Here is a 57,486-nt window from a genome sequence, read left to right on the forward strand (position 1 = left end):
TGGAGCGCTCGGCCCACAGGCCGAGCACGGCGGTCAGGATGAGAACGATGGTCGAGATGGCGTTGATCTCAGGCGACATGCCCGAGCGCAGCATGGCGAAGATGAGCACGGGCAGCGTCGGCTGATAACCGCCGAGGAAGAAGGCACGCACGAAGTCGTCGAAGGACAGGAGCATGCAGAAGATGCCGGCGCCGATCAGGGCGGGCTTCAGATAGGGCAGCGTGACGCGGAAGAAGGCGACGACACTGTCGGCACCGAGATCGCGCGCGGCCTCGACATGGCTTTTCGGCTGCGTCGACAGACGCGCCATGACGACGAGCGCCACGAAGGGCACGTTGTGGACCGTATGACCGAGGATGATGGCCAGCATCCCCGGCTCGATGTCGAGCAGACGCGCGAAGATGCGCAGCGAGATGGCCGAGATGATGCCGGGAATGACCGCCGGCAGGCAGGTGAGCGCAAAGACGATGAGCTTGCCGCGAAACCGGTTGGGCCCGAGGAAGGCGGCGATCCAGGTGCCGATGGCGAGCGAAAGAAGCGTTGAGGAGACGGCGATCGTCATCGAATAGGCGAAGACCGTCAGCACCTCGGTATCCTGGAAGACACCCAGATACCAGTCCATCGTCCAGCTCGTGATGGGGAAGCCGATGAACTTGGAATCCTTGAAGCCCATCAGCACCATGAGGACGAGCGGCACGAAGAGATAGACGACGAAGGCGCCGTAAATGACCGACATGAGGATGCGGGTGTGGCGCGTCATTGCATCATCCCCTTCCCGTCACGACCCATCAGCTTCAGGAAGATCCCGGCAATGGCGAGCGTGGTGATCAGCATGATCGCGGAGAATGCCGCGCCCGTCGGCCACTGGTCGCCGGCGACGTGGAAGAAGCCGGCGATCGTCTCTGCGAAGACGGTCGTGCTCGGTCCGCCAAGCAGCACCGGGGTGGCGTAGTAGCCGGTCGAGATCAGGAAGACGAGCGTGCAGCCCGAGGCGATGCCTTCCCTGGAGAGCGGCAGCGTGATGCGGCGAAAGCGGGTCCAGGCGCCGGCGCCGAGGTCGGCCCCGGCTTCCAGATAGTTGCGCGGAATCTTCTCCAGCGCCGAGTATAGCGGCAGAAGCATGTAGAGCGCTGTGAGATAGATGATGCCCATGCCCAGCGAGAAGCTCGTATACATGAAAGGGATCGGCCGCTCGATGAGCCCCAGCCATCTGAGAATGAGGTTCACCGCACCGTTGTTGCCGAGCAGGATCATGATCGCATAGGTGCGCACGATCTCGCCCACCCAGAAGGGGATGAGAAGAAGCAGGAGCAAAAGAAGCTGGTTCTTGCGGCTCACATGCTTGGCCAGGAAATAGGCCACCGGATAGGTGATGACGAGCGTGGAGAAGGTCAGCACGGTGGCGAAGGCGAGCGTGCGGAAGTACGGAATAATGAAGATCTGCTCGTTGAAGAAGGCGGCCCAGTTCTGAAACGTGAACCGCGGCTCCTGGCCGGCCGTGGGCGGATAGGAGTCGAGAAAGCTGATCCAGAACATCTCCACGATGGGCCCGAGGTGAGCGAAGAAGACCCAGAACAGCGGAAAGCTCGCCAGCAGCACGAACTGCCGGCGCTGTGTCTTGAACAGCGTCTCCGTGATCGATTGATAAAGGCCGTTGGTCAGGAGCGCACCCCAGAGGCTGCGCTTTCCGCCATCCTTCGTGGCCGAGCCGAGTTCGGCCTGCTCTATGTCCGTCTGCGTCATGTTCCGGCGATCATCCGTCTAGCGCACCGCGTCCCTTGCCGAGGCGCCTCGGAGCAGCGCCCCGTCGCCAGGCGTCCAAGACGGGGCAAAAAGGAAACCGCAGGAGCGGACGAAGTCGCCCGCTCCGTTCTCCCGTGGTCGTCAAGCCGCCTTGATCTCCTCGACTGCTGGGTCGACGAGTTCGTATTTCAGGTCGTTCGCCTCGGCCCTGAAGAACTGGAGGCCCTCAAGTTCTTCATCGGTGAAGGAGGAGGCTTTCCGCTCGAGTTCGCTCAGATGCTGATCGACACCCTTGAAGGTGGAGATGAAACCGGAGGACCGCGTCATCGCGGCACCCACTTCCGGACTCGCCAGAAGCGCGTCGATCAGCTTGTAGGCGTTGTCCTGGTTGGGACCGTTGTTGGTCACGTTCAAGGTGTAGACGAAGCCGTAGGTCCCCTCTTTCGGAATGGTCATGTCGACGGGGAAACCGTCCGCAATCAGGGTCGCGATGGGGCCGTTCCAGGCGTGCGCCAGCACCACATCCTGATTGACGAACATCTGCTGGATCTCGGCGCCTGAGTCGTAGTACTTGCGCACCATCGGCTTGTGCTCGATGAGGAAGTCGCGCACCTCCGTGACGACCTCCGCCGCCCTCTCGGGATTGTCCTTGTATTCGATCATGTTGCCGTCATAGCCCATGTAGAGCATCATGACGGACATCATGTCCTGGATGATATAGGCCGTCTGACCCTGGTACTTCGGGTCGAACATGACGTCCCAGCTTTTCACCTCCTCTTCGCTGACCACCTCGGTGTTGTAGGCCAGCACCTCGGCGCCCGACAGGATCGGCGCACCCCACTTGTTGCCGTTGATGGTGGCCCAGTCGCTCTCCGAGTACACCGGATTGATGTTGCCCCAGTGCGTCAGGCGGTCGGTGTCGAGGGGGGCGAGGAGTTCCGAGTCGATGAACTGCAGGAACCGATGGCCCGCGACCGTCACGATGTCGACCGTGGGCTCTGGCGCCTCGGCAGCCAGCAGGTTGAACTGCTTGCCCTGGTCGTCAACGAGCCGGACGTTGATTTGGATACCGGTCTCCTTCTCGAACTCGGCCTTGAAATCGTCCGGGATGAAGTTGGCATAGGTCCACACGTTGACGACCCCGGACGCCCGCGCGGCGGTGGAGCGCAGATAGGCCGGCAAAGCCAGCATGGACGCGCCCGCCGCACCTGTCTTGATGAAGCCTCTGCGGCTCGTTGCGAACTTGCTCATGGCGATATTCCCTCTTCTGGTTGGTATCTTGTCACACGGGCTCTCCCGTGCCTGGGTTTTGCGGGGCTCTTCGCGGCCCCTTCTTCGCATTCCTTGCAGCACCTGTCACGCCGCCTTTCAGGCAAAACCGCTCCGCGTCAGCGACTTCAGATCATCGAGCGTCATCCGGTCCAGATCCAGTGCCGGGACAAGGCTGTTCTCGCCTGCGAAGTCGCGGCCGTAGAGGGCGGAGAAGATTTCGACCCCGGCACGGTGAAGCCGCGCCTCGCGCCCGGTCATCTCACCGAGCTTCACGGTGACGAAAAGCCCATAGGGCACGTCCTCGGTGACATAGCGGCTGTCCGCCGTTGCGGGGCCGGTGCCGCCGCGGCCCTGCCGGTGCATCTCCTGGTTCATGTTCGAGACCGTGTCCTGCGGCACGTGGAAGGACAGGTGGAAATGCTCGAAGATGGTGCGCACGGAAAGGCCGAGGGCCTCCGCGATCGCGAGCCGCTCGCGATCCAGCGCCTCCAGAAGCCGCCCGACATTGGGTGTGACGTTGAAGCCCTGGCTCCAGGTCTCGCCGTGCTCCATGCGCGTCATGTTGCACAGGGCGATGCCCATGTGGTTCTGCGGATTGAGGTTCGACAGCGATATGGCGAGCAGGCCTTCGCGCTCCACGAAGCGGTCGCCGAAAAGGCGGCGGCAGAGCAGAAGCCCCTCGGCCGAACGCGCCTCGGGCAGCGTGCACATGTCGATCTTGCTGCGCACCGTGTTCACGCTCGCCTCGACATGGCTCGGCTGCCGCCCCGTCGTCGCCGTCGTTCCCCAGGCGATGATGGGTGCCGTGACCCTGCGGTCGGCGAGTAACCGGGAAAGATAGAGCGCGCCGAAGGAGGCGTGCGAGGAGATGACGATGGCCTGCCCGGCGCGGATGTGCGGCGCGATGGCGTCGAAGACGGCCTTGTGGCCGTAACCCGGAACCGCGACGAGCAGCACCTCGGCCTTACGCACGAGCGCCTCGGCGCTCTCGGCGACGCCCGGATGGAAGGTGCCTTCCACCGCGCCGGTGGCTGTCAGAGGCTCACCGGCTGCCAGTCGCCTGGTGCGCTCGCCCGACGGCGACCACAGCACCGGCCGGTGGCCGGCCTGTTCGAGAAAGGCGGCCGCGCCGAAGGCGATGGCGCCGGCGCCGGCAATGCCCACGCACAATCCTTCGCCCGCCGTCATCGCGTCTGCCCCTCCTTGGCGACCGGGTCGCCCAGCACATGCATCAGCCGGTTGGCCCAGCCGAAAAGCGAGGCCGAGAGAATGAGATCCAGGATCTCCCCGTCATCGAGGCCGGCGTCGCGCAAGGCCTGCATGTCCTTTTCATCCGCCGCGCTCGGCGCCTTGGAGAGCTTGACCGCGAAGCGGAAGATGGCCTGCTGGCGCTCATCGAGCTCGGCTGCCTCGCCGTCACGGAAAACGCGCTCCATCACGCTTTCATCCTTGGCGAGCTGGTTGTAGCGGCTGGCATGGACAGCGGCGCAGTAGACGCACCGATTGACCACCGAGGCGGCCGTCGCGCCCAGCTCGCGCTCGGCCCTGCCGAGCCCGCCGCGATTGTACATGATCGCGTTGAAGAGCGGTGTGCGGACCTTCAGCGTCTCGACGTCGTTGGCAAGCACCAGCACGTAGTCCGACACCTTCGTGTTGGACGGCGTGACCTTCAGCGCATCGAGCTGCTCGGGCGTCGCCTCGGCAAGGTCGATCGGCTTCACGCGCGGACGCCAGTGCGGAATTTCGGTCGTGAATTCGTGAATGATGTCGCTCATGCCGTCGCCTTCATCAGCTTCAATCCCGCGATCACGCGGATCTGATAGGCCAGAAACGCGTTGAGTTCGGCAAGGCGCACGATATCGGCATCAGGGATGCCGGCCACCTGCAGCGCCTCGATGTCGGCGGCCCGCGTGTCCCGCGGCCGCATGGAGACGAGATCGGTAAAGGCGATAATCGCCGACAGGCGCTCCTCTTCATGACCCCTATAGGCGGGATCGGAGACCGCGCTTTCCGTTTCACCTGCGCCCGCCTTTTCGAGCAGCGCGCGATAGTGGTCGGCAAGTTCCGCGTTCTCGTTCAGCCGGGCAACGCGCACGGCGAGTGCGGCCCGCAACGCGAGGGAGAGGCCGCCGGGGTCGGCCGGCCTCAGCGCGGCGTCGTGGGTTGCCTGCGTCATCGCCATCACATCGGCGCGGCCTTCAAGCGCCGCGCGGACCCGGTCAGAGGCGTCAGCCCCGGCCTGCCGTGCGACGATGTCGTCGGAAAAGACTTCGCTCATCGCGTCTTCAGCTCCCCTCGGTGCAGGCGGGCGCGGATGCCGCCTGCGTTTCGTCCTCGATTTCCGATTCCGTCCATTCGTCGCCCTGAAGCTCGGGCTTGGAATAATCAAGCATGCCCTGCCAGTGGATCTCGACGTCCTCGCGGTAAAGGGTGGCGGCGATCTCGCGAGCCAGCCACGAAGCGCCCTCGCTGATGCCCGGGATGTCGCCGGAGACCTTGCCGAGACTCGCCGAGGCCCCGTAATTGAAGCAGTAGACGTTGGAAAGCCACGGTGCTCGTCCAGGGGTGCGCTCGCGGAAGGAGAAGTCCGGCCCGAGATAGGGGAAATTGCCCAGCTCTTCGCTCTCCTCGCCCGGCGGCGGGGTATAACGGTCGCGCCACAGCATGATCTCCGCGGCCGCCTCGCCCAGCTCGGTGCGCGCCAGCGGGTCGACCGTGAAGCCGGTGCCGAGGATGACGAAATCCGTCTTGAGCCGCTTGCCCGCGGTCGTTTCGATCACCACCTCGCCGTCCTCGTGCGCCATGCGCGCAATGCCCTGCCCGAAGTGGAAATAGGCATTGTCGTGCCGGCTCACCCGCAGCGTCGAGCCGCGCGGGGCGGGCGTCTGGGTGACGAAGGAATACTGCATGAAGCGCCAGCGCCATTCGTCCGGCAGCTGCGCATATCCTGCCGTGAAGCCGAATGAGCCGATGCCCATCATCTTGTTGATGGTCGGCATCTCCTTGCGCCGGATGACATGGCGGACTTCCCTGGCGCCGGCCTCCAACGCCTCCGCGGCGTTGTCGACGGCGGAAGCGCCGACACCGATGACGACCACGCGCTTGCCCTTCAGCGCCGCGAAGTCGATGTCGTCGGAAGAGTGTGCCCAGGCATGCCGTGGCAACGTTTTCACGAAAGCGGGGATGTTCGGCCGCCCCAGCCCCTCGCGCCCCGTCGCCATGACGAATTTGCGCGTCAGGATCGATTCCTCCCGAGCGCCGCGGCCGGCAAGCTCGAGACGCAGATACGGCCCCTCGGGAGCCACCTGTGTCACTTCCACCTCGTTCTCGACGGGAATGTCCAGCACCTTGCGGTACCAGACGAGATAGTCCATCCACATGGGCCGCGGAATCTTGTCCAGCGCCTCCCAGGCCGCCTCGCCATATTGCGCGGTGAACCAGGCGCGGAAGGTGAGCGAGGCATGGCCGTAGGCGGGGCCCGTGAGCTGCTTGGGCGAGCGCAGCGTCTCCATGCGCGCATAGTTGAGCCACGGCCCCTCGCGGCCGGCGGGGCTGCGGTCGAGGATACGCATGTTGCGCATGCCTCCGCTCCACAACGCGAAATAGCCGACGAGCCCGACCATCCCGCCGCCGATGAGGACGATGTCATGAACGTGCTCGCCCTCGTGCTTGCGTGAAGGCACCCAGTTCGCCGGCGGCAGGCACAGATAATCGAGGTCCCGCCTCACACGCGCCTCGAGTTCGGCCAGGCGCCGCCGGCCCGTTTCGATTTCTGTTGTCCCGGATATGTTCATACGCGTCTATCTTCGCCTTCTGGCCGACCGTGAAAAGGTATTTCCGCCCTTTCCGCAGCCCTTTCGCCCCATAGTCGTTCCAAATGTCCCGGCCGCACGCGTATATTGTTGGCGAGGCCACGCCCACACCGTGCCGGCGGGCATGCATATGCGCAGGCGGGCGTGCCGGTCAAATCGCAGGATGTGGAGACGACTGCCCCCATTGTCGGCCGCGGCCGCTTCCGCGCGGCACGGAGCCGCAGAAACCCGTGCGCCTGCCGGAATTTAACCATCAACGCCCCGTCCTGCTCCATGGTCAACCGAAAAAATCGCCCCTCAACCGACCCGCCTTTCTTCAAGATCCCGCGGCGTGGTCTCGTGCTTGAAGCGTGCCGTCGTCGGATCGAAGGTGTAGGCATTGGCGATTGTCTCCGCCCCGCGCGCAAGCCGGTCGACGGCGCCGATGATCCTGTCCGCCTTCTCGTCGTCGAGAAGATAGCTCAGGTTGAGCCGTACCCAACCCGGCTTCTCGATCTCGCGTCCGGCGCGGATGGCGGCAAGCAGGGCACGCGAGCGTCCCTCGTCGATATCGAGCAGACGATGTGCATAGGGTCCCGCGCAGGCGCAGCCGCCGCGGGCCTGGATCCCTTCCGCATCGCTCAGCATTCGGGTGAAGAGCTGGTGATGCAGATGCGTACCGTCGGTACGGCGGACCCGAAAAGAGAAGATCGGCAATGCCGGCGCGCGCGTGTTGCCGAGGAGTTCGATATGCGGATTGGCCGACCAGACCGCAAGCGCGCGTTCACGCAGCGCATGGTTGCGGCGTTCGATGAAATCCCGGCCGAGCGCCTCCTTGACGAGGAGCACGAGGGCCGCGCGGATATCGCCGACGACGTTCGGTGTTCCGGCTTCCTCGCGCGCCGACAGCGAGGCTGAGTAGTCGTGCGTCCAGGGGGAGACGAAGGTGACCGAGCCGCCGCCGGGCATGCTCGGCCTTTGCGTGCGCGCAACCGCGTTGCGCAGGACAAGCACGCCGGACGCCCCCGGGCCGCCGGGGAACTTGTGCGGCGAGAAGACGATGGCGTCCTTCGCGCAGTCCGTGCCTGCGCGCATGTCCATCGCCAGGTAGGGTGCGCCGCCGGCATAGTCCCAGACGGCGAGAGCGCCGTGCGCCTTGAGCAGCCGCGTGACCTTGTCCGTGTCGGTGACGATGCCCGTTACATTCGAGGCCGCGGAGAAGACGCCGACCTTCAGCACGGCGCTTGGGCGACTTTCCAGCTCGTGCGCGAGGATATCGAGATCGGGCCCGCCGTCCCTGGCCTCCGGTATCTCGACGGTCTCCGCACCGCTCTCACGCCAGGGCAGAATGTTCGAATGGTGCTCGTAGGGGCCGATGAACACCACGGGACGCTGCCCCGCCGCGGCCATCTCGGGAACCTGCAAAAGCCGTACCAGCTTGTTGATGCCGGTCGTGGCGCCCGAGCCGGCGAACACCACGCTCGTCGCCTCGTCCGCCCGCACCGCGCGACGGACAACGTCCCGGGCCTCTTCGCGCAGACGTGTGCAGAACGCGCCGCAATGGGATGCTTCAGTGTGGCTGTTGGCATAATAGGGCAGTACCGCCTCGCGCACGAAATCCTCGATCTGGACGAGTGCGCGGCCGGAGGCCACATAGTCGGCATAGATAAGCGGCTTCGGCCCGAAAGGCCCCTCGATGCGGGCGCTCTCGCCGATCAGGCCGGCGCGCAGCCGTGCCGGCAGATCGTCGCCCCTCAGACTTTCGGCAAAATGCTCAAGTCCCTGCATGCCTGCTCTTTCCGCCTGTCGTGCTTTTGGCGGTGAAGTTTGGCACGATCTGACACGATCATTCCCACCAATTGCATTGCAATCTCGGTCGATAATCGTTCATATGATCGGATGAACAGGCAAAAGATCGATCATATCGACAAGCGCATCCTGCGCGAGCTGCAACAGGACGCGGCGCTCTCGCAACGCGACCTGGCCGACCGCGTCGGCCTTTCGCAAAACGCCTGCTGGCGGCGGCTGCGGGCGCTGGAGGACGCCGGCATCATACGCGGTCGCACGGTGCGGCTCGACCGCGGCAAGCTCGGCCTTGGCCTCGTCGTCTTCGTCATGGTCAAGACGCGACACCACTCGGCGGCCTGGCTGCAGAGCTTCCGACAGCACGTCTCGAGCATTCCCGAAGTGGTGGACTTCTTCCGCATCGGCGGCGACTACGACTACATGCTGCGCATCGTCACCGCCGACATGGCCAGCTACGATCTCGTCTACCAGCGGCTGATCCAGAAGGTGGAGCTGGAATCGGTCACCTCCTATTTCGCCATGGAAGCGATCGAGGAGCGGCGGCCGCTGCCGATCTGAACGCATGGCCCGGCGCACGCGGATCACTGCGCATCAGCCAGGTTGGGAAGCGTCCTCCAATATGAGGTCCGCAGCCTTTTCGGCAATCATGAAGACGGCGGCCTGGATGTTGCCCGAGATTATGGCCGGCATCACCGACGCATCGGCAACACGCAGGCCCGCCAAGCCGCGCACGCGCAGGCGCGGATCAACCACCGCCTCGGCATCCGCGCCCATGCGGCAGGTCCCGGCGACGTGGTAGATGGTCTGCCCGTTGTCGCGGGCGAAGGCCAGCCAGTCCTCATCCGTACGGCAGGCGGGTCCCGGGCTCATCTCGGGCCCGCGATAGCGGTTCATGGGCGCCTGCTCGACGATGCGGCGCGCGCATTTCATGCCTTCGATCATTGAGCGCCGGTCTTCCTCGGCGGCGAGGAAATTTGGGCGGATCGCCGGCGGGGTATCCGGTCCGGGCGCCTTGATGTGAATGCTGCCGCGCGATTCCGGCCGCAACTGCGTCACGCCGATCGTCATCCCGGGATGGCGGTCGAGGCGGCGTTCGGCGGCGTTGGCGTAGCTCGCATGCATGAAGAAGTACTGGACGTCCGGCCCGTCCAGCCCAGGCCTCGTGCGCACGAAGCCGTGCACCAGTCCGGTGCCGAGGGTGAGGATGCCCTGGCGCGTGGCGAAATACTGCGCGACGGAGCCGAGAAGCCGCCACCCGCGCGTCGCCTCGTTCAGGGTGACCGGCAGGCGGACGCGCCAGTTCATCCGGGTGCAGAAATGGTCGAGATAATTTTCCCCCACACCCGGGAGCGCATGGCGCACCGGAATGCCCGCCGCCTGCAGCACGGCGGGCGCGCCGATGCCGGAAAGCTCCAGAAGCTGCGGCGTCTGGACGGCACCGGCCGTCAGGACGACCTCGCGGCGCGCCCGAAAAAGCCGCTCGCCGGAGCGCGTGCGTACCATGACGCCCTGCACACGGCCGTCGGCGAATACGAGCTTCAAAGCGCGCGCATGCGTCTCGACGCGCAGATTGGGCCTGCGGCGGGCGGGCTTCAGATAGGCGTCGGCCGCACTGATGCGGCGGCCGTCGCGCTGATTGACCTGATAGTAGCCAAAACCGTCCTGAGTCCCGCCGTTATAGTCCGGATTGCGCGGATGTCCGGCCGCTTCGGCGGCGGCGATGAAGGCTTCGGCGATCTCCGGCCGCTCGCGCACCACCGTCACGGGCAGCGGTCCGCCGGTCCCGCGATAGGCATCCTCCGGCCCGTCGAAGTTCTCCACCCGGCGGAAATAGGGCAGGACGTCCTCGAAGCTCCAGCCCGTGCAGCCGAGTTGCGCCCACCGGTCGTAATCCTGCTGTTGGCCGCGAATGTAGATCATGCCGTTGATGAGGGTGGAGCCGCCGAGACCTTTGCCCCGCGGCACGGCGATGACGCGGTTGTTGGTTGCCGGTTCAGGCTCCGTGGCGAACCGCCAGTTGTGACGCGGGTCGGTCAAAAGCTTATTGAAACCGGCGGGGATGGGGATCCAGAATCCCCTCCCCTCGCCGCCCGCCTCGAGCAGGAGCACCGAGTGCCGGCCCGAAGCGGTCAGCCGATTGGCCAGGACGCAGCCCGCCGTTCCTCCGCCGACGATGACGTAGTCGAATGTCGCTGCCTCGGCCATAGCGTTATTCCCGCGTCCAGGCCGGCGGGCACAAACCCGGCCGCGCGCGACGGCAAGGCGTCATGAGAGCGCCCCCATGTGCCGCGCCATGAGCGCGATCTGGCTGTCGAGCATCGGCCGGCCGGGCTGCACCCTACAGCCGCATGCCTTTGCGGCTTCAAGCAAGGGGGTGACTTCCGGCTCCATAATCGCCTCGGCGACGACCTGGCCGGGCCTCAGTTGCGTCACATCGACGGGCGGCGGATCCGCAGGATCGAGGCCGAGCGAAGTCGCGTTGACGATCAGATCGTGATCGGAGAGCCCTTCCGTCCCGGCGGAGACGGCGACCGCGGGAAACGCCGCGGCCACGGCCTCTGCCAATTCGCGCGCCCTTTTCAGGGTGCGGTTGGCGATGGTCAGGCGCGTGACGCCCGCCTCGGCGAGCGCGAAGGCGATCGCCCGACCCGCGCCGCCGGCCCCGGCGAGATAGGCGGAAAGCCCGCGCGGCTCGACGCCGGCGGCCCGCAGCCCCTCGATGAAGCCGATGCCGTCGAGCATTGTCCCGGAAAGGCTACCGTCCGCCTCCCGCCGGACACAGTTCACCGCGCCGATCATCTCGGCCGCCGAGGAAACACGGTCGCACAGCCTCAGCATCGCGGTCTTGTGCGGCACCGTGGCGATGAAGCCCCCGAAATTTCCGGTGCGGCGCAAGCCGCCGAGCAGATCTTGAAGCCCGCCGGGCGCGACATGAAAGGGCACGAGCACACCCTCCACGCCGTGGCGGCGCAGGAGCGCGTTCATGACCTGCGGTGTTTTCACGTGATGGATCGGATCGGCGAGAATGCCGTAAATGCGCGTGCGGCCGGTGATTTCGGTCGGGCTCATGTCTTCCTGCACTCGGTTATGCTCCGGTCTCGGGCGGGGACGCTCAAGTCATGTAGAGCCCGCCGGCGACGTCGACGGTCTGGCCGGTCACGAAGCTCGATTCCGGCGACGTCAGCCACAAGGCGGCATCGGCCACCTCATCCGGGTCGCCGAGCCGGCCGAGCGGCGTCAACCTCACCTGCTCGGCGTTCACCTCCGCCCCCACGCCGCGCACCATCGGCGTTTCGATGCGGCCGGGCGCGAGCGCGTTGACGCGGATCCCGAACGGCCCGAGTTCGGCGGCCAGATGCTTTGTGAAGCCGATCAGGGCCGATTTCGTCGCCGCGTAATGGCAGGCGACAATCGGCGAATACGTCTTGCCGGCGACGGAGGACATATTGACGATCCAACCCCGGCCCGCCTTGCGCATGGCGGGCGCGAGCGCACGAACGGTGTTGAACGGACCCGTCAAATTGACGTCCACCACCCGGCGCCATTCGTCGGGATCCATCTCCCAGACCTTGTGCGCCACGCCGTCATGCTTCGGGGAGATGCCGGCATTGTTGATCACCGTGTCGAAAGCGCCGCCGAGCGCCTCCTGCGCCCCGACGAGCGCTTTGGTCAGCGCCGAGTAATCGGCGATGTCGAGCGAGAGTGCGGCCGCCTCTCCCTCATCCCGCGCGCGGATGTCTGCGACGGTGCGCTCCACATCCTCGGCCTTGATGTCGGCCACGCCCACCTTTGCACCGCGACGGGCGAAGGCAAGGGCGATGGCCCGGCCGATCCCGTTTCCCGCGCCCGTGACGAGCACCCGCCTGCCTGCATGGCTCGTCCGGTTGGCGATCGCCTCCGGATCCCTCTCTCGCTCGGTCATGTCAGATCCCCAGATAGGCCTGGCGCACATAGTCGTTGCGCAACAGCGCATCGGCTGCGTCGCTCAGGACGATCTCGCCGTTTTCCAGCACGTAGCCGCGATCCGCCGCCTTCAGCGTGTGAAAGACATTCTGCTCGACGATCAGGATCGTCGTGCCGGTCTTCACCACGGCATCGATCACCTCGAAAACCTGTTCGACGATGATGGGCGCCAGCCCGAGTGACGGCTCGTCGAACATGAGAAGGCGTGGCCGCGCCATCATTCCCCTGGCGATGGCCACCATCTGCTGCTCACCGCCCGAGAGCGAGACGGCGGGCTGATGAAGCCGTTCGCGCAACCTCGGAAACAGCGTCAGCACCTCCTCCATCGTCTCGGACATCTGCCCGCGAGCGGTGCGGCGAAAGGCGCCCATCTGCAGGTTCTCACGCACGGTCATATCGGGGAAGAGCTGGCGGCCCTCCGGGATAAGCGTGATACCCAGTTCCACGATGTCGTGGGCGGACAGGCGGGTCACGTCTTTGCCGTCGAAGACGATGCGTCCAGCGGTCGGCCGTATCAACCCGGCAATCGTGCGCAGGACCGTCGTCTTGCCGGCACCGTTTCCGCCGACGATGGTAACGACCTCTCCGGACCCGACGTCGAGCGATATCGAATGCAGGATGGTTGTCGCACCATAGCCGGCATCGACGTCTTCAAGTTTGAGCATCGATATACTCCTTGCCGAGATAGGCCTCGATGACGGTCTGGTCGCGCACCACCTCACCGGGGCTTCCCTTGGCGATGATCTCGCCGGAGTTCAGTACGAGCACGCGGTCGGAAAGCGACATCACCGCCTGCATGACATGTTCGATGGCGATGATGCTGACGCCGCCGTCACGGATCGACAGCATGAGGTCGACGGCGCGTCGCACGTCGGTCTGGTTGATCCCGGCCATCACCTCGTCGAGCAGGAGAATGCGCGGTTCCATGGCCATCACCCGCGCCACCTCGAGCCGCTTCAAGCCGCCAATGGTCAGGCTGCGCGCCTCCATGTCCAGATAGGCGGCAAGGCCCATCCGTTCGGCCGTACGGCGAGCGTGATCGCGGGCCTCATGCACGTCCGCATGACGGTGGAAGGCGCCGACCATGATGTTCTCCTCGACCGTCATCGCCGCGAAGGGCTGGACAATCTGGAAGGTTCGCCCGACCCCGATCGCCGCGAAGTCGCCGGGGGTAACGGGTGTCCGCCACGAACCATCAGTGGAGCGCACCTCGACCGTTCCGGCATCCTGCTCCAGGAACCCGGAGATCATGTTGAAAACAGTGGTCTTGCCCGCGCCGTTCGGCCCGATCAGCCCCAGGATTTCGCCCTCGCGCAGGGTGAAGGAGACGTCACGCGTCACGCGCAGGCCGCCGAAACTCTTCTGCAATCCCGAAACGCGCAGCACGTCTTCGCCGATCTGCGGGTTTCCGCTCGCGCGCGGGGCGGCCGCCACGGCGGCCACCTCGCCGGGTGCTGTACGCGCCGGCGCGCGCGTCTTGAAGAAGCGGTCGAGCAGGCCGGAGATGCCGTTGGGCATGAAGAGCACGACACCGACGAGAACCGCGCCATAGACGAAACCGTGAAGACCGATCGCCTCGGCGCCCAGCCAGCCGCGCGCAAGCTCGGTGATCGGTACGAGCAGGACAGCCCCGAGCAGCGGACCGAATACGGTTCCGATGCCGCCGATCAGCGCGAACATGGCGATCTGGATCGACAGGGTGAGCGAGAAGACCGACTCCGGCTCGATGAAGGTGAGATACATTGCATGGAAGGTGCCGACCATGGCCGTCAGCGCGGCGGAGACGGCGACCGCCATGAGCCGCACGCGCACCGTGTCCACGCCCGCCGCCCTGGCCGCCGATTCCCGTTCGCGTGTTGCCACCAGATAGAAGCCGAAGCGCCGCGAGCGGACAGCCCACGCGACGGCGAGCGTCACGAGCATGAGGCCGAAGGCGATGAGGAGCGACGGCAGCCGCTCGCGGAAGATCATCCACTCCCAACCGATATTGAGCGGGACCATCATGCCCGTCGCGCCGCCGGTAATATCGCGGAAATGCAGCGCCAGGACCCGGAAGACCTCGAGCAGCGCGATAGTGGCGAGCGCGAAGAAGGGGCCGCGCAAGCGGAAACAGGGATAGCTGATGACCATCGCCACCAGTGCCGCTATCGCTGCGGAGGCGAACATGCCGAGCCAGGGCGTAACGCCGACATTCATCAGCATCATGCCCACATAAGCGCCGATGCCGTAGAAGATCCCGTGACCGAGCGAGAGCTGCCCGGCATAGCCGCCGACGATGTTCCAGGCGGTGGAGAGCGCGGCGAAGATGCAGATCGTGACGAAGACGTGGTAGACGAAGGCATCGCCGATCATGACCGGCAGGACGAGAACAAGACCCAGCAGGATGATGAGCGCAATGGCGCCCTGGCGAACGGCAAGGCCTTGGCGGCGCGACAGGGAAAGCGGGGAAGCGGCCGTCATGGCGACACGTGCGAGAGGTTGAGCTGCTTTCCGAACAGGCCGGAAGGCTTGAGGATCAGGATCAGCAGGAAGACGGCGAAGACGGCGACCTCGCGCAGGTCGGAGCCGATATAGAACCCGGCCAGGCTGTCGATGAGGCCGATGACCATGGCGCCGACGAATGCGCCGCCGAGCGATCCGAGCCCGCCCAGCACCACCACCACGAAGGCCGTCAGCACGAAATAGGTGCCGGTCGTGGGTGAGGTCGGATAGAGCGGCGCGACAAGGCTTGCAGCCAGTCCGACGCAGGCCGCTCCTATGCCGAAGGTGAGCACGTAGACGCGATCGACATTGATGCCCATGAGCTGTGCTGCCGCCCTGTTCTGCGCGACCGCACGGATCGCCCGGCCCCACAGCGTCCGCGACATGAAAAGGTGCAGTCCGAACACCAGCACCGACGCCGCGACGAAGATCACCGCCTGACCGGTCAGGATCCGCACCGATCCGATTTCGATCGAGGAACGCAAGCCGTAGGACGGGGTCGACATGATGTCGGCGCCGAACAGAAGGAGCGCGAGGTTGATGAGCGCCGTCGAGATGCCGACGGTCGCGAAGATCTGGATGTGCTCGTCATGGGCGGCAAGCAGCGGCTGAATGATGAAGCGCTGGGTCAGGGCACCGATCACGAAGAGGATCGGCACCACGGCCGCCGCGGTCACGTACGGATGCATACCCAACCCGGTCGTCAGCAGAAAGGTGGCGTACATGCCCACCATGAGGAATTCGCCATGGGCGAAGTTGATCACTTTCACGATGCCGAAAATCAGCGTCAGGCCGACGGCGACGATGGCGAACAAGCCGCCGAGCATCAGGCCGTTGACCGCCACCTGCAGGAAGGTTTCCATCACGCCTCACACCGGATTGCGCTATGGCGGGACGGCCAGGCCGCCCCGCCGATCTCTCGTCAGTTGGTGAACTCGACCTCGGCCGCCGCCGCGGCCTCGGGATAGACCGTCACCAGCTTTCCGTCCTGCCATTGCAGGCCCATCATCGAGGCGCGCTCGTTCTGGTTGTTCTCGCCGAACTTGACGCCGTAGCCGGCCGCCGTCTCGCCTTCGGGAACATCGATCGCCTCGACCGTGGACTTGATCTCCTCCGGCGAGAAGCCGTCCGCCTCGTCGAGCGCCTGGAGAATGGCCTTGGCGCCGACATAGTTGTTCAGCGAATGGCCGGAACGCGGCGATTCACCGTACTTCTCCTGATAAGCCTGGACGAATTCCTCGAGGCCGGGGGTGAACTCGGTATTGACGAGATACTGGGTGAAATCGACGTTGAGCACGCCGTCAATCACATCGTGACCGACCGCGTCGGCCGTCGGCTGCATCGAATAGCCGCCGCCCCCGCCGATGATGGCTGCGGGCTGGAACTCGGCCTCATTGGCCTGCTGCAGGAAGAGCACCGAGTCGTTCTGATACGAAGTCTGCAGCACCACGTCGACGCCGCGCTGCTTCAGGTCGAGCACGAGCGACGACATATCGACCGTCGAGGCTGGATAAGCCTGCGTGGTGACGATGTTGAGGCCGGCTTCCTCGCCGTAGTTCTGCTGGTGCTGGGCGACCGAGGTTCCGTAGCTGGAATCCTCGTGGATGATGCCGATCTTGAGATCGCCGGGCTCGCGGCCGACGCCGGGCGCCACCACGTCGACGATCATGTCGACGATCATCTTGCCCATGTCCTCGGCGGTCGGATTGGTGCGGTAAAGATTCTCGAAGCCACGGCCGGTCACCTCGTCGGCCACCGCGCCGAGCTCGAAATACGGGATGCCGGCGAGTTCCGCCACCTGGCTCGCGGCGATGGAGCGCGAGGAGGAATAGGTACCGAAGATCGCCACGACCTCCTCGCGCGAGATGAGACGCCGCGCTTCGCCGATCGCCTGGTTGTTGTCGACGGCGTCGCCGCGGGCGAGCACCACGGTCTCGCCCTGTACCCCTCCGGCGGCGTTGATCTCGTCGACCGCAATCTCAAGCCCGCGAAAGCTTTCCTCGCCGAGCAGCGCCAGTTGCCCGCTGAACGGATAGAGCGCGCCGAACTGCACGTCGGCCATGGCGGCGGGCGCGGTGAGCAGCGTCGCGGCGGCGACGGTGGCTTTCAGATAATGAACGAATCTCATGTCTTCCTCCCGAGATAACGGTTCAGTTTCAGTAATTCAGGGCATTCTTGCCTTCGAAGCTGGTGATCGGCGGATAGGCACGCTGGTCGGTCACGACATCGATGACCGTGACCGCGCTCCGGGCCAGGGCCTCCTCGAGGGCCGGCGCAAACTCGGCCGGGCGTTCGACACGCACGCCCGTGCAGCTGCAGGCGCGTGCGATCGCCGCGTGGTCGACGGCCTCGAAATCGCAGACGTCCGTGTGCGCGCCGAAGAGGGAGAGTTCCGCGTGCTTCTGGTAGCCCAGCACCTGGTTGTTGAGGACCACGACGACCACCGGGAGCTTCATGCGGCGCGCCGTCTCCAGCTCCGCCCAGACATGGGCGAAACCGCCGTCGCCGGTAACACAGACGACCGGGGCTTCAGGCACCGCAGCCTTCGCGCCGATGGCGAAGGGCAGTCCCCAACCGAGGCCGGCCAACCCGCGTGGGGTCAGGAAGCGCTGTCCCGGGCGGCGGGCCGTCAGGAAGTTCGCCACCCATATGGAGGCGTAGCTGGCGTCGGCGACGACGATGGCGTCAGGCGTGATGGCCGCGTCGAGATCCGCCATCAGCCGCTCCGGGCGGATGGGGACCGCGTCCATGTCGACCAGCCGCGCCATATCCGCGCGATGGGCCTCGCGCGCATGCGCGATCTTTTCTTCGACAGCGGGGCGGCGCGCTTCGAGTGCGGAAAGGTCCTGTTCCTTGAGCACGGCCGTCAGGGACGCCAGCGTCAGCTTGGCGTCGCCCACGAGACGCATGGCCTCGTAGTTGCGCCCGACCTCGCCGCCGTCGACGTCGATCTGGATATAGCGGGCGTTCGGCGGGTAGAGCGACCAGCTGTCGGTCCCGTTCTGGTTCGTGCGGTTGCCGACGAGGAGGACGACATCCGCCCCCGCCACGAGTTCGCGCATATGGGCGGAGCGCGAGCGCGGCGCCATGAAATATCCGACCACGCCAACGGACAGCGGGTGAATCTCGTCCACCGTCCCCTTGCCCATCACCGTTGTCGCCACCGGCAGGCCGAGCGCCTGCAACGCGGAGAGCTCTTCGGCCGCGCGTGAGGAATGAACGCCGCCCCCGGCGATGACGATCGGCCTTTCCGCACCTGCGATGAGCGCGGCCGCTTCGGCCACGCGGGCGGGGTCGACGGCCGCCCGGTCCAGGGGATAGCGGCCGAGATCCGCCTGGCGGCGGGGTGTTTCCGGCTTGAGCTCCGGCCGCTCGTCGAGCACGTCGAGCGGAAGGAGCAGAACGACCGGCCCGCAGCGCCCGCTGGCGGCCGCTGCAAAGGCCATATCCACATAGTCGTCGATGCGGATCGGGTCGGCCACGCGCCGCACCCACTTGGCGACGCCCGAGAACAGCGCGAAGTGGTCGAGTTCCTGAAAGGCGTTCTTGTCCGTGAAGCTGCGGTGCACGTCCTGCACGATCGCCACCATGGGGATCGACGCCTTCAGCGCCTCGGCAAGGCCCGGTACCAGAAGCGTGGCGGCCGGCCCGTTCTGGGCGGTGACGACGGGCACCCTGCCGGATACGCGCGCATAGGCATCCGCCATGGCCGCGCCTGCATTCTCGGTGCGATAGCCGATCTGGCGGATGCCGTAGTCGGGCGCGGCGAGGAACAGGGCGGAGGGAAGGCTCTGCCCGAAAATCTCCCGCACGCCGTGGCGCTGCAGCGCAGCCGCGAGCATATGTGCGCCGGTCATGTTGCCGGAGGTTCCGGTGTGGGCAATTGTCATGCGTTTGTCTCTCGATCGGGCACCACGGCGCCCTCGTTCACGTCCAGGACAATCTTTCCGACGTGCGATCCGCTATCGATACGTCTGTGCGCATCGGCGACCGCAGCGAGCGGATAGGTGGTGTCGATCACCGGACGGGCCCGACCCTGTGCGAGCAACGGCAGGACTTCCCTCTCCAAAGCCCGGGCGAGCGCGGCCTTCATTTCCACGGGCCGTGCCCTCAGCGTGGAGCCGGTCAGCGTGATGCGTTTCATGAGAAGTGGCGTAAGGTTCAGATCGGCACGCGGACCGTGCTGGAAGGCGATCTGGGCGATACGACCGTCGACGGCCACCGCCTCGAGATTGCGCTGGATATAGTCCCCGCCCACCATATCGAGGATGACGTCGGGACCCCTGCCGTCCGTCGCCCGGCGCGCCGCCTCGACGAAGTCCTCGCGCTTGTAGTCGATGGCGACCTCGGCGCCCAGCTTCAGACAGGCCGCGCATTTCTCCGGTGAGCCGGCGGTGACGATCACCCGCGCCCCGCGCGCGACGGCAAGTTGAATCGCCGTGGTGCCGATGCCGGAGGCGCCGCCATGGATGAGGATCGTCTCGCCCGCGGCAAGCTTCGCGCGCTCGAAAACGTTGCTCCAGACGGTGAAATAAGTCTCGGGAAAGGCTGCCGCCTCGATAAAGCTCATGCCTTCAGGGACCGTGAGCGCATTCGTTTCGTGGACGACGGCCCGTTCGGCATAGGCGCCGCCGGCCACGAGCCCCATCACCGCATCGCCGACGGCAAAGCGGGTGACGCCGGGACCGCACTCTTCCACCGTGCCGGCGATCTCGAGCCCCAGGATGTCGGACGCGCCCGGCGGCGGTGGATAGGCGCCTTCGCGCTGCATGACGTCGGGCCGGTTTACGCCGGCGGCGTGCACGCGCACCAGCACCTCGCCCTCTCCGGGTACCGGCAGTGGCCGTCCCACCACGTTGAGAACCTCGGGGCCGCCCGCCTCCCGGGCGATGACGGCTTTCATCGATGCGCTCATGCGCTTGCCTCTCCTTCACGTTCGCGGCATGTCGGCAGCAGCAGAACCTTGACAGCCTGCCTGCTGCGGGCGAGTTCGAAAGCCTCGATGGCGCGGGCGAGCGGCAAACGATGCGAAATCAGGCGCGACAGCACATGACCGTGGTCGGCGAGCAGGCCGATCGCTTCGCCGAATGCGCGGTCGGTCGTATCGTGGGCGGCGCGAAGCTGCTTCTTCTCGCGCACGAAGCGCGTGAGGTCGAGCGTATAGGGATCGGAATGAATGCCGGCGACCACCAGCACGCCGCCGGAGCGCAGGATTGCAAGGCCATCGGCGAGCGAAGCGGAAACGCCCGTCGCCTCGAACACGCGATCGGCCGGGCGCCCGAAAATCCGGTGAACTTCCGTCTCGAGCGAAGCTTCAGCGAGATCCACGCAGTGGCGCAGTCCCATTTCGCGGGCGCAGGCGAGGCGATGCCCGTCGTCCATCCCGGCCAGCAGCACCTCCGCCCCGCGGTGTTGCGCCACCCATGCAATCGCCAGGCCGATCGGCCCGGGCCCGAGCACCACCACCCTGTCGCCGGCCGCGACATCGCCGGCATCCACCGCATTGACGGCGACCGCCAGGGGCTCGGCCAGCGCGGCAATCTCCAGCGGCAGGGTGTCGGGGATGCGGCGACAGTTCGTGGCCGGTGCGCAGGCCTGCTCGGCGAATCCGCCGTCGGCGTGCAGGCCCAGAACGCGCCGGGATGGACAATCCTGGCGCTGGCCGGCGCCGCAGGCATCACAGGCGCCACACCCGACCGTCGGCCAGCACACGACACGATCGCCCGGCAGAAAATCGCCTGCCGCCTGCCCGACCGCGCTCACCGTGCCGGCAAATTCGTGGCCGATCGTCACCGGCATGCCGGCGGCCATGAACTCATAACCGTTAGTCCATTCATAGGCGTGAAGGTCGCTTCCGCAGATGCCCGCGGCCGCGACATCGATGAGCACGTGGCCGGCCGGCGGCGCTTCGAGCGCCTCCAGCGTCACCACCTCCGCTCCAAACCGCGGTGCATTCTTGCGCAGCGCGAGCATTCGTCCTCCCGAGCCCGGCGCGTCGACAGTGGCCCGCTCCCCCTTCGCAGGATACCGTCGCCGTGCTATGTAATTTGTTATAACAAATAATGCGCGAGGAATTTCCGATGTCAAGCGCCCAGCCGTCGAGAGAAGGCACAGAACAGCGAAACGGGGACTGGATGCGCCCGATTGCCAAGGAAAATCTGAGCGAAAGGGCCTATGCGCAACTGCGCAGCGCGCTGATGCACGGGCAACTGAAACCGGGGGAACGCCTGCTTTTACGTCCCATGTCCGAACGTTTCGGCATCAGCGCGACGCCGATGCGCGAAGCCCTCCTGCGGCTGGTTTCGGAAAAAGCGCTCGCCCTCGATGCGCGCGGCACGGTGGTGGTGCCGACACTGACGCTCGAGCAACTGCTGGAAATCCGCAGCATCCGCCTCGATCTCGAGGGGCGAGCGGCGGCCGAAGCCGCGCGCATCGCCTCGAGCGAGGCGATCACCGAACTGGAAGAGATCCACGCCCGGATTTCCGAGTGCCACCGAACCGGCGCTTTTGCGCGCGCCGTCAACCTCAACACCGCCTTTCATCTGCAGCTTTGCGAATCGGGGAAGCTGCCCATCGTGCTGGAAATCGTCGAGCGGCTGTGGGTCCGCTGCGGTCCGATCCTGTCCCATCTCTATGACGCGGGGGTGCCGGACTGGGAGCCGCATCCGCATCTGCGGATCATCGCCGCGCTGCGCGCGCGCGATCCCGAGGGTGCGCGTGCGGGGATCCAGGAAGACATCGAGCGCGGCGGCAAGGGGCTTCTCGATCACGTGCGCAGTGCGACGGAAGAGGACTGACACGCCGAGGAGGCGGAACGGATCCCGCTTTTCGGGGAATGCCTATTCGCCGAGATGATCCGCGAAGGTCTTGCCGGAATAGGAGGTACGGAAAAGACCGGCCTCGGCCAATCGCGGCACAAGCGCCTCGAAAACGAGCCGCAGGGATGACACGGATCCTCCCGGCACGGCGATGAAGCCGTCGATGGCCCCGGCCTCTACCCAATCGCGGATGGCCTCGAAGGCGTCGTCGATTGTGCCGATCACCTGCCAGTGCGCCGAACCGATCACCTCCGGCCGCCACAAGAGTTCTTCCACCGTGGGCGAGTCGCGTTCGATGAGCCGGCGCAGCAGATCGGCGTGCGTGCGGCTGCGCGGGTGTTCGGGCGGCGGCGGCAGTTCGGCCGCCGTGACCTCGCGCTCGAGCGGCCAATCGGAAAGATCGAGCCCGGTCATTTCGCGGATGGAGGCAAAGGCGCGGGCCTTGTCCGCTCGCGCATGGGTCTCGGCGAAAAGCTCGAACGCCTCAGCACGGCTTTCCGCCAGGTACAGGCTGAGGCCGGGCATCAGATTGATCGCATCGGGTGAGCGGCCATGGCCCTCTGCGCGCCGGCGCAAATCGCGCCGCAGGTCTATGGCGGCTTCCCTGTCGGGCGTCGAGGCAAAGACGGCATCTGCCACGGAGGCGGCGAAGTTGCGGCCTTCCGGCGAGGCGCCGGCCTGGATGAGCGGGATCGGCGCCCTGGCGTATGCCGGAAGGTTGAGCGGGCCCTTCACCTTCAGATGGGAGCCGGAATGGTCGATGGGACGGACGAGAGCGGCGTCGGCGAACCGTCCGTTGGCGCGGTCCATCATCAGCGCCTCTTCGGGATAGCTTTGCCAGAGAAGCCTGACGACCTCCGTGAATTCCGCCGCCCGTTCATAACGTTCCTCGGCCGAGGGCATCGCCGACAGGCCGAAATTTTCATGCCCCGCAAGTGCGGTAACGATGTTCCATCCGGCGCGACCGTTGCTCAGCCAGTGGAGCGATTGAAGCTGCCGCGCCACGACATAGGGCGGGAGAAAGGTTGTCGAGATCGTCGTCAGCAGCCCCACACGCGACGTTTCGCGGGCGATCGAAGCAAGAAGCATGGTTGGATCGAGGCTCGAAAAGCCTGGGCCCTTCTCGAGGACCTCGGTGCGCAGAAAGAGCGTGTCGGGGCAAAAGACGAAATCGAGATGCGCCGCCTCCGAGCGCCTGGCGATGTCGAGATAGAAATCGCTCGAAAAAAGACTCTCGATGTTGCTGTCTGGCCGGCGCCAGGCATCCCCGCTCAACCATGTCGGAGCCAGCGACATGCCGATGTGAAGCTTTCTTCGAGCGCTCATCCTGAACCTCTCGGGCGTTGGAAATGTCCGCGACAAGGGACGGGCGGAGCCCGTTCCCGCGTGATATCGAATTGTGGAGTTTTTTACTATAGTTTAAGTTCGCGCCGGAGAGGCGAACGGGAGTCGCTATTCGGTGCTCGAAGCGAGAGAGATAACGGCAAGCTACGGCTCGACCCCTGTGCTGCACGGGCTGTCGACGCGCTTTGCGGCGGGCCGCGTCACCGCGCTGGTGGGCCCTAACGGATGCGGCAAGTCGACGCTCTTGAAGGCGGTCATGGGTTTCCTGCCGCTCGCCGGCGGCGAAATAAGGCTCGCAGGCCAGCCGATACGGCAGATCGGCCGGCAGTCGCTCGCGCGCAGGATCGCCTATCTGCCGCAGGAGTGCCGCTGCCCCGACTACATGACGCTGGGCGAACTCATCGAGCTTGCGGGCTACGCGCGCTACTCACTGGTCGGCGGGCCGTCGGATCATGACAGGCGGCTGTTCCGCGAAGCGCTGGAGATCGTCGGGCTTTCCGACAAGGCCGGCGCCCAGGTGAACGCGCTCTCGGGTGGCCAGCGCCAGCGGGCCTGGATAGCCATGGTGCTGGCACAGGACACGGACATCATCATGATGGACGAGCCCGTCAATCATCTCGACATGAAGTACCAGTATGCCGTTCTCGGGCTCGTGCGCGAACTTTCCGTCCGCCACGGCAAGACGGTCATCGTGGTGTTGCACGATTTGAACCTCACCTCGGCCTTCGCCGACGACGTCATGATGCTGCGCGACGGCAGGGTCGTTGCGGCAGGCCCGGTCGAGCAGGCCCTCACCGCCGCCAACGTCGAGCGGGTTTTCGACCTTAAGGCGGACATCTTCGACCGCGGTGGCCGCCTCGTCTGCCTGCCCCGTATGCAGCGTGTCGAATCGATGCCGGCATGACGCGACGCTTCGTCTTTCTTTTCAGCGCCCCTTTCCTGCTGGCGCTCGTCCTCCTCATCAGCCTTTCCGTTGGCGGCGGCTCATTCCATTTGCTTGACGTCGTCCAGGCGTTCATTGCTTTCGATGCCGAAAGCTACGATCAGGCTGTCATCCTCCATCAGCGCTTGCCGCGCGCGCTAATCGCGATCTATGTCGGCGCGACCATGGCGTGCGGCGGTGCGGTTCTGCAGGGCCTCGTCCGCAATCCGCTTGCCTCGCCCTCGACGCTCGGCATCAATGCCGGCGCGTGTGTCTTCGTGGTCGGCGGTGCGTTTCTTTTCGATCTCGGGACGGCAGCGCTGGGGCTGGCGGCACTCGCCGGTGCGTTCCTCGGCTTTCTGTCCTGCCTCGTGGTGGCCCGGCTTTCGGGCCGTACACATGATCCGCGCGGCCTTGCGCTTATCCTTTCGGGCGCGCTGATCTCGATGCTCTTCTTCAGCGTGACTAACGCCTTCCTCCTCTCCGACCCCATGCGGCGCAACGCATTCCTCGGCTGGGTATCCGGCAACATCAACCACGTCTACATCGACCGGCTCTATGCCTTCTGGTGGATCGGCGCGGTGGCAATCGGACTTCTCGCCATTCTCGCGCGACCGCTCACGCTCATCCTGCTCGGTACGGAGAAGGGCGCGTCCGCCGGCGTGAACGTCACCGCCGTCACGCGTCTCGCGCTTGCCGCGACGGTTCTTGCCTCGGGATCGGCCGTGGCGATCTGCGGCCCGATCGGCTTCGTCGGGCTGGTCGTGCCGCACATCGTGCGCCCCTTCGTAGGCAACAACTTCACTTTCTCGCTGCCCGCCTGCGCCCTCACCGGCGCGAGCGTCTGCCTGCTTGCCGACCTCTTCGCCCGGGAAGCCTTTCAGCCATACGTCCTTCACACGGGTCTCGTGACGGACCTTCTCGGCGGGCTGGTCTTCGTGGTGATCGTCAAGCGCTTCTACCTTTCGCCGGCGGCAAGGGGGCGCGCGTGAGACGCGAATACGCGGCGAACGGCAAGCCGGTGCTGCGCTTCGCCTCGGGCCTGCAGATCCGGGTGGGCAATCTGTGGGCCGGGATCGGGTTCATGAGCGCGGCAATCCTGCTGGCGGCGCTGTCGGCCGGGCTCGGCGTCACCGACGCCGGCATCCTCGATCTCCTGAATGGCTTTACCGGCACCGACGCCGACGATGCACGGGCCTATGCGCTCTGGACGGTGCGGCTGCCGCGGATCGTCATGGGCTTCATGGCCGGCTGCGCCGTCGCGCTGGCCGGAGCCATGCTGCAGTCGATCGCCCGCAATCCGCTGGCCGATCCGGGCCTATTCGGCCTCAGCCAGGGCTCGATGACGATGATCATGCTTCTCTTCGTCCTGGCACCCGCCGCCCCGAAGGCCATGATCGCGCTCGCCGCGATGGCCGGCGGACTCGGGGTGGCGATGTTGCTGATCTGGCTCGTCGGCAGCGAGCGGTCGAGCGGGCTGGCCATCCTTCTGATGGGCATCGCGATCGAAAGCGTGCTGTCCTCGGTCGGCTCGCTCCTGATCCTCTATATGCCGACGGAGACGTCGCTCGCGTTGTCGGAGTGGATGGCGGGATCCCTCTTCAAGGCCAACTGGTCGACCATCGCCACCTTCGCGCCGCTGATGGTCTTGAGCATCGTCGGGATATTCCTTACCGGTCGCGCGCTTTCCGCCTACGATCTCGGCAACGAGATGGCGATGGCGCTCGGCGAGCCGGTGGGGCGCTCGCGGCCCGTGATCCTCGTTTTCGCCGTGCTGCTCAGCACGGCCGCGGTGACCGCTGTCGGGCCGCTCACCTTTCTCGGCGTGCTCGCGCCGCATCTGGCGGGCTTCGTATCGCCCGCCGTCTCGCGCGCCCGGCTTTTTCTGTCCGCGCTCATGGGCGGCATCCTGGTGATCGCCGCCGACGCCCTGACGCGCGGCCTCGTGGGCGACGTACCCCTGCCCATCGGACTGAGCCTGACGATCATCGGCGTTCCGCTCTTCATCCTCGCCCTGCGTCTCCAGGCGCTTCGAAAAATGCAGACACATTGAAAGGGAATGCGATGCGACTGTCGATCCTCCTGGCTGCCCTTGTCGCCGCCAATGCCGCCCTTGCCGGGGAACGAGCCGTCACCGACGATGCCGGACGCGCGGTCACGATCCCCGACCGGCCCGAGCGGATCGTCGTCATGCATGAACCGCTGCTCGGCCTGCCGCTCATGGATCTCGGCGTCGAACTCGTCGGCAGCTACGGCCGCACCGACGACGGGGAATTCGTGACGGCCGTCGACTTCATGGATACTGTTCTGGACACGGACCTCGCCAAGCCCAAGGGGATCGGCCCGTTCGGCCAGATCGACCTCGAAAGGCTGCGCGCGCTCGAGCCCGACCTGATCATCGGCACGGATCTCAACATCGACAAGGTGGAGCAGCTTTCGACGGTCGCGCCCGTCTATCTGCAGAATGTCAGCACCGGAAAGGCATATGGCTTCAGCGTCGAGGAGGACCTCGCCAAGGTGGTCGGCCGGGAGGATACGTTCATAAAACGCAAGGCGGCCTATCTGGACCGCGTGGCCGAGGTGCGGAAGGCGCTGCCCTCTGATCCCGCCGGCCAGGACTACCTCGCCGTCTTCCTGACCGACCAGCTGAACGCGGTCGGCGAGACATCGGGTGCGATCCAGGCGCTCGAGGATCTCGGATACAGCCGGCTGGAACCGGAGCACGAGGGCGGGGCGGCGGGACGGGGCGGCTCGATGATGCTGGTACCGCTGAGCGTCGAAGCTTTCGGGCGGCTTAATCCCGATCTTCTGGTTTTGATGAACAGCTATATGAACGACGCGCGCGAGGAAGCGGGAACACGCGCCGCACTCGACAGGATCATGCCGGGCTGGGAGAAGTTCCTGAAGCCGGCTAAGGAGGACCGCATCCTTTTCCTCGATTCCGCCAAAGTCACCACACCGACGGTGGCCAGTGCCGAACACACGCTGGACGCCGTCGAGGCATGGGCGAAGCGGTAGCGGGTGTCAATTTCAGCAGAGAAGTGCAGCGCTCAGAAGACAAGTGTAGTGGAGGCCACTGGAAGGTCTTGGTTGTGGAGAACAGTCATCCACGACGAGCGTGGTGGATGGCTTATACGCGGACAGTGCGGACGTTCGAACTTTCAGGCGTAGGTCTTGATCACCGCAACACGGTTTGCCTTTGCGTTGGTGAATTCGAAGACGTGGCTGAAACGCCGACTATTGCCATTTCCAAGTGTTACCTCTCCGCTGGCTGAGCCTACTTTTCCGTGAGAGATCGCGTGCTCGACGGTGATGCCAATTGGTGTCGTCCGATCGGCAAGTTCCTGAAACAATGCGCTTCTTCCGTTGATCGGCTCCTCCGAGGCACCTTCCCAGACGACATCCTCGCTGAAGTCTTGCGGCGTGGCTTCGCCAGTTTCCAACGCGATCGCAATATCCTGCACGAACTTGTTCTTGGGAGAGTTCCCGCAATCTCTGCTGCCGTGAATTTCCGTCATCCTGCCTTCCTGATCAGAACTCAGATCACCATAGAAGCTCTCATGCCGAAGGTTCAAGAAGGGCTCAATCAAGGCGTTCATTGCGGCTGGCGTAGATGACCGCATAGGGTCGATTCCTACCGGACCGAAGCCCAAACTAGCCGTCTTTTGTCGTGCCTCACTGCATTTGACTGTTGAATTCAACAGCGGGGTCGGCATCATAAAAAAAGCGGGCCGGAAGACGGCCCGCCGACTGGTGTCGAAAGTTTATGGGGGTCAGAACCTTACCTTCATCCCGGCGCCGAACGTGCGCGGCTCCAGCATGGAGCCGACGATGGCGATCCCGCTGGCCGAGCGGTCATCATATTTCCAGGTGGGCATGCGCTCATCGAAGATATTGTTGACGAAGCCGTAGAACTGGAAGTTCTCGTTCGGCGAATAGGTAAGACGGGCGTTGGCCACCATATACGAGTCGACCCAATAGGCCGGGTCGTTGTTGTCGGTCGAGTGATACCCGTCCGTATGATGGACCTCGCCACTGAGCCGGACCTCGGGCGTGATGTCCCAGTCCGCGCCGAGGCTGACCATGTAACCGGGCGCCTTGCCGAACTCGTTGCCTTCCTGAATGTCCGCGGAAGAATAGTTGAACTCGGTGATCTCGGTCTCGAGAAGGCCCGCCGAGGCCCGGATGCGAAGCGTGTCGAGGACCTGGTAGTCGGCGCTCACCTCGAGGCCGTAGGACCTTGCCTTTTCCGCGTTCACGACAACGTTCCCGAACAACCGTCCATTGAGATAGTCGGGCACGACGCGCTGCGAATTGCGCTGGTCGGTATAGAACAGGTTGCCGCTCAGCGTCAGCCGGTCGTCGAGCAGGCGCGCGCGGGCGAACAGCTCGTAATTCCAAAGCGTCTCGGGCTCGAATGTATAGAAGCTGGCAGTCGCAAACCTCAAACCGGCGCCGCCTGGATTGTAGCCACGGTTTACCAGAGCCCCGACCGTCACGTCCGGTGTCAGGTCGTAGGCGAGGGAGATCTTGGGCAGGAGTGCATCGAAATTCTCGTCGAAGTCCAGAAACTCGCCGGGTGCAAAGCCGGGAGCGCTGCCGCTGCGCTGGATATGGTCGAACTGATAGCGCAGCCCGCCGGTCAGCGCCCAGCGCTCGGCAAAGCGCCAAGTGACCTCCGAAAAGAGCCCGAGACTGTCCTTCGTGTCGTCGAAGTCGGAAACGCCGCGCAGGTAGAGCGTGTCGTTTGAGACGACATGGCTGTAGTAGATGCCGGCAACGCCGCTCCAGGTGGAGTCTTCGGTGCCGAAATTGATCCGGGTTTCGTTCGAGACGTCCCGGTAGTCGATGGTGGCGCCGCCGTTCGTCCAGGGCTCGACCTCGCGGGTGATGTCTCCCTGCGAGTACTGGAACTGGTTGGTCAGTTTGACGTCGTTGCCGAAATCGTAGCCGATATCCAGAACGCCGGTGCTGACACGCGTGTCATAGCTCGGCATGGAGACGGTGTTGTTGTCCAGATCCTCATAGGGAGGATAAGCGGCTTCCGACGTCGGGCGGTTGAGCTGGGTGTGCGAAAAGGTCAGCTTCGCCTCGAGCCCGGGAATTTCCGCCGGCTCCCAAAGCAGCTTGAAGCGTCCGTTGAAGGTCTCGAAATCCTGGTCTGTATTGCCCTTCGCAAAATTCGGGTTCGTGTAGTCGATGAAGGTGTCGCGACCGCTGTAGTCGAGTGCCAACCGTGCCGCGAAATCGTCCGTAAGCGGCCCTGAAACCACGGCCGAGACGCGCTTTTTGTTGCGGCTGCCGTACTCGATTTGCGCCTCGCCTTCGGGCGTGAATGTCGGATCCTTGGTCTTTACGATGACGGCGCCGGCGACGCTGTTTGCGCCCATGGTGGTCGTCTGCGGTCCGCGGAACACCTCGACGCTCTCGACGTCCCAGATCGAGCTCGCACCAAAGACGGATTCGTAGAAAGACAGATTGTGGCCGTCGACATTGATGCGAGCGCGCGGAACGGTGCCGCCGAAGAATGCGCCGGAGCCGAAGTTGGGTCCCTGGCCGTCAACGCCGCGGAACACCGGCGCACTGACGGTGTCCGTATAAAGGACGTTCGGAATGCCCCGGACGACGTCGGAGACGTGGGCTGCCTCGACCTTCTCCTCAATATCCTCTTCCGTGACCACCTCGACGGAGGTCGCAGTGTCGAAAATGCTGCGTTCGACGCCCTCGCCCTTGACCGTGATGACGTCGAGCACCGTGACGCGGTCGGTGGTGGATGCCGCATCCTGAGCGAATGCAGGCGCAGCGAATGCGGACAAGAGCGAAAACGCGCTGACGCCACGGCCCAAGACCCTGACAAGAGTTGACGACATGATTCCCCCGAATCCCCGAGCAAGAAACGCTGGCTGGAGACGGGACCCTTGGCTCGCGCAAATGAATGATCGTGTCTCCTCAAATGCATAAGGCCTCCTTCGCTGTCAATATAAACTTGAGTTTTTGAGGCAAGTTATATTGCGAGGACGCGCACCCCTTGCTATGGTTCCCGCATCGACGGCAGCACTTCAGACAAGGCTGATGTGGCTCAAATCCGCATTGAATCTCCCGCTGATCATGACACTCGGCCTCGCCCACCGCTGCCGGCCAGAGGTAGAGAATGCCGCGAAGTCGGTCCGGCCGAGAACTTCCTGAAAGGATTGGTACGATGAGCATGCCGCAAAGCATCCGCGCGCAGCCGGCCACGCGCACCCCGGAGCGCCACCGCCATCCCGTTCGGTTGCGTCGTCTCAACGTGGAGCGCGTAGAGCAGGTCAACCACGCGATGGTGCGTCTGACACTGACCGGGCCGGAACTCGAAGGTTTCGTCAGCCTGGGATTCGACGACCACGTCAAGATGTTCTTTCCAGAACCGGGCGAGGCGGAGCCGGTGCTGCCCTCCGTCGGACCGAACGGGCTGGAGATGCCGAAGGACCGCAAGCCGATCGCCCGCGATTTCACACCGCGTCACCACGACCCGGCCAAGGGTGAACTGGCGATCGATTTCGCGCTCCACCACGACGGGCCGGCCAGCAACTGGGCGCGTTCGGTGAGCACGGGCGACAGCGCCTGGATTGCCGGACCGCGGGGCTCCTTCGTCTTTCCGCTCGATTTCGACTGGCATCTCCTGATTGCCGATGAAACCGGCCTGCCGGCGCTGACGCGGCGGCTGGAGGAGCTGCCGGCGGGCACACGCGCGGTGGCACTGATCGAAATCGACGGCGCAGAAGACGAGATCGCGCTCGAAACCGCGGCCGAGGCGACGGTCGCATGGGTTCATCGCAAGGGCGAACCTGCCGGCGAAAGCCGGATCCTTCAGCAATCGCTGAAGGCGCTCATCCTGCCAGGGGGCGATTTCTTCACCTGGATCGCCTGCGAATCGCGGATCGCCAAGGAATTGCGTTCATTCCTCATCGAGAACCGTGACGCCAACCCGAAGTGGATACGCGCCTCGGGCTACTGGCGGCGCGGCGCGACCGGCGTCCACGATCACTTCGACGACTGAGTATACGGCGCCGGGCGATCACGAAATGACGGAGACGACGCGGATGATGGAGCAGATACGCGGCGAGCTCTCCCGGGTTCTCGATAAGGAGCCCGGAGATCTGGCTGCGGATACGAACCTGATGGAGGTGGGTCTGCACTCGCTGGCGATCATGCGTCTCGTATCGCCGTTGTCGCAGATCGCGGGGACGCGGCTCGACTATGCCGACCTCGCTCGCGAACCATCGCTCGGCACGTGGCAGGCGCTGCTTTGCCGGCTTCAGAAAGGGGCCTGACACCGCCACGGCTTGCTGAGCGCCGCCCGCTTCTGCCCCTCGGGCGGGCCGCGAGGGAACGACGATCCGGCGTGCGGCCGGAGCAAGGGAGATAGAGATGGCTGGACATTCCGATCGCCTGCTGGCGCGTGACGAGGCGCTCCGCTTCGACGAAGCATTCGAGGGACCTGCAGCAGAAGCGCGGGCCGCGGAAGAGGCGCAACGGCCTTCCGAGCACGAAGAACGCACGTGGCTGGCCCAACAGCAGGACCCCGACGCTGTCTTCAAGCGTATCCTGGCCTATCGGCTGGGCGGGTGGCCCGACATCGCGAAACTCGTGCACGCGGTCCAGACCCTCGTCCGCGCCATGCCCGATCTCAATGCCCGCTACCGTTTCGATGACGATGGCGAATTGCACAAACACTTTCACGGAGACGAGGGACAATATCTGGAAGTCCTCAGTGCCGATTCCAGACGAGAAGCGGTCGAAACCATACTCGCCAGACAGGGAGCGCCCTGGCATCCCGAACACGAGCCGCCCTTCAAGGTCCTGCTGATCCTGGCACGCGGGGAAGTCGTTGTTGCCCTTCTCGTGCACCGGATCCTTGACGAGGCCTGCCCTCCCGAGAACGTGCTGGACAATCTTGCCCGCGCCTATAATGGCGACCCGCTGCGACCGGCCGTCATGCGCCAAACCGCGGCGCCCGTGACCGAAACAGATCATCCGGCACCTGTCGACTGGATCCGTCGAGGCGAACCGGACATGCAGGTCGAAGTCATCGATTTCGGCGAGTCCAGGGCAAATACCGCGAAACAGCGGGTCGCCTTACGCTACGGCACGGTCGTCGAAACAGACTCCTTGAACGGGCTTGCCGGCTCACCGCCCGACGCTTTGCGTCTCCTTGCCACCATTTCGGTGCAGTTCGCCCATTTCCTTTGCGACCTTGGCGGGCACGCGAAGATCGGCCTCGTCCTGCCACGCCAGCCCGAGGCGCGGCTCGGCGACCATGGCCTCCTCGCTCCGCCGGACCTCTTGCACCTCGTCGTGGAGCGCGACCTGCCGGTCGCCGACGCTGCGGAGCGTGTTGCGGCCTATCTGGAAGCCCAGCAAACAGAAGCTTCCGGTGGAATGCGAACCGCACCGGAGACAAGTCTTCCTCAGGCCCGCGTTGCCTGGCTCACGGATCCCCACCGTTTCTTCGCACCGCGCTCCGTCACCGTGGAACGGCTGCCCATGCCGACGCTAGAAACGCGCCCGGACCTCGCACTGGCCGTGGGCCGCGACGCCGAAGGCAGGACCATTTTCGAGCTCGTGACGGGACAGGCCGTCTCTCCCCACGCCGGCGCCTTTCTGCTGGAACGTTTCACCGACTTCGTCAGGGGCAAGGCGGTGACCGGCGCCGAAGGGGCCATTTTCCCATTCCCGCTCGTGCACGCGCCGAAACAGGCCGACGCGGCCACCGCCGCATCCCCGGGTCGAAAACCGACGGACGGCGAAGCGGTCACGGCCTTCATCCTTACCGAATTTCGAGAGGGCCTGGCTTCGCCGGAAATGGGCCCCGACGACGACTTCTTCGACCATGGCGGCCACTCGCTGATCGCGACCCGCGTCATCGGTCGCCTCCTGGGCGACCACGGTATCGAGGTGCATTTCAACGACCTGTTCAGCTATCCGACCGCTGCCTCGCTCGCGCGGCATGCGAAATTCACGGACGTGACCGCCTCTGCCTCTTCGTCGGCCGACGCCGCGAATCCATCCTCGACGGCTCCGCTTTCGCTTGCGCAGATGTCGCTGTGGAAGGCATATGCGGCCTTCGGCTTCAACGAGATCTTCAACATTCCCTTCGCGCTCGAATTCCTCGACCCTGTGGACGAGCACGTGTTCGAATGTGCCTTTACCGACATTCTCGAGCGGCATCCTGGGCTTCGCACGCTGTTCGCCATGGAGGGAGAAGACGTCCGCCAACAGGTGGTGCCGATGTACGAGCTGCCGCGGTACAAGTGGTTCTGGTCCAGCAAGGAGAGCGAAGGCGTCGACCGACATCAGGAAGCCGGCCACCGCTTCGATCTCGCCCGGGAACTGCCGCTAAGGCTCCGCTTCATGGTTGACCCCGCGACCAAGCGCCAGATCCTCTCCTTCCTGTTCCACCACATCGTGCTCGACGAATGGTCGGTCAACCTCATGATGGACGAACTGGCCGAGGCTTATCGCGCCCGCGCCGCCGGCACGGAGCCGGCCTGGGCCACGAGCCCGCGCGCCTTCCAGGACTTCGCACGGCAGCAGAATGCGGTCGGCGTCGATGCCGCCCACCTCGCCTACTGGACCGACATGCTGCGGGATGCGCCGCACGGCCTGCCCCTTTTCGAGGGCCAGACGGCGGCCGGTGACCGGGACGGCGAAGCATCGCCCGCCGGCGGCTGGGTCGAGTTCAAGCTCGAGCACGAAATCTGCGAGGGCCTTTATACGCTCGCCAAGGAGAACAGCGCCTCGCTCTTCAACGTGGCCTATGCGGCGATTGCCGCTTCACTTGCCACGCTCGGCCGGCTGGACGAGCTCGTTGTCGGCACCTCCGCCTCGGGCCGTACTGATCCCGACTTCTTCGACACCATCGGCTATTTCACCACGGTGGTGGCGCATCGTGTGCGGTTCACGGACGGAATGAAGGTCGGCGAACTGATCACCACGGTGAAGAACACGATCAATGAATCCATGCCGCATACGGACATCCCGATCGACCTCGTCGAGGAAGCGCTCGGCATGACGCCCGGCAGGGACCATCTGTTCGAGGTCTTCATCCAGATCCATGCCAAGAACAAGCTGAACGGTGCGCTGCCGACACCCGACGGCGGACGCCTCGAATTCCGTCAGATCGACCCGGACAAGCAGGAATCGCTGCTCGGACTGCAGTTCGAGGTGATGGAGGAAACCATCGGCGAGGAACGCGCAATCCGCGTGCTGATGAGCTATCGCGCCGACCACTATCGACCGGAACAGGTGGAACTGATCCGCAGCACGACGCGCAACGTCTTCGCCCTTTTCTCCCGCCCCAGTGCCTCTGCCATGGTGGTTGCCGAGCTGGAACCGGCGGCAGCGGGGGCGGAATGAATTAAGACGGGGCGGACAGAGAACCGCCCTCGTCCTTCGACAGGCTCAGGATGGGAGCGGGTTGCACGGGTGCGCATCTTCCTTCAGGAGCAGCCAACAGAGATGGAATCGTTCCAGAGGTCGGCAACCGTGCGGTCCATCACCTCTGCCGACAGGCACCGGTCGAGGAAGGCCGGCAGGTCGCGGGTGTGCCGCTCGAACGCATCCCGCCCGGTCATCGCCGGGTCGGCGTCGATGTAAAGCGTCAGGCGACTGCCGTCGTCTTCTCCCCGAAAAGTCAGGTTGAAGCCGTCGCCCAGTCCGCTCGCAAGGATGTGGCGGATCACGCGGCATCCCCCGAAATCGGGGGAACTGAAGGGCAGCACGTTGATGAGCGGAGAGAAGAAGAAGCGACTGTTCTTTGGGACGCCGCGATCCGCGGCGATCTGCTCGATGCGATAGCGGCCGTGCAGCCGCTGTTTCCTGAGCATGCCGACGCTCCGGGCGAGAAAGGCATGCAATGTCTCCTGCGGATCGAGCGACAGATGGAAAGGCAGGATGTTGACCAGCATGGCCGGCAGATGCGCGCCGACGCTTCCCCAACGGCTCATGAAGGGCAGCCACAGCGTCAAGAACTCCCGGTCACCGACACCCTGCCGGGGCATGGTGTTGTAGAGATACGTGCCCGACAGAAGGACGAGCAGGTCGGGCCAGCCGATCTTGGCCGAAGACGCTGTCGCCTGAAGGTTCCGGCACATGGCATCGGGAAGTGCGGCGCCATGGTGGAGTCCCGGTTCGCCGTAGTCCTCGCCGCCCCTGTCGAGGACAGGCAGATCGACCGGCAGGTCGAGATACTCGGACCAGAAGGCACGGTCCGCCTCCCAGCGGCGACTGCCGCGATAGGCGCCTTCCTCGGCAAGGAAGCTTGCGAAGGAATGGAAGGGATGGCCGGCCTCGGCACGGCCGCGGAAATGACGGTAGAGCTGGCCGCAACGCTGCTCGATGAGGGCAAGCCCGTAGCCATCGACGACGATATGGTGGGCGCGGAGATACCAGAGATAGCGCTTCTCGCCGAGGCGGAAGAGCAATTGCGCGGACAGTTTGTCGGTGGTGAGATTGAGCTTTGCATGCACGTCGGCATCCATCAATCTGCTGGCCTCCGCGAACGGATCGGGAAAAGCGCGCAGATCGACATGCTCCACGACGGGTGCCTGGCGCGGATCAGAGCGTTGCTGCGGGCCCTGCCCGTCGGTGCCCCGCCTGAAACGCACCGACAGCACCTCCGCTTCACGCACCGTCTGCGCGATCGCCCGCACCAGTGCGTCTTCATCGACGTCACCCTCTATAGCCAGATAGTGCGCGACGGTGGAGAGAGGCAGGTCCGGATGAGAGGAGAACTCCTCCCAGAAGTCGAGCTGACCCAAGGTCAGCGGCATCCATCCGCCGGCGATCTCGGTCTCTGACATGAAGATATTCCTCGCAACCTTGGTGAATCGGAGAATCCGCTGCTGGTTGATGTCCGCGGTGGTCGGGTCGGGATCATCGTCGGCCCTGGCTGGCAAACAGCTGCTCGACCTGACGGGCATTGCGGCAACGCACCAGTTGCTGCGGCGCAAGCTCGACGCCGAATTCCTCGCGGATCCGCATGGAGATCGGCTTCAGGTGCGAAGGCAGAAGGCCGATCGCCATGAAATCGGTCGTATCGTCCACTTCCGCGGCCGTCGCCTTGCCGAGCACGCTCAGGTAGATCTCGAGCACACGGCGTCCTCTTTGCTGCCCCGGAGCGGGGGCGGCGATTTCGATCGCCGGAGCGTCACCATCGGCCGCCGACGTCAGAAGTTCGCGGGCGCGGCGGCGGTCGGGCTTGCCGTTCGCGGAGAGCGGCAGTTCCTCGACCTCCAGAAAGCGGGTCGGGACATGCGATTCGGGCAGATGCAGCCGGGCGAAGCCGCGCAGGTCAGAAGCCGAAAGGGCGGATTGGGGCTGCGGCACGTAGAGTGCGCCGATCGCGGCTTCGCCGTGATGCTCGACGCCGTAGTCGACCACTAGCACGCCGCGAATCGCGGTGTGCCTTGCAAGCTCGTTCTCGATGTCGGGCAATGACACCCTGACACCGCGGACCTTGACGTAACCGTTGACGCGGCTTGCGAAGAGGATGTTGCCGTCCTGGCGGTAGCACCCGCGGTCGCCGGTGCGGAAGGCGCGTACCGGAACGCCCTTCTCATCCATGACGGTCACGAAGTCGTTCTGGGTCAGGACGCCGTCTTCCAGATAGCCGAGGGCGACATTGACGCCGGCCGTATGGATGCGGCCGACGACCCCGGCCGGGCAATGTTCGCCCAGATCGTTCAGCACGAAATAGCGGTTGGCAGGAAGCGGACGGCCATAGGGAACGAGGTCGACGTCTTCCGGGCCGATCTCGTGCCAGATGCTCCAGATGGTCGTCTCCGTCGGCCCGCCGAGGGAGATCAAGCGCATCTCCGGCGCCAGCCGGCGCAATTCGGCGATGACGACCGGCTTGATGTAGTCGCCGCCTTGCGCGACGAGCCGCAGTGACTTCAGTTCGTCGCCGCGCCGGCAGGAGAGCAGCATTTCGAGAATGGCGGGAACGGAGCACCATATGGTGACGCCGTGCTCGGCGACCAGCCGGTTCCAGCCGATCGCATCCTTTTCCTCCTCACGCGTGGGCAGCACGAGCGTCGCGCCGGCAGTGAGGCAGCCGAACACGTCGAACACGGACATGTCGTGATGAAGCGGCGTTACCGAGATGAAGACGTCGCGTTCGCTGACCGCCCAGTCGTTCAGGGTGCGGCCGATCACGTTGGACGTCGCCTTGTTGGACAGGACGACGCATTTCGGCTTGCCGGTGGTGCCCGAGGTATAGAGATAGTAGGCGGGTTCCACGCTTGAGGAGAGTTCCTCGAGCGGGGATATGAGCGCCCACGGGTCGGCCGGCGCTTCGCCCGCCAGAAGCGCCTCGGACGTCGCGGACTCGAAATGGTCGAACGTGCCCGGCGAGATCACGAGGTCGGGGCGGCAATTTTCCAGCAGGTAGCGCAACCTGTCGGCCGGCGAGGCGGCATCAATCGGCACCCAGATCGCCCCGATCAAGGCACAGGCGAGCGTGACGGTCGTGTGCTCGGGGCTGCGCGGAAGACAGATCGCGACGACACTGCCCTTGCCGATACCGCGCGCGGAAAGCGAAGCCATGACCCTGCCGACCCGATCGCCGAGCTCGGCATAGGAGACGCGATCCGCGCCGCAGATCAGCGCATCCTCGTCCCGCCCGGCATTGAAGAGATTGTCGGCGATACGCTTCAGAAAGCCGCTGCAGGAGAAGTCCTCTTCCGCGCCGTTCAGCCGATAGTGCCCGTGGTCGAGGACATCCCGCGCGGAGAATTCAAGCACACCTGCCGCGCAAATCGCTTCCACCGCCCGGTCGATGGCCACGAGAATATCGGACACAATCGTGGAATCGATCGCTTCGCGGGCATGATCGATATCGAGGACGAGATTGCCCTCGCCGTCGGCCGAGAAGCGGACGTCCATCGCCACCTGCGGGGTCTGGGTCAGCCCGGCGTGTAGTTGAACCGAGCTCTCCCGGCCGAGCCCCGGCCAGGACAGGCCATTGGTGATGACTACCGGCAGCACCGGCCCGCCGGGATGAGTGTTCATTAGGAGCCTGTTGATGTCGATGCCCGAAAAGGACAGGTGTTCGAGCCCCTCCAGTATGTCGCTCTGCATCGCGCGGGCACGCTCGGCGAAGCTGCCCTGACGGATGTCCCAGTTCACCGCGACGAAGGTCGAACGGTTGGCGAGAGGACCGGCGGCCTGGGGCGCGACCGGAACGCCGACGCAGAGCACGCCTTCCTCGAGCCAGCGCGACAGCGTCTCGAGAATGACCGCGGTCAGGGCCGAGTTCTTGAACAGACGCTCCCTGGCGCCGATACGGGAGATCTTCGCAAACCTCTCGCGCGTGACGATCAGGCTTTGCCGCGCGTAGCGGGAGACCTTGACCGTCTCGAGCGGCTTTCTCCAGGGCAATTGCGGCGGCCCTTCGAAGGATCGCAGCTTCTCCGTCCAATAGGCCGCATCCTCTTTGCGTTTCGCGGCCGGTTCCGGCGCGGGGGAAGGTGCGCCGGCGGTTTCGGTCGGCAGCGTTTCGCCGAACAGTTCGACGATCAGCGAGGCGATGGACCGGCCGTCCAGGATCAGCGCGTCGAAAAGAAGAAATACGACACCGGTCTCCGCGCCCGGATCGTCCGCATCGGGCTCCGGCAACCGGAAGGCGGTCACCTGCCAGGGCGGACGGTCGAGATCGAGCAATTGGTGCGCATAGTCCTCGCGAAGAGCGTCTATCCGTCGGAGCGCTTCGGCGCGTGGCAATTCGCTCAGGTCAACCTCTTCGAAATTCACCACTGGTTCCGGCGAGACACGCTGGACCAGCCGCTGGGCGTCGATGCGCGTGCGCAGGCTTTCATGGCGACGGACGAGGTCGAGAAGACGCGCCGGCAACGCGGCAAAGTCGATGCCTCCGCGATATTCGCGGAACTCCTGCATGGCGACCCCGCCGAGCGGCAGATGCTCGCCGCGGCCCAGCAGATAGGCGCGCTGGAGGGGCGTCAACGCTGTTTCCATGCCATCTTCTCCGGTCTGCGGCGGCTCGACGGATTCCGGCGCCCGGTCGGGTTGCGCTGAGCGGGCAAGGATTTCCTGCAGCGGTGTGTCGAGAAAATCCGGGTTTGCGGCGACGCACCGGGCGAAAGACACGTAGCTTTCGAACATTTCGCGGACCCAGTCCTCGGGAAGCGCGTCAAGCCGGATGTCCCAGTTGATCAGCATGCCGCCATCGATGGAGGCCACCTGGGCGTCGAGGGCGACCTGGGGGCCCTGCGAGATCACCCAGTTCATCGTACCGAAGGTCCGGGTGACCCGCTCTGACAGGAGCTCACCGCCGGGGACGTCCAGGCCCGCGGTGAAGACGATCGGGGATAGTTCCATCGCCCCGTGTTGGCGCGAAAGATCGCGCATGACGCTAACGCCCGGATAGGCCGAGTGGGACAGCAGATCGGTCATCTGGGCACCGAGCCCTTCGCAAAGCGCGGCCGGCGTTGCCGGCGAAGCGAGATCGACCCCGAGGATGAGAACGTTGGAAAACTCTCCGACGATCCGGTCCACCTGTTCCACCATGTGCAGACGCCAGAACATCGGCACGTTGAGGCGGAAACGCTCCGAGTTCGTGGCACGGCCAAGGGCGGCGGCGAACAGGCCGAGCATCAGGGTGGAACTGGTCAGACGGCGCCGGCGGGCGGTTTGGAAGAGCGAATCCCGTTCCTCGGGCGAAAGCCGCGCCGCCAGGCGGTCGCTGCGGGGTGCCGCCGCGCCCTCGCCTTCCAGCAGCGGCAGAGCCGGCGCCGGCGGTATTTCTGCGAGGCGGTCGCGCCACCAGCGCCGATCGCGCTCGCGCTGCCGCTTGAGGTCGGCGTCGGCATTCATACGGTCGAGCCAGTCGAAGAAGCCTGGCGCGGCCGCTTCGTCAGGCGTTTCCGGGTCGTCGTAGAAACGGGCGAGATCCTCCATCACGATCCGGAAGCTCGCCGGGTCGACGGCGATCATGTCGGTATCGACGTGAAGCCGGCTGGCACCGCCGGGCAGGAGGCTCAGTCCGAAAGCCGCCGCCTGACCGGAGGCGAGATCGGGCTGCCGGTGGCTCCATGTCCGGCGCTTCGCCTCGAGCTGCTCTTCGAACGCCGCCGGCGGCAAATGGCTGAGGTCGTCGACCGACACGCGGAGCGCCTTGCTTCGATTGTCGATGTCCTGGAGGCCGGCAGTATCGACGCGCAGCCTGAGCATCGGGTGGGACATGCACAGGCGATCGACTGCGTGCTGCAGCCGTTTTGGGTCGACATCCCCACCGTCGAACTCCGCGTAAAGATGCGCGGCGACGCCACCAAGGGCGGATCGAGACCGGCGGCCCACCCAATAGGCCGCCTGCATTGGCGTCAGCTCTCTCATCAAAACTCTGTGATTGACAAAACATGATTACGATACTCAAGTATTAGCCACCGTCAACCATCGGAGGAGATGTTCCATGCAAACAGGAACTCTCATGATCGATCACGCAGACGCAGCGGAGCTGCCTTGCAGCGAAGGAAATCTGCTCTTCACCTCGGGAGACCGCGAACTCAGCGCCAGCGGTATCCGCGAACGAATCACCGCTCCCGCGCTCGGCGGAAACAAGCACGAGAGCAGCTTCCAGCAGACTATCGAGGGTGCCTTCGCCCGGGCCCGGAGGGCCGGTCAGGACAATCCCATCGTCATCGGCGCCATCCCTTTCGACCTAGGAGAGGCCACCTGCCTTTATGTGCCGGAGCATTACGCGTGGCGCGAGCGCATGGCCGCCAGCGCAGCGGTGGACGCAGACATGCCGGGCCTGGTTGCCCAGCGCAGCCTGCCCGACGAATACGGTTTCAAGCATGCCGTCGAGCATGCGATCGTCAATTTCCGTCACAGCGACGTGCGCAAGGCGGTGCTTTCGGTGGTGCGGGAGTTGACGTTCTCCGGCAGTGTGGACGTTGAACGGCTGCTCGCCAGCCTGCGCGCCCAGAACCGCGAGGGCTACCAGTTCCGCGTGCCGTTGCCCGATGGCGGGGAACTCGTCGGCGTCAGCCCCGAACTCTTGATGCGCAAGGAAGGCGACCGGATCGTCTCCAACCCTCTTGCGGGATCGGCCAGGCGCATGTCCGATCCCGAGGCCGATCGGGCCAATGCCGAACGTCTCGTGCAATCGGAAAAGGACCAGTACGAGCACAGCCTCGTGGTCCAGGATATCCGCAGGCTCCTGGAGCCGCATTGTGCAGAGCTCCACGTGCCGGAGCGGCCGTCGCTCATCAACACGGCCGCACTCTGGCATCTCTCCACGAGGCTGGAGGGCCGCGTGAGCGATCCGTCAGCGTCGGCGCTGCAGCTTGCCTGCCTGCTCCATCCGACACCGGCCGTATGTGGCTTTCCGACAGAGCGGGCCCGGCGCCTGATCCACTTCGTCGAACCCTTCGAACGCGGCCTTTTTACCGGCATGGTCGGCTGGTGCGACGCGGAGGGCAACGGCGAATGGGTGGTGACGATCCGCTGCGGCATCGTCAAGAGCGACACCGTGCGCCTCTTCGCCGGCGCCGGCATCGTCGAGGCTTCCGAGCCCGACTCCGAATGGGCCGAGGTGCAGACCAAGCTCGGCACCATGCTCAGCGCCTGCGGCCTCGCCGCCTGACATCGCACGAACCCTGCCGATCAACTGGTGAGAGACATGACGATCGAGTTCCAACGCTGGCCGGAGGAACTGGCCAACCGGTACCGCGAACGCGGTTACTGGATAGACGAGCCGCTGACCCGGATCCCGACCGAGCAGCGGCGGCTGCGCCCCGAGGCGACCGCCGTGATCTGCGGCGAGCGCCGCTTCACCTACGCCGAGATGGACGCCTTCTCCTCCAATCTCGCGGCACGCCTGGCCGCCCAGGGGCTCGGCAAAGGTGATACCGCGCTCGTGCAACTGCCGAACGTCGCCGAGTTCTACATCGTGTTCTTCGCGCTGCTGAGGATCGGGGTGGCACCGGTGAATGCGCTCTTCAGCCATCGCAAGCTGGAGCTGACCGGCTATGCGGGGCAGATCGCGCCGCGGGTCCTGATCGCCTCGCGCCGGCACGAGCTTTTCGCCGACGACGGCTTTATCGCCGAGTTGCGCAAGGTCTCGCCGGGGCTTTCCCTCGCGCTCCTGCACGATGAGGCGTTGCCTGACAACAGCCTCGACCACTGGATGCGGTCGGCGCCGGAGGAAAGTCCGGACTTTTCGCCCGCAGCACCCGACGAAGTGGCCTTCTTTCAGCTCTCCGGCGGCAGCACCGGCACGCCGAAGCTCATTCCGCGCACGCACAACGACTACGACTACAGTGTGCGGGCAAGCGCGGAGATCTGCGGCCTCACCCCCAAGACGCGGTTTCTCTGCGCTCTGCCGGCGGGGCACAACTTTCCACTCAGCTCCCCCGGCGCCCTCGGGGTCTTTCACGCCGGCGGCTGCCTCGTCATGGCGCCGAACCCGGAACCGCTGGCCTGCTTCGCCCTGATCGAACGCCATGCGGTGGATATGGCCGCCCTGGTGCCGCCCGCCGTGGCGCTGTGGCTGCAGGCCGCACCGGACCACCGGGATGCTCTTAGTTCGCTGAAGCTCGTCCAGGTCGGCGGCGCGAGCTTCGCCGACTCGCTGGCAAAACAAGTGCCAGAGGCGCTCGGATGCCGGCTGCAGCAGGTCTTCGGCATGGCGGAGGGGCTCGTCAACTACACGCGCCTCGACGACGCGGACGAACTCGTCTTCACCACGCAAGGACGCCCGATCAGCCCCGACGACGAGGTGAAGATCGTCGACGAGGACGGACGTGAAGTCGCCGACGGGGAGCCGGGCATGCTGGCAACCCGGGGACCCTACACGTTCCGCGGCTACTACCGCAGCCCCGAGCACAATGCCCGCGTCTTCGACGCCGAGGGCTTCTACTATTCCGGCGACGTCGTGCAGCGCACGCCGGCGGGCTATCTGAGGGTCGTCGGGCGCGTGAAGGATCAGATCAACCGTGGCGGCGAGAAGGTCGCGTCCGAGGAGGTGGAGAACCTGATCCTGCTCCACCCCGACGTCACGCATGCGGCATTGGTCGCCATGCAGGACACGCTGCTCGGCGAAAAGAGCTGCGCCTTTATCGTCTCGCGCAATCCGGACCTGAAGGCACCGGCGCTCAGGCGGCATCTGCTTGCCCTCGGGGTCGCGGAATACAAGCTGCCGGACCGCGTCCGCCTCATCGACAAGATGCCACTTACCGCCGTCGGCAAGATCGACAAGAAGACGTTGCGCGACCAGCTCGCGCGACCCGCCGCGACCGCTCTGACCTGATCGAGGTATCCCATGGCCATTCCGACGATCGCCGATTATCCGATGCCGCAGCCGGAGAGCTTTCCGGCCAACAAGACGAAATGGCAGCCCTCGGCCGAGCAGGCCGTGCTGCTCATCCACGACATGCAGCGCTATTTCCTGCGGTACTACGACGCCGACGGGAGGCTGCTGCCGCGGCTGATCGACAATCTCGCCAGTCTGCGGGCCTGGGCTCGTGAAAACGCGGTTCCGGTCATCTACACGGCCCAGCCGCACGATCAGCCGGCCGCCGATCGCGCGCTGCTCAACGACATGTGGGGACCGGGGCTCACCGTCGCCGATCCGACCTTGCAAGGGGTGGTGGCCGAACTTGCCCCCGGCGCCGAGGACACGGTGCTGACCAAATGGCGCTACAGCGCATTCCAGCGTTCCGATCTCCTCGAACGGATGAAGGCCTGGGGGCGCGATCAGGTCGTGATCGGCGGGGTCTACGCCCATATCGGCTGCATGGTGACGGCGGTCGACGCCTTCATGAACGACGTCCAGCCCTTCCTCGTCGGGGACGCTGTCGCCGACTTCTCGGAAGCCGAGCACCGCATGGCCCTGCAATATGTGGCGACACGCTGCGGCGCGGTTATCGACACGGCAAGCCTGGTGGACGGGCCACGGCAGGAGACTACCCGTGACTGGTTGCAGGCGCGGGTGCTGCAGCTCATCGAGGACGAAGGTGAGACGGAACTCGATCCGGACGAGAATCTGATCTTCTACGGCCTCGATTCGCTTCAGGTGATGAAACTTGCCGGCGAACTGAAGGAGCGCGGCATTAGCGTCGGCTTCGATGAACTGGCGCGCGTGCCGACCCTCAACGGCTGGTGGACGCTGATCGAGGAAAAGCGCCTTGCCGCCTGAAGGTATGGAAATGGCAGGCCGACAATTTGCCGGCAAACGCGTTCTGGTGACCGGGGCGGCCGGCGGCATCGGCCGCCGGATCGCCGAGCGTTTCGTCGAGGAAGGCGCCGACGTGACGGGCCTCGACCGCGAAACGGATACAGGTAAAACGCTGTTCAGGCTGCTTGCCGTCGACATCGGCGATCCCGCTCAGGTCGAGACCGTCAGCGAGCGCCTGAAGACGGAGGAAAACCGCCTCGACATCATGGTCAACGCGGCGGGCATCCTCCGGCTCGGCAATGCCGAAACGCTCACGCCGGAGGATTGGCAGACCTGCATAAACGTCAACGCCGGCGGTCCCTTCCATCTGCTGCGCCAGTGGATTCCGACCTTCAAGGCCCAGCGCAGCGGCGCCATCGTCAACGTGGCGTCCAATGCCGCCCACGCGCCGCGCGTCGGCATGACGGCCTACTGCGCATCGAAGGCCGCGCTGGTCAGCTTGAGCCGCTGCATCGGGCTGGAACTCGCGCCCTTCGGCGTGCGCTGCAATGTCGTGTCGCCGGGATCGACCGACACGCCGATGCTCGGCGGCATGCTCAAGGCTCCAGCCGACCGCGAGCGGTTGCTTGCCGGCCTGCCGGAGCAATTCAAGCTGGGTATCCCGCTCGGCAAGATCGCCACGCCGGACGATATCGCCGAGATGGTGCTCTTCCTCGCGTCCGACCGGGCAGGCCACGTGACGCTGCAGGACGTGGTGGTCGACGGCGGGGCGACGCTCGGTGCCTGATTTTCAAGCGGTTGCGGCGCCATGATCGCAGAAGCCGGCGCACGGAACGCCTCTTTCCCACCTGGCCGGCTCCAAGAGCTCTGGCCATGGCTGGACGAGCCGGCGGACTGCCGCTGCGTGGCGATGCACTTTTCATGGAACACTGGCAGCATGGGACCGCTCGATGCCTCGGACATCGACGTCCCGCCGCGTATCGCACGCGCCGCTCCGCGCCGCCTGGCGGAATTCGTCGCCGGACGCCGCTGCGCCGGCGAGGCGTTGCGTCTGTTGTCCGGCAGGACTTCATTCCCCGGTCAAGCGGAAGACCGGGCACCGGTCTGGCCCGAAGGCATCCTCGGCTCCATTTCGCACAGCCGGGACCGTGCGATTGCCGTTGCCGGACGGTCCGAGCGCTATCGCGCACTCGGCGTCGATCTCGAAACGGTGCTGACGGAGACCGAGGCGCGCGAGATCGCGCCTCAGACATTGACCGAACGGGAGCTTGCGCGTTTCGGCAGGCGTGTCGACGCCTTCACGGTCGGCCTCGCCTTTTCTGCCAAGGAGAGCCTGTTCAAGGCGCTTTATCCGATCGTCCGCCGGTTCTGCGGCTTCGATGCATCGGAACTCGCGGGATGGGACTCCGAGGGGACGGCCCTTCTGCGTCTCACCGAAGACCTGTCCCCGGAATGGTGCCGCGGACAGGAGTTCGCCGTCCATTTCGGTTGTCTCGACGGTTTTCTCATCACACGTGTGTCGATCGAGCGGGGGTAAGCCGGCCGCCTGCAGAAAGGCGCAGCACTGATGGCACAGCGGACCATATTGTGCCTGATTGATTTAAACATGATCTTTATAGTCAAGTTTTTCTTGTCAGTATCAATGTTTGCCCGCATAGTGACCGTGGCAGTTTCGGCCTTTGCGTTCTCTGAAACCGGGGAACCACGGCTCGCTGACACTGCCCTTTTTTCTTGGCCTCAGTCGAAAGGAACGAGCACCATGCCACCTGACGCTCCGGCCCCGTCGATGCCGCAGTCGAGCCCCCCTATCAAGCTCCTCAAGCAGATTGCCGCTTATCGCACGTCCCAGTGTATCCGCGCGGTGGTGGAACTCGGTATCCCCCGGTTCCTGGAGCAAGGTCCGCGTCCGGCGGACGAACTGGCGCGCGTGGCCAACGCCCATCCGGAATTGCTCGCGCGCGTCCTCGACCATCTCGTCAACGAGGAGGTGTTCGGCCGCGACGAGGACGGCCGCTACTTCAACCTGCCGGCATCGCGTTTCCTCGTTCCGGGGCACACGCATTCGCTACACCCCTGGGTGACGTTCGAGCTTGATCCCCTCTACTGGCGCGCCTGGGAGCGGCTCGCCGAACAGTTGCGGACGAACAAACCGGCCTTCGAACTGGCCCATGGGCGCTCTTTCTTCGAGTGGCTTGCCGAAGACGATGCCGCGCGCAAACGCTTCGACGACGAGATGCGTGCCGTCTCGAAGGCCATGGGTGGCGTCGTCGTGGGCCATCTGCGCTTTCCGGAAGGAACGACTATCGTCGATGTCGGCGGTGGCGACGGGTCGCTCCTGGCGCAAGTTCTGGTTCGCAATCCCGGCACGAAGGGTCTGCTGTTCGAATTGCCCCGCGCGGACGACACGCTCGATCCGCTGTTCAAGGAACTGATGGCCAACGATCGTGCGTCGTTGGAACACGGCTCGTTCTTCGAAAAGACCCCTTCGAACGGTGACGCCTATATTTTCAGCAGAGTCTTTCACGATTTCGACGACGAAGTCGTCCAACAGATCCTGGCGAACACGCGCGCGGTGATGAAGGGGCACGAGCGCCTCTTCGTCGTGGACATCATGCGCGATCCTTTAAAGCCGAAGCCGGGGGAGTCCGCCCAAGACATCCTCATGCTGGTGCTGCTTGGTGGACGCGAGCGGACGCCGGAGGAGTTTTCCGAACTGTTCTCCTCAAGTGGATTCGCCACCGTTTCGGTCACGCCCACGGAATCTCCGCTCAGCATCCTGGAGTTTTGCCGTTCCGCTGAAGATCCGAAGCAAAAATTCTCTGCTTAGGGCGTGCGTATCGTTCTCCCGGCTTTGCGAAAGAGCTGCCCTCACAAAGGTGGCGCCGGCGGGTGGTTTGGGTTAGGAAACCCGGCAGTGCGCCGAGGAGAAAGACGTCCGGGACAGATGATCGAAACGCCGTATTACCTGATCGACAAAGCAAAGCTTCTCCAAAACATGGAGAAGATCGCCCATGTGCGCGAGAGATCGGGGGCGAAGGCGCTGCTGGCGCTGAAATGCTTCGCAACCTGGTCGGTCTTCGACCTGATGCGCGACTACATGGACGGCACCACCTCCTCGTCGCTCAACGAGGTGCGTCTCGGCCACGAACGGTTCGGGAAGGAGACGCATGCCTACAGCGTCGCCTACGCCGATCACGAGATCGACGAGGTCGTCAGTCACGCGGACAAGATCATCTTCAACTCGATCGGGCAGCTCGACCGCTTCGCTGACAGGGCTTCCGGCATCGTTCGCGGGTTGCGCCTGAACCCGCAGGTCAGCTCGTCGAGCTTCGATCTTGCCGATCCGGCCCGCCCTTTCTCCCGCCTCGGCGAGTGGGACGTGGAGAAGATCGAAAAGGCGATGGACCGCATCAGCGGCTTCATGATCCACAACCACTGCGAGAACGAGGATTTCAGCCTCTTCGACCGCATCCTTGGGCGGATCGAGGAGCACTTCGGCGCGCTTCTTTCAAGGGTCGAATGGGTCAGCCTCGGCGGCGGCATCCACTTCACAGGCGAGAACTATCCGCTCGAGACCTTCTGCGACCGGCTGAAGGCTTTTGCCGACAAATACGACGTGCAGGTCTATCTGGAGCCCGGCGAAGCCTCCATCACGCAGTCCACGACGCTCGAAACCACCGTTCTCGACACACTCTTCAACGGCAAGCACCTCGCCATCGTCGACAGCTCCATCGAAGCCCATATGCTCGATCTCCTGATCTACCGGGAAAGCGCCAAGGTGACGCCGAACAAGGGGCCACACCGCTACCTGGTCTGCGGCAAGTCCTGCCTTGCAGGCGATATTTTCGGCGAGTTCGATTTCGAGCGGGAGTTGAAGGTCGGCGACCGCGTTTCCTTCCAGGATGCGGCGGGCTACACGATGGTCAAGAAGAACTGGTTCAACGGCGTGAAAATGCCGGCGATCGCCGTCAGGGAACTGGACGGCAGCATTCGGACGGTCCGCGAGTTCACCTACGCGGATTATGAACAAAGCCTCTCCTGATAAGACGTGGCACTGGACGGAAGGAGATATCCCGAGACATGAAGAAGAATGTGCTCATCATCGGCGCCGGCGGCGTTGCTCAGGTGGTCGCGCACAAATGCGCGCAGAACAACGACATTCTCGGCGACATCCATATCGCCTCGCGCACCAAGGCCAAATGCGATGCGATCGTTGCGAGCGTGTACGAGAAGGAGGCGATGAAGCAGCCGGGCGTCCTCGAGGCCCATTCCCTCGACGCGCTGGATATCGAGGCGGCCAAGGACCTGATCCGCAAGACCGGTTCGCAGATCGTCATCAATGTCGGCTCGGCCTTCATCAACATGTCCGTCCTGCGCGCCTGCATGGATACCGGTGCCGCCTATATCGATACGGCCATCCACGAGGAACCGGACAAGGTCTGCGAGTCGCCGCCCTGGTACGGGAACTACGAGTGGAAGCGCGCCGCCGAATGTGAAGAGAAGGGCGTCACTGCGATCCTCGGCGCCGGCTTCGACCCAGGGGTCGTCAACGCCTACGCCCGCCTCGCCAAGGACGAGTATCTGGACAAGGTGACCGATGTCGACATCGTCGACGTCAACGCCGGCAGTCACGGCAAGTACTTCGCCACCAATTTCGACCCAGAGATCAACTTCCGCGAATTCACCGGCATCGTTTACTCCTGGCAGAACGGCGAGTGGCAAGAGAACAAGATGTTCGAGATCGGCAAGGAGTTCGACCTGCCGGTGGTCGGCAAGCGCAAGGCCTATCTGTGCGGCCACGACGAGGTGCATTCGCTGGCAAGGAACATGGACGGTGCGGACGTTCGCTTCTGGATGGGCTTCGGCGACCACTACATCAACGTCTTCACGGTCTTGAAGAACATCGGCCTTCTGTCCGAGCACCCGGTCAAGACGGCGGAGGGACAGGAGGTCGTGCCGCTCAAGGTGGTCAAGGCCTGCCTGCCGGATCCGGCCTCGCTCGCGCCGGAATATGAAGGCAAGACGTGCATCGGCGATTTCGTCAAGGGCATGAAGGACGGCAAGGAACACGAGGTCTTCATCTACAACGTCGCCGACCACAGGCAAGCCTACAACGAAGTGGGCAGCCAGGGCATCTCCTACACGGCCGGGGTGCCGCCAGTCGCCGCCGCCATGCTGATCGCCACCGGCGAGTGGGACGTGAAGAGGATGGCGAACGTCGAAGAACTGCCGCCGAAGCCGTTCCTTGGCCTGCTGAACAGGATCGGCCTGCCGACCCGCATCAAGGACGTGGAGGGCGACCGGGCGTTCACGCCCTGAGCCGCTCGAGCTGAGCAATCATTTTGATCGCGGCGCTTGCGCGCCGCATCTCTCGCTCATGGCGTGTCGCCCCCGCGTAAATCCGGCGGCTTACCTGTCGATCCGGACCGGCAACCAAGTTAGGTGCCGGACACGGCCGCCGGATCCATCCACATCGGCTCGAACACATGGCCGTCGGGATCCTCGAAGGTGCGGACATACATGAAGCCCATGTCCTGCCGCTCCTGGACATCGGCCCTGCCGCCGGCGGCCGCGGCCGCTTCGGCGATGGCGTCCACTTCCTCGCGGCTGTCGCGGGAGAGCGCGATCAGCATTCCGCTCGTCGCCTTCGAATCGGCGATCGGCTTGGGCGTGAAAGTGGCGAAGTAGTCGTGGGTCAGCAGTTGAAAAATGATGGTGTCCGACCAGACCATCGAGGCAGACTGATGGTCACTGAACTGTTCGTTCTTCGTGCAACCGATCGCCTCGTAGAAGCGGGTTGCGGCGGCAAGATCCTTCACCGGCAGGTTCAGGAAGAGCATCTTGGGCATTGCGGGTCTCCTTCGGTTTGCGTCGACTTGCTGCACGTGTCCGGAAGGCAATCAGGCCAAACCCCGGCGAAGGGCGATAGCGGCAATGAAGAGCGCCATCGCCGCTGCCGAGGTAACGGTCCGCACATGGTTCCAGAAGGTCCAGTCCTTCAGATAGCGCGACCAGACCTCGGCCGCGCCGGTGCGCGCCAACTCATTGTTGAGGGGCACGTTGTAGATGACGGTGACCAGGAACATTCCGATCACGTAGACCAGTCCGCCGGCCAGCATGACAGCCGCACCCGGCTCGCCCCAGCGGAACAGGGCTAGGGTCGCCAGAGCAGCGCCGGTGAGCGTCGTCCCGAAGAAGAGCGGCATGAAAAGCGAGCCGAGGATCGTCGCATTGATCGAATTCATGGCCGCAATGCCGTGCGCCTGGTCGATGCGCGCGAGTGCCGCCATGATGAATGTGGAGAAGGCGAAATAGAGCCCGGCGAGGAGGCCGCAGCCGATTGCCGAGAACCACAGTAGGATCGTGACGATTATCTGCATCAGCCTCTTGCCTCCGGGTACCTGTTGCCGCTGTTCGACGGCCATGGTGACATCTTCGCTCTACTCGAACATCCCTTTCGGCGTTTCACCGTTCAGGAACGGTTCGACAAAGGCATGCAGCAGCGCGGGCTGCCTGATGACGGCTGTGTGCGCGGTCGCCGGCATGACGGCCAGCCGCGATTCGGGAAGCGGTTCACCCATGTCGCCCATGACACCGCCGCCGAGCAGCCGGAACATCGACACCGAGTGCTCCAGCGTCGCGATATCGGCGTCGCCGGTGATGATCAGCACGGGAGTCTTCAGCGCCTTCACGTCCTCCTCCCAGGCCATCGGCTCGTGCTCGAGCGCGATCAGCTTCTCGACCAGAACGGGGAAGCCGTCGGGATCGGGCGCGAGTTCGCGATATTGATCGGCGAAGTGCATGTCGAGGAACATCTCCACCGTCATTTGCGGAATAAACGCCTTCAATGCGGGTTGCCAGCCTTCCGCATCGTAGGCGACGGATGCCGCGGCGAGCTTGTTCACCTTCTCCGGATGCCGGATGGCGAGTTGAAGGCCGGCGGCCGCCCCCATCGAGTAGCCGAACACATCGGCTTTATCGATGCCTATCGCATCCATGAAAACCGCCACGTCGTCGGCGAGATTCTGGTAGGTGATGGGCCGGTCGATATCGGTGGTGCGGCCGTGGCCTTGCAATTCGAGCGCATAGACCTCGTGGCTTTCGGCGAGCATCGGGATGATCTCACCCATCGAGGGAATGTTCATATAGGCGCCGTGCAGCACGATCAGCGGATCCCCCCTTCCCGAAACCTCGTAATACATCTGCATGCCGTTCACCTCGACGCGGTTGCTCACCGGTTCGGATCGGGCGATGGTGAGGCCGGCAACCAGTACGGCGGCAACAACGAGGGCGGTGCGGAACATCGTGTTTCTCCTCTTCCGTTATGCGTCGCTGCCGAAGCCGGTCGCGAGCAACGCCTTGAATGTCGTCATCAAAAGGACGAGCGAGTCCAGGATATCCCGACACGCATGCGCGAATTTTTCCGATGCCTTGGAACATCGCCTGATGTCCGAAAGCGCCTACAGCACAACCTTCAAGAGGGCCATGGACTGCCCGCCACGGCAATATGGAGGCGGCCGCAGTCGGAAATCTCTGCCAAACGGCTGGGAGGAGACCGGCCGCGCCGGTCGACGTCAGCCCGGCGATGACCGTTTACAGGTGATCGCCGGCAAGTAGAGCGAGAACGCCCCCTGGATCACCAAAAAAGGCGCGGCCCTTCAGGGCCGCGCCTCTCGTACCGTACAGCGCCATGCGCGGATGCATAAGGATATTGTCAGTTCCTGAATCCGCGCATCACGCTTTGAACACCGATTTCGGTTCTCGGGCCGGCGAACTAGCGCTGCTCGCTGCCCATCTTGCGGCTGATCAGCTCGAGATTACGATCGGCATCCACCATGTAGATTTCCTCGTAAACCCTTCCGTTGTCGTGGAATTGATGCCGGAATGTCGAGCCGACGGGGACCCGCTCGAGTTTGACATGCGGCTGGCCATCATAAGTGATGCTGCCAGGGACGGGCTCGATAGCGAAGGCCGAGGTTGCAACGGCGGCGAATGCAAGGGCAGAGATAATCGTCTTCATCCCTTAATCTCCTATGTGTTAACAATTGCACCTGGACGCCACTCTTTTACTTTCATAGAGACGCCTCAGTGACCTTAATCTATGTATCACCGTCCGGGCAGATAATAATAATTTTCACGAACTCTTTGTTCTTGAATTGAGGACAAACGTTTTTCTATATAACTATAATTGTTCTCACCCTTTGTTCTGAAAACGCTGCTTTGCTTGGATTTCCTTTCCGATACCGCCTGTGGCGGCAATCCACCGAAGACGGGCGAGCGCGCGCTAAGCGGCCTGTCTGCCGTAGGAACGCTGGATCGTTTCAAGGAAGGCGTTCAGCGCGGCCGTAGCAAGCTTCCGCGACGGATAGACGAGACTGATCGGCAGCTCCGGCTGTTCGTAACCCGCAAGCAACCGGACAAGGCGGCCTTCACGCAGATCGTCGGCAACAAGAAACTCCGGCAGGCTGGACACGCCAAGCCCGTCGAGCGCCGCCGAGCGGATCATATCACCATTGTTGGAACTGAAGACCGGCGCGATCTTCTGGTGGATGACCCCGCTGCCGGCATGAAAGGTCCAGGTCTCCGCGCCGGATACGTTCGTGTAGTAGAGGCTACGATGACGCGCCAGGTCGCGGGGATGCTCCGGCACACCGCGAGCGGCGAGATAATCCGGAGACGCCACCACCTGCAGGCGCGAACCATGCAGACGCCTGGCGATGAGGCTGGAATTGTCGAGTTCACCAATGCTGATCGCGGCGTCAAAGCCCTGGCCGATCAGGTCATGGTGACGATCGTCGAGCACCAGTTCGAGGCGCACGTCGGGGTACTCCTTCATGAAGCGAAGAACGAGCGGCCGGAGAGTGCACAGGGTGTAGGTGATCGGAGTGCCGATCTTCAGTTGGCCGCCCACCTTGCCCGACTGGTCGCGTACGGAATCGTTGGCCGCCTCCAGCTCGGCGAGGATGGTCCTGACCTTCTCGAAATATTGGCGACCAAGCGCCGTCGGCCTGACCGAGCGGGTCGAGCGTGTGAGCAGACGGACGCCCAGTTCCGCCTCGAGGCCGGAGATATATTTGCTGCAAACGCTTTTCGAGATTCCGAGGCGTTTCGCAGCAGCCGAGAAACTTTCCTCTTCGACAACAACCAGAAAGCTTTTCAGTACCGTTGTCTGCAACGCGCTGCTCCTTAGCTGCTGGACGCAGATCCGGCGGATGATCGTCGGGGACCCGGAACGAGATGCGCCGGATCGATCCGGATCTGCCACCGCCGGTCACGCGCGGGTGTTGATCTTGTATTCTGAGGAAGGGCGGCGTCCCGGGTATACAGCCGGAACGGTCGCTTACGGTGCATAGTCGCTGCGATTTTCCATCAAGGAGGCATGAGACCTCGCCGCTGAAATACGCTCCCTATTTCAGCATCCACTTTGCTGTTTGCAATCGTTCGGCAAAGCCTATCCGCAGACTGTGGCCAATCGACCACACCCACCATTCGTACACATTCCCCGGCTGGCCGTCGTGCAGCGGCCCTGGCAATCGGTTCGCCGGAATGGGGATAGACGCGGCCTTTGGTTTCGCTGCCGTCCGCCCGGGCGGCACGCTGGCGGTAACGCGGAGGACCGGCGCAACAAATGGAACGCCATCGTGAGCCGCATGTGGGCGTGTCGGGTAAACCGCTTCCTTCAGAGCGGTACGGAGTCAGCGGCCGCTGACGGTCCGAACCGCCTACTCAGATCGCCAGATATTCGTTGCGCAACTCGGGGTCCTCCAGGACCGCGGATGCCGGTCCTTCGAAGACGATCTGGCCCATGTCGAGGATCAGGGCGCGGTCTGCAAGCTCCAGCGCGGCAATCGCGTTCTGCTCGACGATGATCGTGGTGATGCCGAGTTCCTTGATCTGGCGGACGATGCCTTCGATCTCGCGCACGATCACGGGCGCCAGTCCCTCATAGGGCTCGTCCAGCAGCAGCAGCTTGACTTCGCGTGCAAGCGCCCTGGCGACGGCCAGCATCTGCTGCTCGCCGCCCGACAGGGTGACGCCTTCCTGATGGCGCCGCTCCGCCAGGCGCGGGAAATGGTCGTAGATCTTCTCGATGGGCCAGCCCTTCGGCTTCGCGATCTGGGCAAGCTGCAGGTTTTCCTCCACCGTCAGGCCAGGGATGATGCGCCGGTCCTCCTGGACGATCTGGATGCCGGCAGCAGCGGCCTGGTAGTCGCGGTATTTGTGCACCGGCTCGTCCCGCAGCCAGATCTCGCCGCGTTTAAGCTCCGGGTCGGAAGCGCGGGCGAGTGTGCGCAGGGTCGAGGTCTTGCCCGCGCCGTTGCGGCCCAGGAGCGCGACGATATCGCCTTCTTCGATGTCGAAGCTCACGCCCTGCACAATGTAGCTCTCACCGTAATAGGAATGAATGTCGCACACGCTGAAGAAGGGCGATGACCTGACGGCCGTCCGGGCCTCGGCGTTCGTCATGGCGTCCATCAGTGGGATCCTCCGAGATAGGCTTCCTGAACGAGCGGATTGCCGCGCACCTCGTCCGGCTTGCCGTCGGCGATGACGGCACCCTGCGCCAGCACGGTCACCCGATCCGCCAGCGAGAAGACCACATGCATGTCGTGCTCGATGATGACCTTGGTCATTCCGCGCTTCTTGATTTTCTGAAGCAGGTCGATCGTGGCGTTGGTGTCGTGCCGCGACATACCGGCAGTCGGTTCGTCGAGCAGGAGCAGGCGCGGCTTTTGGACAAGCCCCATGGCAAGCTCCAGCCGTCTTTTGTCGCCCCGCGACAGGTTCGCCGCCAGTCGGTCCTTCTGCTCGACCAGGCCGACATCCTCCAGCCAGTGCTCCGCCTCCTCGATCAGCTCGCCCTGGCGGGCGGCAACCTGCCAAGCGTTCAGGCTGAAGGCGCCGTCGCGCCTGGCGAAAGCCGGGATCATGACGTTCTGGAGGAGCGACAGGTCGGGGAAGATCTCCGGCGTCTGGAACACGCGCGCCACGCCGAGCTGGTTGATCTCGTACGGGCGCTTCCCGGTGATCACCTCGCCGTCGAAGACGACAGCGCCGCTGTCGGGCGCGAGCCGCCCGATGCAGACGTTCAGCAGCGTCGACTTTCCGGCCCCGTTCGGCCCGATGATGGCATGCGTCATGCCCTCCATCACCTGCAGGTCGATGTTCGAAAGCGCGCGCAGGCCGCCGAAATTCTTGTTGACGTCGGCAATGTGGAGAACCGCGTTTTGCATCTGAGCCTCCTACTTCGCCGTTGCAAGTTTGGTCGGCTCGGCGGCGGTCTTCTTGCGCCGGGTGAAGAGTGCGCGGATTCGGCGCGCGCCTTCCATCAGCCCTCCCGGCAGGAAGGTGACGATGAGCATGAAGATGACACCGAGCGTAAGCAGCCATCCCTCGCCGACGAACGGGGCGGTGATGGTGACGAAGAAGTCCTGCAGCCCGTCAGGCATGAAGGAGTAGACCGCGTGCAGCCGCGCCTCGTGATAGGCCGAGAAGATGTTTTCGAAATACTTGATCACCCCCGCACCGATGACGGGTCCGACCAGCGTGCCGGCGCCACCCAGGATGGTCATCAGCACGACCTCGCCCGAGGCGGCCCACTGCATGCGCTCCGCCCCCGCGAGCGGGTCGGTCACGGCCAGCAGCGCTCCGGCAAGGCCCGCATACATGCCCGAGACGACGAAGGCAGCGAGCGTGTAGGGGCGCGTGTTGAAGCCGGTGTATCCCATGCGGCTCTGGTTCGACTTGATGGCGCGCAGGCTCATGCCGAAGGGCGAGTGGGCGATGCGCATGGCGAGGAAGAAGCAGATGATGAGGAGCACGGCGCAGAAATAGAAGCCGGCATAGCCGTCCATGTCTATGCCGAAGAAGCTCGGAAACGGAATCCCCGGCGCGGCGGCGACGCCGGACAGGCGGTCGAGGATCCGCGGGTCGCCGAGTGCGAGTTGCAGGCCCGTCTCGCCATTGGTGACCGGCGTGAGGACCGAATAGGCGAGGTTATAGGACATCTGCGCGAAGGCGAGCGTGAGAATGGAGAAATAGATGCCGGAGCGTCGCAGGCTGACATAGCCGATCACGGCGGCGAAGAGGCCGGACAGGATGACGGCGAATATCACGGCCGGCACGACGTTCATGGTGAGCAGCTTGAACGACCAGACCGCCGCATAGGAGCCAACGCCGAGAAAGGCGGCATGGCCGAAGGACAGATAGCCGGTGAGACCGAACAGGATGTTGAAGCCGATGGCGAAGATCCCGTAGATCGCGAATTTCTGCAGGAGATCGGGATAGTTCGCGCCCACCGGATCGAGCCAGACCGGCATGGTGAGCACCGCGATGGTGAACGCGGTCATGAACAGAACTTCCTGGCGGAGCGTCGTCATCTGCATGTCAGTCTTCCATCACTCCGCGACGGCCCATGAGGCCTCTCGGCCGCACGAGAAGGATCACCACCGCCACGAGATAAATCACCACTTGGTCGATGCCCGGCAGCAGGTCTTTCACCTCGTTCATCGAGGCGAAGCTTTGCAGGATGCCGAGCAGGAAACCCGCGAGCACCGCACCAGCCACCGAGCCCATGCCGCCGACCACCACGACCACAAAGGAAAGCACCAGGAAATCCATGCCAAGATGATAGTCGGGCGGCACGATGGGCGTGTACATGGCACCCGCCATGCCGGCGACCGCGGCGGCGATGCCGAAGACGACGGTGAAGCGGCGCTGGATGTTGATGCCCAGGAACCCGACCGTCTGGCGGTCCTGCATACCGGCACGCACCACCATTCCCCATGTGGTGAACTGGAGGAAGGCGATCACCAAGAACACCATCAGAATGGAGAAGGCGAGATAGACCAACCGCCACCAAGGATAATAGACGCCGGCTCCGAGCCCCAGCCAGGCCCCGACATCGGCACTGCCCGAGAAGGCGCCGGGGGCGCTCACGGGGATCGGATTGGCGCCGAAGAAGGCCTTGATCACCTCCTGCAGCACGATGGCGAGACCGAAGGTGACCAGAATCTGCTCGGCATGCGGGCGGCGGTAGAAGAAGCGGATCAGCCCGCGCTCCATTGCCACGCCGAAGAGCAGCATCACGGGAACGGCGACGAGGAGCGAAAGGGGGACCGAATACTGCAGCAGGAACGCCCCGAAGTCGCCGAGCCACGCCTGCACCAGGGG

At 64.4% G+C, this 57,486-nt stretch carries 50 protein-coding genes (2 of these 50 only partly in view); 18 read left to right on the forward strand and 32 right to left on the reverse strand.

Going from position 1 to position 57,486, the window contains the following annotated elements:
• The 8 genes from SIN08_RS21130 to SIN08_RS21165 form a co-directional block, all read right to left on the reverse strand.
• Positions 1-760, reverse strand: partial view of an ABC transporter permease gene (locus tag SIN08_RS21130; RefSeq protein ID WP_322453590.1) — the 5' portion only. The gene continues 26 nt to the left of window position 1, outside the view; only the first 760 of its 786 coding nucleotides appear in the window; it begins with the start codon at positions 758-760; its stop codon lies beyond the left edge, outside the window.
• The gene (locus SIN08_RS21135) at positions 757-1,743 is read right to left on the reverse strand and encodes an ABC transporter permease (RefSeq protein ID WP_322453591.1); all 987 of its coding nucleotides are present in this window, start codon (positions 1,741-1,743) and stop codon (positions 757-759) included. Before SIN08_RS21135 ends, SIN08_RS21130 begins: the two co-directional genes overlap by 4 nt.
• 141 nt (positions 1,744-1,884) lie before the next feature.
• On the reverse strand, positions 1,885-2,994 hold the full coding sequence (locus SIN08_RS21140; RefSeq protein ID WP_322453592.1) for an ABC transporter substrate-binding protein: 1,110 nt from the start codon (positions 2,992-2,994) through the stop codon (positions 1,885-1,887).
• Positions 2,995-3,111: 117 nt separating this feature from the next.
• Positions 3,112-4,185, reverse strand: coding sequence for an NAD/NADP octopine/nopaline dehydrogenase family protein (locus SIN08_RS21145; RefSeq protein WP_322453719.1), 1,074 nt, complete (start codon positions 4,183-4,185; stop codon positions 3,112-3,114).
• Positions 4,186-4,199: 14 nt separating this feature from the next.
• The gene (locus SIN08_RS21150) at positions 4,200-4,790 is read right to left on the reverse strand and encodes a peroxidase-related enzyme (RefSeq protein ID WP_322453593.1); all 591 of its coding nucleotides are present in this window, start codon (positions 4,788-4,790) and stop codon (positions 4,200-4,202) included.
• A complete protein-coding gene (locus tag SIN08_RS21155) occupies positions 4,787-5,293 on the reverse strand; it encodes a hypothetical protein (protein ID WP_322453594.1) in 507 nt (168 codons plus the stop codon). Before SIN08_RS21155 ends, SIN08_RS21150 begins: the two co-directional genes overlap by 4 nt.
• A 7-nt stretch (positions 5,294-5,300) precedes the next feature.
• A complete protein-coding gene (locus SIN08_RS21160; RefSeq protein ID WP_322453595.1) occupies positions 5,301-6,809 on the reverse strand; it encodes an NAD(P)/FAD-dependent oxidoreductase in 1,509 nt (502 codons plus the stop codon).
• 315 nt (positions 6,810-7,124) lie between these two features.
• Positions 7,125-8,594: an aminotransferase class V-fold PLP-dependent enzyme gene (locus tag SIN08_RS21165; protein WP_322453596.1), complete on the reverse strand. Its 1,470-nt coding sequence runs from the start codon at positions 8,592-8,594 to the stop codon at positions 7,125-7,127.
• A 111-nt stretch (positions 8,595-8,705) separates the two neighbouring features.
• Between SIN08_RS21165 and SIN08_RS21170 the strand changes: the two genes are divergently transcribed.
• Positions 8,706-9,170, forward strand: coding sequence for an Lrp/AsnC family transcriptional regulator (locus SIN08_RS21170; RefSeq protein ID WP_322453597.1), 465 nt, complete (start codon positions 8,706-8,708; stop codon positions 9,168-9,170).
• 33 nt (positions 9,171-9,203) lie between these two features.
• Here the strand turns inward: SIN08_RS21170 and SIN08_RS21175 are convergent, their stop codons facing one another.
• Genes SIN08_RS21175 through SIN08_RS21220 form a run of 10 tightly spaced genes read right to left on the reverse strand, consistent with a single transcriptional unit; the run spans position 9,204 to position 21,029 of the window.
• On the reverse strand, positions 9,204-10,817 hold the full coding sequence (locus SIN08_RS21175) for a GMC family oxidoreductase (protein WP_322453598.1): 1,614 nt from the start codon (positions 10,815-10,817) through the stop codon (positions 9,204-9,206).
• 60 nt (positions 10,818-10,877) lie between these two features.
• Positions 10,878-11,681, reverse strand: coding sequence for a shikimate dehydrogenase (locus tag SIN08_RS21180; RefSeq protein ID WP_322453599.1), 804 nt, complete (start codon positions 11,679-11,681; stop codon positions 10,878-10,880).
• Positions 11,682-11,724: 43 nt separating this feature from the next.
• Positions 11,725-12,534, reverse strand: coding sequence for a 3-oxoacyl-ACP reductase FabG (fabG, locus tag SIN08_RS21185; protein ID WP_322453600.1), 810 nt, complete (start codon positions 12,532-12,534; stop codon positions 11,725-11,727).
• Between the two features lies 1 nt (position 12,535).
• Positions 12,536-13,240, reverse strand: a complete 705-nt coding sequence (locus SIN08_RS21190; RefSeq protein WP_322453601.1) for an ABC transporter ATP-binding protein — start codon at positions 13,238-13,240, stop codon at positions 12,536-12,538.
• Positions 13,227-15,035, reverse strand: coding sequence for a branched-chain amino acid ABC transporter ATP-binding protein/permease (locus SIN08_RS21195; RefSeq protein WP_322453602.1), 1,809 nt, complete (start codon positions 15,033-15,035; stop codon positions 13,227-13,229). The genes SIN08_RS21190 and SIN08_RS21195 overlap by 14 nt, the downstream gene beginning before the upstream one ends.
• Positions 15,032-15,919, reverse strand: a complete 888-nt coding sequence (locus SIN08_RS21200; RefSeq protein ID WP_322453603.1) for a branched-chain amino acid ABC transporter permease — start codon at positions 15,917-15,919, stop codon at positions 15,032-15,034. Before SIN08_RS21200 ends, SIN08_RS21195 begins: the two co-directional genes overlap by 4 nt.
• A gap of 59 nt (positions 15,920-15,978) precedes the next feature.
• Complete coding sequence (locus SIN08_RS21205) at positions 15,979-17,184, reverse strand: ABC transporter substrate-binding protein (protein WP_322453604.1); 1,206 nt, start codon at positions 17,182-17,184, stop codon at positions 15,979-15,981.
• Between the two features lie 28 nt (positions 17,185-17,212).
• Entirely contained in the window at positions 17,213-18,946 is a 1,734-nt protein-coding gene (locus SIN08_RS21210) for an acetolactate synthase catalytic subunit (RefSeq protein WP_322453605.1), read from the reverse strand.
• Positions 18,943-19,971, reverse strand: coding sequence for an NAD(P)H-quinone oxidoreductase (locus tag SIN08_RS21215; RefSeq protein WP_322453606.1), 1,029 nt, complete (start codon positions 19,969-19,971; stop codon positions 18,943-18,945). Before SIN08_RS21215 ends, SIN08_RS21210 begins: the two co-directional genes overlap by 4 nt.
• Positions 19,968-21,029 (reverse strand): zinc-dependent alcohol dehydrogenase, encoded by a 1,062-nt coding sequence (locus tag SIN08_RS21220; RefSeq protein WP_322453607.1) that lies wholly within the window; start codon positions 21,027-21,029, stop codon positions 19,968-19,970. Before SIN08_RS21220 ends, SIN08_RS21215 begins: the two co-directional genes overlap by 4 nt.
• A gap of 161 nt (positions 21,030-21,190) precedes the next feature.
• On the opposite strand from SIN08_RS21220, the gene SIN08_RS21225 reads away from it, so the two are divergent.
• Positions 21,191-21,853, forward strand: a complete 663-nt coding sequence (locus SIN08_RS21225; protein WP_322453608.1) for a GntR family transcriptional regulator — start codon at positions 21,191-21,193, stop codon at positions 21,851-21,853.
• 42 nt (positions 21,854-21,895) lie between these two features.
• On the opposite strand, the gene SIN08_RS21230 is transcribed toward SIN08_RS21225, so the two are convergent.
• Positions 21,896-23,200, reverse strand: a complete 1,305-nt coding sequence (locus tag SIN08_RS21230) for an NtaA/DmoA family FMN-dependent monooxygenase (RefSeq protein WP_322453609.1) — start codon at positions 23,198-23,200, stop codon at positions 21,896-21,898.
• 133 nt (positions 23,201-23,333) lie between these two features.
• Between SIN08_RS21230 and SIN08_RS21235 the strand changes: the two genes are divergently transcribed.
• Genes SIN08_RS21235 through SIN08_RS21250 form a run of 4 tightly spaced genes read left to right on the forward strand, consistent with a single transcriptional unit; the run spans position 23,334 to position 27,158 of the window.
• Positions 23,334-24,122 carry an ABC transporter ATP-binding protein gene (locus tag SIN08_RS21235; RefSeq protein WP_322453610.1) on the forward strand — a complete coding sequence of 263 codons (789 nt, stop codon included), beginning with the start codon at positions 23,334-23,336 and terminating at the stop codon, positions 24,120-24,122.
• Entirely contained in the window at positions 24,119-25,132 is a 1,014-nt protein-coding gene (locus tag SIN08_RS21240) for an iron ABC transporter permease (RefSeq protein WP_322453611.1), read from the forward strand. The genes SIN08_RS21235 and SIN08_RS21240 overlap by 4 nt, the downstream gene beginning before the upstream one ends.
• A complete protein-coding gene (locus tag SIN08_RS21245) occupies positions 25,129-26,193 on the forward strand; it encodes an iron ABC transporter permease (protein ID WP_322453612.1) in 1,065 nt (354 codons plus the stop codon). The genes SIN08_RS21240 and SIN08_RS21245 overlap by 4 nt, the downstream gene beginning before the upstream one ends.
• 11 nt (positions 26,194-26,204) lie before the next feature.
• Positions 26,205-27,158 (forward strand): ABC transporter substrate-binding protein, encoded by a 954-nt coding sequence (locus SIN08_RS21250; RefSeq protein ID WP_322453613.1) that lies wholly within the window; start codon positions 26,205-26,207, stop codon positions 27,156-27,158.
• A gap of 143 nt (positions 27,159-27,301) precedes the next feature.
• On the opposite strand, the gene SIN08_RS21255 is transcribed toward SIN08_RS21250, so the two are convergent.
• Both SIN08_RS21255 and SIN08_RS21260 read right to left on the reverse strand, forming a co-directional pair.
• Positions 27,302-27,658: a hypothetical protein gene (locus SIN08_RS21255; protein WP_322453614.1), complete on the reverse strand. Its 357-nt coding sequence runs from the start codon at positions 27,656-27,658 to the stop codon at positions 27,302-27,304.
• Positions 27,659-27,913: 255 nt separating this feature from the next.
• Entirely contained in the window at positions 27,914-30,010 is a 2,097-nt protein-coding gene (locus SIN08_RS21260) for a TonB-dependent receptor (RefSeq protein ID WP_322453615.1), read from the reverse strand.
• Positions 30,011-30,339: 329 nt separating this feature from the next.
• Here SIN08_RS21260 and SIN08_RS21265 point away from each other — a divergent pair, with 329 nt between their 5' ends.
• From SIN08_RS21265 to SIN08_RS21275, 3 genes are all read left to right on the forward strand, one after another.
• The gene (locus tag SIN08_RS21265) at positions 30,340-31,176 is read left to right on the forward strand and encodes a siderophore-interacting protein (RefSeq protein ID WP_322453616.1); all 837 of its coding nucleotides are present in this window, start codon (positions 30,340-30,342) and stop codon (positions 31,174-31,176) included.
• 25 nt (positions 31,177-31,201) lie between these two features.
• Positions 31,202-31,450 carry an acyl carrier protein gene (locus SIN08_RS21270; RefSeq protein WP_322453617.1) on the forward strand — a complete coding sequence of 83 codons (249 nt, stop codon included), beginning with the start codon at positions 31,202-31,204 and terminating at the stop codon, positions 31,448-31,450.
• A 97-nt stretch (positions 31,451-31,547) separates the two neighbouring features.
• Positions 31,548-34,535, forward strand: coding sequence for a condensation domain-containing protein (locus tag SIN08_RS21275; RefSeq protein WP_322453618.1), 2,988 nt, complete (start codon positions 31,548-31,550; stop codon positions 34,533-34,535).
• 83 nt (positions 34,536-34,618) lie between these two features.
• Here the strand turns inward: SIN08_RS21275 and SIN08_RS21280 are convergent, their stop codons facing one another.
• A complete protein-coding gene (locus SIN08_RS21280; protein ID WP_322453619.1) occupies positions 34,619-35,980 on the reverse strand; it encodes a condensation domain-containing protein in 1,362 nt (453 codons plus the stop codon).
• A 73-nt stretch (positions 35,981-36,053) separates the two neighbouring features.
• Entirely contained in the window at positions 36,054-40,529 is a 4,476-nt protein-coding gene (locus tag SIN08_RS21285; RefSeq protein ID WP_322453620.1) for an amino acid adenylation domain-containing protein, read from the reverse strand.
• Between the two features lie 76 nt (positions 40,530-40,605).
• Here SIN08_RS21285 and SIN08_RS21290 point away from each other — a divergent pair, with 76 nt between their 5' ends.
• The 8 genes from SIN08_RS21290 to SIN08_RS21325 all read left to right on the forward strand — a co-directional run bounded on the left by SIN08_RS21290 (position 40,606) and on the right by SIN08_RS21325 (position 49,632).
• The gene (locus tag SIN08_RS21290; RefSeq protein ID WP_416208111.1) at positions 40,606-41,781 is read left to right on the forward strand and encodes an isochorismate synthase; all 1,176 of its coding nucleotides are present in this window, start codon (positions 40,606-40,608) and stop codon (positions 41,779-41,781) included.
• Positions 41,782-41,817: 36 nt separating this feature from the next.
• The gene (locus SIN08_RS21295) at positions 41,818-43,446 is read left to right on the forward strand and encodes a (2,3-dihydroxybenzoyl)adenylate synthase (protein WP_322453621.1); all 1,629 of its coding nucleotides are present in this window, start codon (positions 41,818-41,820) and stop codon (positions 43,444-43,446) included.
• 12 nt (positions 43,447-43,458) lie between these two features.
• Positions 43,459-44,334, forward strand: coding sequence for an isochorismatase family protein (locus SIN08_RS21300; protein ID WP_322453622.1), 876 nt, complete (start codon positions 43,459-43,461; stop codon positions 44,332-44,334).
• A 10-nt stretch (positions 44,335-44,344) separates the two neighbouring features.
• Positions 44,345-45,100, forward strand: a complete 756-nt coding sequence (dhbA, locus tag SIN08_RS21305) for a 2,3-dihydro-2,3-dihydroxybenzoate dehydrogenase (RefSeq protein ID WP_322453623.1) — start codon at positions 44,345-44,347, stop codon at positions 45,098-45,100.
• A 150-nt stretch (positions 45,101-45,250) separates the two neighbouring features.
• Positions 45,251-45,850 carry a 4'-phosphopantetheinyl transferase family protein gene (locus SIN08_RS21310; RefSeq protein WP_322453624.1) on the forward strand — a complete coding sequence of 200 codons (600 nt, stop codon included), beginning with the start codon at positions 45,251-45,253 and terminating at the stop codon, positions 45,848-45,850.
• 30 nt (positions 45,851-45,880) lie between these two features.
• On the forward strand, positions 45,881-47,140 hold the full coding sequence (locus SIN08_RS21315) for a methyltransferase (protein WP_322453625.1): 1,260 nt from the start codon (positions 45,881-45,883) through the stop codon (positions 47,138-47,140).
• Between the two features lie 117 nt (positions 47,141-47,257).
• The gene (nspC, locus tag SIN08_RS21320) at positions 47,258-48,355 is read left to right on the forward strand and encodes a carboxynorspermidine decarboxylase (RefSeq protein ID WP_322453626.1); all 1,098 of its coding nucleotides are present in this window, start codon (positions 47,258-47,260) and stop codon (positions 48,353-48,355) included.
• A gap of 38 nt (positions 48,356-48,393) precedes the next feature.
• Positions 48,394-49,632: a saccharopine dehydrogenase family protein gene (locus SIN08_RS21325; protein ID WP_322453627.1), complete on the forward strand. Its 1,239-nt coding sequence runs from the start codon at positions 48,394-48,396 to the stop codon at positions 49,630-49,632.
• A gap of 119 nt (positions 49,633-49,751) precedes the next feature.
• Here the strand turns inward: SIN08_RS21325 and SIN08_RS21330 are convergent, their stop codons facing one another.
• Genes SIN08_RS21330 through SIN08_RS21340 form a run of 3 tightly spaced genes read right to left on the reverse strand, consistent with a single transcriptional unit; the run spans position 49,752 to position 51,617 of the window.
• Positions 49,752-50,162: a VOC family protein gene (locus tag SIN08_RS21330; RefSeq protein WP_322453628.1), complete on the reverse strand. Its 411-nt coding sequence runs from the start codon at positions 50,160-50,162 to the stop codon at positions 49,752-49,754.
• Between the two features lie 51 nt (positions 50,163-50,213).
• Positions 50,214-50,693: a DUF1772 domain-containing protein gene (locus SIN08_RS21335; protein ID WP_322453629.1), complete on the reverse strand. Its 480-nt coding sequence runs from the start codon at positions 50,691-50,693 to the stop codon at positions 50,214-50,216.
• A 60-nt stretch (positions 50,694-50,753) separates the two neighbouring features.
• Positions 50,754-51,617: an alpha/beta hydrolase gene (locus SIN08_RS21340; RefSeq protein ID WP_322453630.1), complete on the reverse strand. Its 864-nt coding sequence runs from the start codon at positions 51,615-51,617 to the stop codon at positions 50,754-50,756.
• Between the two features lies 1 nt (position 51,618).
• Here SIN08_RS21340 and SIN08_RS21345 point away from each other — a divergent pair, with 1 nt between their 5' ends.
• Positions 51,619-51,930: a hypothetical protein gene (locus SIN08_RS21345; protein WP_322453631.1), complete on the forward strand. Its 312-nt coding sequence runs from the start codon at positions 51,619-51,621 to the stop codon at positions 51,928-51,930.
• Positions 51,931-52,087: 157 nt separating this feature from the next.
• Here the strand turns inward: SIN08_RS21345 and SIN08_RS21350 are convergent, their stop codons facing one another.
• The 6 genes from SIN08_RS21350 to SIN08_RS21375 all read right to left on the reverse strand — a co-directional run.
• Positions 52,088-52,333, reverse strand: coding sequence for a hypothetical protein (locus SIN08_RS21350; RefSeq protein WP_322453632.1), 246 nt, complete (start codon positions 52,331-52,333; stop codon positions 52,088-52,090).
• A gap of 264 nt (positions 52,334-52,597) precedes the next feature.
• The gene (locus SIN08_RS21355; RefSeq protein WP_322453633.1) at positions 52,598-53,488 is read right to left on the reverse strand and encodes a LysR family transcriptional regulator; all 891 of its coding nucleotides are present in this window, start codon (positions 53,486-53,488) and stop codon (positions 52,598-52,600) included.
• A 551-nt stretch (positions 53,489-54,039) separates the two neighbouring features.
• Complete coding sequence (locus tag SIN08_RS21360) at positions 54,040-54,789, reverse strand: ABC transporter ATP-binding protein (protein ID WP_416208112.1); 750 nt, start codon at positions 54,787-54,789, stop codon at positions 54,040-54,042.
• Positions 54,789-55,547, reverse strand: coding sequence for an ABC transporter ATP-binding protein (locus SIN08_RS21365; RefSeq protein ID WP_322453634.1), 759 nt, complete (start codon positions 55,545-55,547; stop codon positions 54,789-54,791). Before SIN08_RS21365 ends, SIN08_RS21360 begins: the two co-directional genes overlap by 1 nt.
• A gap of 9 nt (positions 55,548-55,556) precedes the next feature.
• The gene (locus SIN08_RS21370; protein ID WP_416208113.1) at positions 55,557-56,699 is read right to left on the reverse strand and encodes a branched-chain amino acid ABC transporter permease; all 1,143 of its coding nucleotides are present in this window, start codon (positions 56,697-56,699) and stop codon (positions 55,557-55,559) included.
• 1 nt (position 56,700) lies between these two features.
• Positions 56,701-57,486: the 3' portion of a branched-chain amino acid ABC transporter permease gene (locus tag SIN08_RS21375; protein ID WP_322453635.1), read on the reverse strand. Its footprint extends 240 nt past the window's final position; only the last 786 of its 1,026 coding nucleotides appear in the window; its start codon lies beyond the right edge, outside the window; its stop codon occupies positions 56,701-56,703.

It is taken from the genome of Chelativorans sp. M5D2P16 (assembly GCF_034427935.1).
GTDB lineage: Bacteria > Pseudomonadota > Alphaproteobacteria > Rhizobiales > Rhizobiaceae > Chelativorans.

Excerpts from the sequence above, each read along its gene's own strand:
- SIN08_RS21135 (WP_322453591.1), bottom strand. The coding sequence starts at position 1,743 with ATGACGCAGACGGACATAGAGCAGGCCGAACTCGGCTCGGCCACGAAG.
- SIN08_RS21140 (WP_322453592.1), bottom strand. The coding sequence starts at position 2,994 with ATGAGCAAGTTCGCAACGAGCCGCAGAGGCTTCATCAAGACAGGTGCG.
- SIN08_RS21150 (WP_322453593.1), bottom strand. The coding sequence starts at position 4,790 with ATGAGCGACATCATTCACGAATTCACGACCGAAATTCCGCACTGGCGT.
- SIN08_RS21155 (WP_322453594.1), bottom strand. The coding sequence starts at position 5,293 with ATGAGCGAAGTCTTTTCCGACGACATCGTCGCACGGCAGGCCGGGGCT.
- SIN08_RS21160 (WP_322453595.1), bottom strand. The coding sequence starts at position 6,809 with ATGAACATATCCGGGACAACAGAAATCGAAACGGGCCGGCGGCGCCTG.
- SIN08_RS21165 (WP_322453596.1), bottom strand. The coding sequence starts at position 8,594 with ATGCAGGGACTTGAGCATTTTGCCGAAAGTCTGAGGGGCGACGATCTG.
- SIN08_RS21170 (WP_322453597.1), top strand. The coding sequence starts at position 8,706 with ATGAACAGGCAAAAGATCGATCATATCGACAAGCGCATCCTGCGCGAG.
- SIN08_RS21175 (WP_322453598.1), bottom strand. The coding sequence starts at position 10,817 with ATGGCCGAGGCAGCGACATTCGACTACGTCATCGTCGGCGGAGGAACG.
- SIN08_RS21180 (WP_322453599.1), bottom strand. The coding sequence starts at position 11,681 with ATGAGCCCGACCGAAATCACCGGCCGCACGCGCATTTACGGCATTCTC.
- fabG (WP_322453600.1), bottom strand. The coding sequence starts at position 12,534 with ATGACCGAGCGAGAGAGGGATCCGGAGGCGATCGCCAACCGGACGAGC.
- SIN08_RS21190 (WP_322453601.1), bottom strand. The coding sequence starts at position 13,240 with ATGCTCAAACTTGAAGACGTCGATGCCGGCTATGGTGCGACAACCATC.
- SIN08_RS21195 (WP_322453602.1), bottom strand. The coding sequence starts at position 15,035 with ATGACGGCCGCTTCCCCGCTTTCCCTGTCGCGCCGCCAAGGCCTTGCC.
- SIN08_RS21200 (WP_322453603.1), bottom strand. The coding sequence starts at position 15,919 with ATGGAAACCTTCCTGCAGGTGGCGGTCAACGGCCTGATGCTCGGCGGC.
- SIN08_RS21205 (WP_322453604.1), bottom strand. The coding sequence starts at position 17,184 with ATGAGATTCGTTCATTATCTGAAAGCCACCGTCGCCGCCGCGACGCTG.
- SIN08_RS21210 (WP_322453605.1), bottom strand. The coding sequence starts at position 18,946 with ATGACAATTGCCCACACCGGAACCTCCGGCAACATGACCGGCGCACAT.
- SIN08_RS21215 (WP_322453606.1), bottom strand. The coding sequence starts at position 19,971 with ATGAGCGCATCGATGAAAGCCGTCATCGCCCGGGAGGCGGGCGGCCCC.
- SIN08_RS21220 (WP_322453607.1), bottom strand. The coding sequence starts at position 21,029 with ATGCTCGCGCTGCGCAAGAATGCACCGCGGTTTGGAGCGGAGGTGGTG.
- SIN08_RS21225 (WP_322453608.1), top strand. The coding sequence starts at position 21,191 with ATGCGCCCGATTGCCAAGGAAAATCTGAGCGAAAGGGCCTATGCGCAA.
- SIN08_RS21230 (WP_322453609.1), bottom strand. The coding sequence starts at position 23,200 with ATGAGCGCTCGAAGAAAGCTTCACATCGGCATGTCGCTGGCTCCGACA.
- SIN08_RS21240 (WP_322453611.1), top strand. The coding sequence starts at position 24,119 with ATGACGCGACGCTTCGTCTTTCTTTTCAGCGCCCCTTTCCTGCTGGCG.
- SIN08_RS21250 (WP_322453613.1), top strand. The coding sequence starts at position 26,205 with ATGCGACTGTCGATCCTCCTGGCTGCCCTTGTCGCCGCCAATGCCGCC.
- SIN08_RS21255 (WP_322453614.1), bottom strand. The coding sequence starts at position 27,658 with ATGACGGAAATTCACGGCAGCAGAGATTGCGGGAACTCTCCCAAGAAC.
- SIN08_RS21260 (WP_322453615.1), bottom strand. The coding sequence starts at position 30,010 with ATGTCGTCAACTCTTGTCAGGGTCTTGGGCCGTGGCGTCAGCGCGTTT.
- SIN08_RS21265 (WP_322453616.1), top strand. The coding sequence starts at position 30,340 with ATGAGCATGCCGCAAAGCATCCGCGCGCAGCCGGCCACGCGCACCCCG.
- SIN08_RS21270 (WP_322453617.1), top strand. The coding sequence starts at position 31,202 with ATGACGGAGACGACGCGGATGATGGAGCAGATACGCGGCGAGCTCTCC.
- SIN08_RS21275 (WP_322453618.1), top strand. The coding sequence starts at position 31,548 with ATGGCTGGACATTCCGATCGCCTGCTGGCGCGTGACGAGGCGCTCCGC.
- SIN08_RS21280 (WP_322453619.1), bottom strand. The coding sequence starts at position 35,980 with ATGTCAGAGACCGAGATCGCCGGCGGATGGATGCCGCTGACCTTGGGT.
- SIN08_RS21285 (WP_322453620.1), bottom strand. The coding sequence starts at position 40,529 with ATGAGAGAGCTGACGCCAATGCAGGCGGCCTATTGGGTGGGCCGCCGG.
- SIN08_RS21290 (WP_416208111.1), top strand. The coding sequence starts at position 40,606 with ATGCAAACAGGAACTCTCATGATCGATCACGCAGACGCAGCGGAGCTG.
- SIN08_RS21295 (WP_322453621.1), top strand. The coding sequence starts at position 41,818 with ATGACGATCGAGTTCCAACGCTGGCCGGAGGAACTGGCCAACCGGTAC.
- SIN08_RS21300 (WP_322453622.1), top strand. The coding sequence starts at position 43,459 with ATGGCCATTCCGACGATCGCCGATTATCCGATGCCGCAGCCGGAGAGC.
- dhbA (WP_322453623.1), top strand. The coding sequence starts at position 44,345 with ATGGCAGGCCGACAATTTGCCGGCAAACGCGTTCTGGTGACCGGGGCG.
- SIN08_RS21310 (WP_322453624.1), top strand. The coding sequence starts at position 45,251 with ATGGGACCGCTCGATGCCTCGGACATCGACGTCCCGCCGCGTATCGCA.
- SIN08_RS21315 (WP_322453625.1), top strand. The coding sequence starts at position 45,881 with ATGGCACAGCGGACCATATTGTGCCTGATTGATTTAAACATGATCTTT.
- nspC (WP_322453626.1), top strand. The coding sequence starts at position 47,258 with ATGATCGAAACGCCGTATTACCTGATCGACAAAGCAAAGCTTCTCCAA.
- SIN08_RS21325 (WP_322453627.1), top strand. The coding sequence starts at position 48,394 with ATGAAGAAGAATGTGCTCATCATCGGCGCCGGCGGCGTTGCTCAGGTG.
- SIN08_RS21330 (WP_322453628.1), bottom strand. The coding sequence starts at position 50,162 with ATGCCCAAGATGCTCTTCCTGAACCTGCCGGTGAAGGATCTTGCCGCC.
- SIN08_RS21335 (WP_322453629.1), bottom strand. The coding sequence starts at position 50,693 with ATGCAGATAATCGTCACGATCCTACTGTGGTTCTCGGCAATCGGCTGC.
- SIN08_RS21340 (WP_322453630.1), bottom strand. The coding sequence starts at position 51,617 with ATGTTCCGCACCGCCCTCGTTGTTGCCGCCGTACTGGTTGCCGGCCTC.
- SIN08_RS21350 (WP_322453632.1), bottom strand. The coding sequence starts at position 52,333 with ATGAAGACGATTATCTCTGCCCTTGCATTCGCCGCCGTTGCAACCTCG.
- SIN08_RS21360 (WP_416208112.1), bottom strand. The coding sequence starts at position 54,789 with ATGGACGCCATGACGAACGCCGAGGCCCGGACGGCCGTCAGGTCATCG.
- SIN08_RS21365 (WP_322453634.1), bottom strand. The coding sequence starts at position 55,547 with ATGCAAAACGCGGTTCTCCACATTGCCGACGTCAACAAGAATTTCGGC.
- SIN08_RS21370 (WP_416208113.1), bottom strand. The coding sequence starts at position 56,699 with ATGCAGATGACGACGCTCCGCCAGGAAGTTCTGTTCATGACCGCGTTC.